Genomic DNA, 45,785 nt, shown 5'->3' on the forward strand with positions numbered 1-45,785 from the left:
AATTGGGGGTGGAGGTACAGAGGGGAATTTTCTTGTTGGTTGCGGGGGTGGTGGGGGGGTTTGGGTGGGGCGGTTTGGTGGGGGGGCGCGGATGGGTGGTGGAGGGGTTTTCGAAGCGTTGATACAAACCCGCGCGAGGGGGACTTGTCCCTACGGCTCCCCCGAACGCCGCTTCGCGGCGCCCGGGGGCCCCTCGCCGTGGGGGCCCACCCCCGAGGGGTTCAAGGAGACCTCCGCGTGAACGAAACACGGAAGGCCGGTCCGGATGGACCGGCCGTCCGCGTTTCGTGCGCGAGGGGGGACTTGAACCCCCACGCCCGATAAAGGGCACTAGCACCTCAAGCTAGCGCGTCTGCCTATTCCGCCACCCGCGCGCACTTTCGGAAGCCGACGAATCAGCCACCGACGTACGAGGTTAGCACGAATCCGATGCCCCCTCCGCCCGCCCCGAAGCGGCCGCGGCGACCGCCGCCGAAGGCCGACCACGGGCATCCGATTGGTCGCCGAGAACCCCCTCCCGGTAGCGTTGCACCCATGACCAACCCGGACGACGCCACCGCCAGCGCCGACGGATCAGGAACCGAGCAGAGCCTCGACGAGACGGCGCGCATCGCACGGGATCTCATCCGCATCGACACCACCAACTGGGGCGAAGGACGGGCGAAAGGCGAGACGGATGCCGCCGCCTACGTCAGCGAACAGCTCGCCTCCCTGGGACTGAAGCCCCGCACGTACGAGTCGCGGCCGAGCCGCACCACCGTCGTCGCCCGCGTCGAAGGCCGAGACCGCAGCAAGCCCGCCCTCGTCGTGCACGGCCACCTGGACGTCGTGCCCGCCGATCCTTCGGACTGGACCTTCGACCCGTTCGCCGGGGAGATCCACGACGGACTGCTCTGGGGCCGCGGCGCCGTCGACATGAAGAACATGGACGCGATGATCCTCACCGCGCTGGGTGACATCCTCCGCGCCGGAGAAGCGCCCCAGCGCGACCTCGTCGTCGCGTTCTTCGCCGACGAGGAAGACGGCGGACTGTTCGGCTCGCACTTCATGGTGGACGAGCATCCCGACGTCTTCGAGGGTGCGACGGAGGCCATCAGCGAGGTGGGCGGCTACTCCGTCGACGTCGCGGGCAAGCGCGCCTACCTGCTGCAGACGGGGGAGAAGTCCCTGGTCTGGATCCGTCTCGTGGCGCGCGGCAAGGCGGCGCACGGCTCACGCATGGTGGCAGAGAACGCGGTCACCACGCTGGCCAAGGCCGTCGTGGCCATCGGCTCCCACGAGTGGCCGGTCAGGCTCACCGACACGACCACGCAACTGGTCGGCGAGCTCGCCCGGCTGCTGAATGCGGACCCGGTCGCGCTCGGACCGGATGAGGTCGTGCTGCGCAGCGGTACGGCATCCGGTTTCATCCGAGCCACGCTTCGCACCACGAGCAACCCGACTCTGCTGAAGGCCGGCTACAAGCACAACGTGGTGCCGGAGCGCGCCGAGGCGCTTGTCGACATCCGCACGCTCGCGGGCGAGGAGGACGACGTGCTCCTCAAGGTGCGCGAGCTCGTCGACGACGACGTCGACATCGAGATCGTGCACCGCGACATCGGACTGGAGGCACCGTTCACCGGTCCGCTCGTGGACGCGATGAGGGATGCACTGCTGTCGCACGACGCCGACGCCGTGGTGCTGCCGTATCTGCTCTCCGGAGGTACCGACAACAAGGCGCTCAGCAGGCTCGGCATCACCGGCTACGGCTTCGCACCCCTGAAGCTGCCCGCCGACATCGACTTCCCCGCGATGTTCCACGGCGTCGACGAGCGAGTTCCGCTCGACGCGCTCGTGTTCGGCCGCACCGTGCTGCGCCACGTGCTCTCCACCTACTGACGCCGCCCTTACGGCTCGACCCACCGAAAGGGTGCGATGGACTTCGTCAACGCGCTGATCCTCGGCCTCGTACAGGGGCTCACCGAGTTCCTGCCCGTCTCCTCGAGCGCGCATGTGCGCATCGTGGGGGAACTGATCGGGACCGGGGCGGACCCGGGAGCGGCGTTCACCGCCATCATCCAACTCGGAACGGAGCTCGCCGTTCTCGTCTACTTCTGGCGCGACGTCACGCACATCATCGGCCGGTGGTTCCTCGCACTGTTCGGCCGCATCCCACGGAACGACCCGACGGCGCGCCTCGGCTGGATGATCATCGTCGGCAGCATCCCGATCGTGGTGCTCGGCCTGCTGTTCCAGAACGCCATCGAGACCACGTTCCGTTCGTTGTGGATCGTCGCCGTCATGCTCATCGTGTTCGCGATAGTGCTGTGGGTCGCCGACTACCTCGGTGCGAAGACCCGTCGCGTCTCCGAGCTCACCTGGGGACACGCCGCGATCTACGGCATCGCGCAGGCGTTCGCCCTCGTGCCCGGTGTCTCCCGCTCCGGCGGCACGATCTCGGCTGGTCTCTTCATGGGCTACCAGCGCAGCGCGGCCGCCAGGTACTCGTTCCTGCTGGCCATGCCCGCCGTCTTCGGAAGCGGGCTGTACGAGCTGTACAAGTCGATCAAGCATCCGTGCGTCGCCGGATCGCACGAGGCGGCCGCTCACGCATGCACGCCGGAGGTCTTCAACGCGGTCGACACGTTCGGCGCAACGGTCGTCGCGTTCGCGGTCGGCCTGCTCGTCATCGCGTTCTTCATGCGCTACATCTCGCGGCGCAGCTTCCTGCCATTCGTGGTGTACCGCATCGCGCTCGGGGTGCTCCTGATGATCCTGCTCGGCGCGGGGGTGCTGAATGCCTGAGTCGTGGGCCCGACCGCCGGTGCCACGGCTCCCCGGTACAGGCAGACCGCCTCGACTGCACGACACGGCAACCGGCGAACGGCTCTGCTCGGCCCCCGACGACGTGATCGCCAGGCTCTACGTGTGCGGAATCACCCCGTACGACGCCACGCACATCGGCCATGCCAGCACGTATCTCGCGTTCGACACCCTGCAGAGGGTGTGGCTGGATGCCGGGCTCGAGGTGCACTACGCGCAGAACATCACCGACGTCGACGACCCGCTCCTCGAACGTGCCGAGGCCACCGGCGTGCCGTGGCGCGAGCTCGCCGATCAGCAGATCGACCTGTTCCGCGGTGACATGACCGCGCTGCGCATCCTGCCGCCCCAGGACTACGTCGCCGTGACCGAGGTGATCGACGAGATAGCGGATGCCGTTGCCGTCCTGCTCGAACGCGGCACCGCCTACCGCGTGCCCACCCCTGGTACCGCAGATGGCGGAGCCGAGACCGACGACGTCTACTTCGACATCGCGTCGGCCGCACGCACCAGCCCGTGGCGCATCGGGGAGGAGAGCAACCTCGACCGCGCCGAGATGCTCACCCTGTCCGCGGAGCGCGGTGGGGACCCGGATCGCGAGGGCAAACGCGACGCGCTCGATCCGCTGCTCTGGCGTGCCGCTCGCGAGGGCGAGCCATCGTGGGAGTCCGTGCTCGGCCGTGGCAGGCCGGGCTGGCACATCGAGTGCTCGGTCATCGCGCTGAAGCATCTCGGGCACGACTTCACGGTGCAGGGCGGGGGAGCAGACCTGATCTTCCCGCACCACGATCTGAGCGCGGGGCATGCTGCCGCGCTCAGCGGACATCCGCTCGCCAAGGTCTTCAGCCACGCCGGACTGGTCGCCTACCAGGGCGAGAAGATGAGCAAGTCGCTGGGCAACCTCGTGCTGGTGTCGGAGCTGCTGCAGCGGGGAGTGCCGGCCCCCGCCATCCGGCTCGCCCTGCTCGCGCATCACTACCGCGACGAGTGGGAGTGGACGCAGGAGGGCCTCGACCGGGCGCTACGAAGGCTGGATGCCTGGCGAAGCATCCGCTCGAAAGCAGACGGCACGAGTGCGCTCGACGTGCTCGACCAGGTGCGCGACCGACTCGCGGACGACCTCGACACGCCGGGAGCACTCGCCGCGATCGACGCCGCGGCCGCGTCCGGTGTCGACGACCCGACGCTCATCCGCGCCATCGCCGACGCTCTGCTCGGCGTCGCCCTGTGACCTGCGCCGGCGCGGGCTCCGATTACTCGCGCCGCCAGGGCTCGTCCGGGCCTCCTCGGCCGTCCTGCCGGCCGTCGCCCTTGTCGCGGCCGTCACCGCGCCGTCGCAGGTAGCGCTCGAACTCCTGGGCGATCGCCTCACCGCTCGCCTCGGGGGAGTCCACCGTGTCCCTGGCCTGCTCGAGCTGCTCGATGTAGGCGGCCATGTCCTCGTCGTCGGCGGCGAGCGCGTCGATGCCGCTCTCCCATGCGGCCGAATCCGCCACCAGGTCGCCACGTGGCACCGTCACGTCGATCAGCTGCTCGAGTCTCTCGATGAGGGCGAGCATCGCCTTCGGGCTCGGCGAGTTGTGCACGTAGTGCGGAACGGATGCCCACAGCGCCAGCGTCGGGATGCCAACGGTCTCCGCCGCATCGGCCAGCACGCTGAGGATGCCGACCGGTCCCTCGTAGGTCGGCCGCTCCACGCCGAGATCGGAACGCACCTGCGGGTTGTCGCTGGAGGCGAAGACCGAGATCGGGCGGGTGTGCGGCACGTCCGCCAGCATCGAGCCGAGCAGCACGATTCCGTCGATTCCCGCGGCGAGCGCCGCGTCGATGAGCTCGGCGGTGAATGCCTTCCAGCTGCGCGACGGCTCCGTGCCGAGCAGGAGGTAGAGGTTGCCGACGCCGCTGCCGCTGGCATGCGCCTCGGCGTCCTCCTCGAGCGGGTCGAGGTGGATGCCGGGCGACACCGGCGCGTACACGACAGCGCCCGGCCACTCCAGCCTGCGCCTGCCCTCCTCATCGGCGGCGAGCATCGGGCGGTTGAACTGGAAGTCGTAGTACAGTTCGGGGTCGATGCTCGCGACCGGCACGACGTCGAGGGAGTCCTTCAGGGTGCGCACGGCTCCGCTCGCGGCTTCGCCCGCGTCGTTCCACCCCTCGAACGCCACCACGAGGATGCGTCCGTCGAAGATCCCGCTGTCGTTGCTCACGCTTTCGGCTGCTTTCGTCCCGGGCGCCCGGCTGGGCGCGCCTACCCAGAATAGGCCCGGGTGCCGCGAGCGCCCGGGCTCGAAGAGACTCGAATAAGCTGGATGCTCGTGACCTCCGCAGCCCCCGCCGCCGTTCTTTTCGATATGGACGGCACGCTCGTCGACACCGAGCCGTACTGGATGCAGGCGGAGACCGAGCTCGTCACGGAGCACGGTGGAACCTGGACGCACGACGACGCTCTCGTGCTGGTCGGATCGGGGCTCTGGGAGTCGGCGAAGGTCTTCCAGCAGCACGGCGTCGACCTCGACGCCGACACGATCGTCGCCGCCCTGACCCGGCGCGTGCAGGAGCAACTGGAATCCCAGGGCGTGCCGTGGCGCCCTGGAGCGAAGGAGCTCCTGCTCGACATCAGGGAGCGCGGCGTCAAGACGGCACTCGTGACCATGTCGATCCGCGACATGGCGGAGCAGATCGTCGCACAGATCCCGTTCCCGGCGTTCGATGTGCTCGTCACCGGAGACGAGGTCGCACGACCCAAGCCGTACGCCGATCCCTACCTCGATGCTGCGCGGGAGCTCGGCGTACTCCCGCAGGACTGCGTCGCCATCGAGGACTCGATGAACGGGCTCGCCTCGGCCGTCGCCGCCGGCACGATCGCGATCGGGGTTCCGCACATGATCCCGCTGCCGGCCAGCGACGAGCACACGCTGTGGCCGACGCTGGAGGGCGTCAGCTTCGCCGACCTGGCCGAGCTGTTCGAGGAGCGTGCGGCGTGACCTCCGGCGAGCTCCCGGCATCCTCCGGCCCGTTCCGCCCCGGCGACCGCGTGCAGCTGACCGGACCGAAGGGACACCTGCACACCATCACGCTCGTTCCCGGCAAGGTTTTCCACACGCACAAGGGTCCTCTGCCGCACGACGCCATCATCGGACTGCCCGACGGCTCCGTCGTAGCGAACGAGGCAGGGGTCGAGCACCTCGCGCTGCGGCCCCTGCTCACCGATTTCGTCATGTCCATGCCGCGCGGTGCGGCGATCGTGTATCCGAAGGATGCCGCCCAGATCCTCGCGCAGGCCGACATCTTTCCCGCCGCCACCGTCGTCGAGGCCGGGGTCGGTTCCGGCGCGCTCTCATTGTGGCTGCTGCGGGCGATCGGGCCACGGGGCAGGCTGTTCTCCTTCGAGCGCCGCGACGAGTTCGCCGACGTCGCCCGTGGCAACGTCGAGACGTTCTTCGGTGAGCTCCCGCCGGCCTGGACTCTCACGGTCGGAGACGTGGAGCAGGAGCTGGCGCAGGTCGCGCCAGGCGGTGCCGTCGACCGCATCGTTCTCGACATGCTGGCCCCGTGGGAGTGCGTGGATGTCTGCGCCACCGCCCTGAAACCCGGCGGGGTGCTGCTGTGCTACGTCGCGACCGTCACGCAGCTCTCCCGGGTGGCGGAGGCGATCAGGGGTAGCGGGGCTTTCACTCACCCGATCTCGAACGAGACGATGGTGCGCGGCTGGCACGTCGAGGGACTCGCGGTGCGGCCAGATCACCGCATGATCGCGCACACCGGCTTCCTGATCAGCGCCCGCCGGCTGGCGCCTGGAACGGTGCTGCCCGAGCTGAAGCGACGGGCATCCAAGAGCGAGTACAGCGAGGACGACGTCGAGGCGTGGACGCCCGGCGCGCTCGGCGAGCGCGTGGTGAGCCCGAAGAGCCTGCGCAAACGGGTGCGCGAGGCGTCCGAGTCGGCCAGGCTGGCCCGCGAGCGCGACGCCGCATCCTCCGACGACCGAGCCGAGGGGCATCAGGCGGTCGACTAGCATGGGATGCCGGAGCGCTCAGTCCGCCCTGCCTGCCCTGGCCGCCCCGGTCCCCTCGTCCCTCGTCGAAAGAGGAATCGTGCGCACACTCCTGGCACGCACAGCACCGGCACGCTCCGTGCCGTTCACTGCACGCGCTCGTCGCATCGGCACGCTGATCGCGGCCGCGGCGCTGGTGGGTGTCGGGCTGACCGGATGCTCCGCCGCTTCGGCGAGCTCCTGCGTGCAGTCGGGGGATGCGTCCCAGCTGGTCCACACCTCCGGCGCATTCGGCTCGCCGCACGCGTCGTTCCCGCACCCGATCGAGACGAGCGCTCTGCAGAAGAGCACCGAGAAGACCGGTTCGGGCAGCACCATCGGCAAGGGGCAGATGGTCAGGTTCACGCTCGCGCACTATGACGCAGCGACCGGCAAGTCCGTGGAGACGTTCCCGGCGGCCGTCGTGGCCGGCGGATCCAGCTCGCTGCCCGGCCTGCAGAAGGCGCTGCTGTGCACGACGGTCGGGTCGCGCATCGTGGTCACCGGCACCGAGGCGGACATCGCCGGCAGCCAGGGCTCGGCCGACCAGGACGTGGTGCTGGTCGTCGACGTCGAGAAGGCGTACCCGTCGCGGGCCACCGGCGCTCCGAGACCGGGACAGCCCGGCATGCCCACCGTGGTGCTCGCGCCGAACGGTCAGCCGGGCATCAAGATCACCGAGAACACGGTGCCGACGAAGCTCCGCACCGCCGTGCTGCGGCAGGGTTCCGGCGCCGTCGTGAAGAAGGTGGACTCCTCCAGCGGTGTGTTGGTGAACTACACGGCCGTCACGTACAACGACCCCACGTCCGTCGCCGGTTCCAGCTGGCTCGACGGGTCACCGGTCGTCTGGCCGAGCACGGACACGAGCGGCTTCACACCGCCCTCGAGCGTGGTGAAGCAGCTCGTCGGCCAGAACGTCGGAAGCCAGGTGCTGGTGGTCACGCCGGGCAGCAACGCCACCGCGTACGTGATCGACATCCTCGGCATCTGGAAGTAGTCGACAGGCATCCTCTCGCAAGCGCCACGGGGCGCGACGACCTCATAGGATTGCCTGCGTGTCCCCACAGAAGGTCCCGGTCGAGGAGCGCCTGTTCTCGCTCGTGCTCACCCTCGTCGCCACCGAGTCGGGGTTGACGAAGAGCGAAATCCTCTCCAGCGTGCATGGCTACAACTCCCGGTACCGGGAGGGCGGCGACAACAGCGCGCTGGAGCGGCAGTTCGAGCGCGACAAAGACGACATCCGCGAGCTCGGCATCCCTCTGGAGACCGTCGAAGACCCGGGGGATCCCGGCAACAATCAGGGCCTTCGCTATCGCATTCCGAAAACGGCATACGATCTTCCGGCCGACATCACGTTCTCTCCGCAGGAGATGGCGCTGCTTCGGCTCGCCGCCACCGTCTGGCGGGAAGGTTCCCTCTCGGCGGACTCCCGCCGGGCGATCATGAAGCTGCGTACGTTGGGCGTCGAGGCTGACGATCCGCTGGTCGGGTTCGCCCCGAGGGTGCGAACGAGGGAGGCGGCGTTCGAGCCGTTCGAGGTTGCTCTCGAGCGCAGCGTCGTCGTGAACTTCGATTATCTGAAGCCGGGGGAGACCGAGGCGACGAAGCGCGTCGTCGAGCCGCTCGCGCTCATCCAGTTCCACGGCCGCTGGCTGCTGCACGCCCACGACAGGGGAGCGGACGCCCCTCGCACGTTCCTGCTCTCGCGCGTCATCGGCCGGCCGAGGGTGACCCAGATCGGGTTCACGCGACGCGGCACCGACTACGCCTCGAACGCGATCGACGAGCTCCAGAAGATCTGGGACCGCAATCAGGCCGAACTCGACGTGCTGCCGGGCACGGATGCCTGGGTGCGGCTGAGCAAGCGCGAAGACACCCGCCGCAACGAGGATGGCAACCTGCTGGTGCACTACTCCGACACCGCGCTCCTCGCCGACGAGCTCGCCGGCTACGGACCGGAGGTGCGCGTCGTCTGGCCGCAGCGCCTGGTGGACGCGGTGCGCGACCGGTTGCGCACGACGCTGGCCGCGCACACGTCGAACGTCCACGGGAGCGAGATGGATGCCCGTGGCTGAGCCAGCAGGACCCCGCGACGCCCGGGACAAGCTCGCGCTGCTGCTCTCGCTCATCCCGTACCTGATGGATCACGAGAGCGCACCGGTCGACGAGGTCGCCGCCGCTTTCGACGTGTCGCCGAAGCAGATCCGGGACGCCGTGTACCTCATCGCGGTCTCCGGGCTTCCAGGCGAGTCGCATTCCTACCTGCCGGGCGACCTGTTCGACATCGACTGGGACGAGCTGGAGCAGCACGACCGCATCGCGCTCACGCACACCGTGGCGATCGACGACACGCCGCGACTGTCTGCCAGGGAGGCTGCAGCCCTGATCGCGGGACTGCAGTACCTCAGCTCGCTGCCCGAGCATGCCGACCGCGACGCGATGTCGTCGCTGATGGCCAAGCTCGAGCGGGGTACGGCCGCAGGCGCCGCCCAGGTGGCCGTCGCTCCGGCAGCGCTCCGCGACACCGTCGCGACGATCAGGACGGCGATCGAGAACGGCACGCAGGTCGACCTCGACTACGTCAGCGCCCGCGGCGACTCGGAACGACGAACGGTCGACCCGTTGCGCATCGAGTCCGTGAACGATGACTGGTACCTGCGCGGCTGGTGTCATCTTCGGGAGGCGGTGCGCACGTTCCGTCTCGACCGCATCGACCACCTGGTCTCCACCGGACGGCCCATCAGCGAGCATGCCGCCCGCGTGGTGCTGCCGGAGAGGCTGTTCCAGGGCTCGGCGGAAGACCTCACGGTCTCCGTCGACGTCGCGGCGGCGGCACTGCCGCTCATCGCCGACTACATCCCCGACGATGCTGCGCGCATCCAGAACGGCGACCTGGTGCACACCAAGGTGCGCGTCGCGCACTACCACGGGCTCAAGCGCATGGTCACGAGATTCGCCGGTCAGGTCACGGTCACCGCACCAGAGGATGCTCGCGCCGCCGTCGCGGACTGGGCCAGGGCCGGCTCGGCGCGTTACGACGACCTGCCTTAGGGTGAAGCAATGCCGTGGTGGTCCTGGCTCATCATCTGGGTCGTGCTCGTGCTTGCACTGCTCGGCATGCTCGCCCTGCTCGGCTACCGCCTGTTCGTGAAGGCGATGGCCACGATGGGCGCCCTCGGCGAGCTCGCGGAGAAGACCGAAGTGCTCTCGTCACGCTTCGACGACGAGACGGGGGAACCTGCTTTTCACCCTGCCGTGCTCGGCCCAGCCCGTGAATACGCGCAGAGGTGGGAGGAACGCCGTGCGCGCAATGCAACGATCAGGCATACTCGGCGGGAAGCGAGAGTCCGGCGCGGTAAACTCCTGGTGAGTGCCGATCCGAGTCGGTTCTCCCACCTACTGCGAAAGCGACACTGAAATGCTTGGCGATCTCTTCAGCGGATGGCACATCTGGATCATCCTGCTCATCATCGTGCTCCTGTTCGGCGCTACTCGACTTCCCGCACTGGCGCGGAGCATCGGGCAGTCCACGCGGATCTTCAAGAAGGAGATCCGCGAGGGACAGGAAGAGGACGAGGCTGCCGAAGCCGCCAAGTCCTCCAAGACCGAGGCCAAGGCCGAGCCGGGGGCGGCTGACAAGCCCGCCGACAAGATCTAGACGCCGTGAGCACCGCCGCTCGTACCAAGCGCGGCAGGAATCCCGAAGGCCGGATGTCCCTGGGGGCTCACCTCCGGGAACTCAAGAACCGCTTCTTCTGGATCGCAGGAGGGATCCTCGTCGGCGCCATCGTCGGCTGGTTCCTCGAACCGTTCGTGTGGGACGCGATCAGCCTGCCTGTGCATGAGATTGCAAAGACGCAGCATGCCAGCATCAACTGGCCGAACGTGACTGCAGCTTTCGACCTGAAGCTGCAGTTGAGCGTCTACATCGGCATCATCATCACGTCTCCGCTGTGGCTCTACCAGATCTTCGCGTTCCTCACCCCCGGCCTCAACCGCAGGGAGAAGGGCTACACCTTCGGGTTCTTCTTCACCGCGGTACCGCTGTTCCTCGCCGGCTGTGCCGCAGGCTGGCTCGTGGTCCCGCACATCGTCGGCGTCCTGACCAGCTTCGTGCCGAACGGTGAGACGACGCTGCTGGTGGCATCCGACTACTTCAACTTCGTGCTCAAGCTGATCATCGTCGTGGGAATCGCGTTCGTTCTGCCGGTGTTCGTCGTGCTGCTCAACTTCATGCGCATCATCAGCGCCAAGGCGATCATCAAGTCGTGGCGCTGGGCAATTCTCGTCATCATGATCTTCACGGCGATCGCGACGCCGTCCGCCGACGTCATCTCGATGTTCCTGCTCGCGCTGCCGCTCATCGTGCTGTACCTGCTTTCGTGGGGGGTCGCATGGATACACGACCGCAGAGACGCCAAGCGCGCCCTCGACATCGACGCGGAGCTCGCGGCGGGGTAGGGGGCGGGCCTCTAGGCTGATCGAGTGACCGAGCAGCTCTCGCCCGCCGATCGTTTCGCGGCGTCGCGGAGCCGTGTCGGGCATCCGCGGCTGGAGGACTTCCGGCAGCAGCAGCGTTTCGACCTCGACCCGTTCCAACGAGAGGCGTGCGCCAGCCTCGAGGACGGCCACAGCGTTCTGGTCGCCGCACCGACGGGCGCAGGCAAGACCATCGTGGCGGCGTTTGCGGTGGCGCTGGCTATGCGGCATCCCACCGCGAAGGTCTTCTACACGACGCCGATGAAGGCGCTCTCGAACCAGAAGTACCAGGAGTTCGCCGACGAGTACGGAACGGATGCCGTCGGTCTGCTCACCGGCGACACGAACGTGAACGCCGGTGCTCGCGTGGTCGTGATGACCACCGAAGTGCTGCGGAACATGCTGTATGCGGAATCCGATCTGCTGACCGACCTCGCCTACGTCGTGATGGACGAGGTGCACTACCTCGCCGACCGGTTCAGGGGTGCGGTGTGGGAAGAGGTCATCATCCATCTGCCCGCCGAGGTCCGCCTGGTCTCATTGTCGGCGACGGTGTCGAACGCAGAGGAGTTCGGCGACTGGCTGCAGGCGGTTCGCGGCGACACCGACGTGATCGTGTCGGAGAGCCGACCGGTTCCGCTCGAGCAGCACGTGCTCGTGCGGCAGCGTCTGGTCGACCTCTTCGAGTCGGCGGCCAGGGGAGCGGCGAACCGGGTGAATCCGGAACTGGTGCAGATGGCTCGGCTCGGCGGACGCCCGTCCGGATCCCGCCAGTTCAGCGACCGGGGAAGGCGACGGGGGCGCGGCAGACCCGACATGGACCGGCTCGACCGGCCGGAGGTCGTACGGCTGCTCGACGACCGCAACCTGCTGCCGGCCATCGTGTTCGTGTTCAGCAGGGCCGGCTGCGATCAGGCGGTGTCGCAGGTGCTGCGCTCGGGCATCCGTCTCACCGAGGCGCACGAGCGCGAGCAGATCCGGCGGGTGGCCGAGGAGCGCTGCCGCACGATCGCTGACGAAGACCTCGCCGTCCTGGGCTACTGGGAGTGGCTGGAGGGGCTGCAGCGCGGGGTCGCCGCGCACCACGCCGGGCTGCTTCCCGCGTTCAAGGAGGTCGTCGAGGAGCTCTTCCAGCGCAAACTCGTCAAGGTGGTGTTCGCTACTGAGACCCTCGCACTCGGCATCAACATGCCGGCACGCACCGTCGTGCTGGAGCGCCTGGAGAAGTTCAACGGCGAGGCCAGGGTGCCGATCACGCCGGGGGAGTACACGCAGCTGACCGGCAGGGCCGGCCGGCGCGGCATCGACGTCGAGGGCCACTGCGTCATCCAGTGGCGCGACGGGCTCGACCCGCAAGCGGTGGCCGCGCTGGCATCACGCCGCAGCTACCCGCTGAACTCGAGCTTCCGCCCCACCTACAACATGGCGGTCAACCTCATCGCGCAGTTCGGCCGCGACCGCACCCGCGAGATCCTGGAGTCGTCGTTCGCGCAGTTCCAGGCCGACCGTGCCGTCGTCGACCTCGCCCGCACCGTACGAAAGCAGGAGGAGTCGCTCGCCGGCTACGAGCGGGCCATGCAGTGCCACCTCGGCGACTTCGCGGAGTACGCGGCGCTTCGCCGTGAACTCAGCGACCTGGAGCGCAAGGGTGCCAGGGCCGGCTCCCAGAGCGCCGCGGCCAGGGAGGCGCGCAGCAGGGAGCTGGCCGATCTGCGACGGCGGATGAAGAAGCATCCGTGCCACGGTTGCGCGGAGCGGGAGCAGCACGCCCGCTGGGCCGAGCGGTGGTGGCGCCTCAAGCGGGAGACGGATGCCCTCACCCGTCAGATCCGCACCCGCACCGGTGCCGTCGCCACGGTCTTCGATCGCGTGACCGAGGTGCTCGTGGAGCTGGGCTATCTCGCCGACCGCGACGGCTCGCTCGCGCCGACGCGGCCCGGCCGCGTGCTGGCCAGGATCTATGGCGAACGGGACCTGCTGGTCGCGGAGTGCCTGCGACTGGGCGTGTGGGCGCAACTGGACGCGCCGGGGCTCGCGGCGATGATCTGCGCGCTCGTGTTCGAGCCGCGGCGCGACGAGCCGAACCCCGCTGAGCGGTTCCTTCCGCGCGGCGCGTTCCGCGAAGCGCTGCAGAAGACCGAGGAGCTGTGGGCACGTCTCGACGACCTCGAGCGGGAGCACCGGCTGCCTGGCAGCGAGCCGCTGGCGACGGCGCTGTGCGTCGCGATGCACCAGTGGGCATCCGGCCGCCCGCTGGCCGCCGTGCTCGCCGAGGCCGACCTGCCCGCCGGCGACTTCGTGCGCTGGGCGAAGCAGGTGATCGACCTGCTCGACCAGCTCTCCGGCGTCGCCACCGGCCCTCTGGCCCCGGTGGCCAGGGATGCGCTCGTCGCGGTGCGGCGGGGCATCGTGGCCTACTCCGGCGTCGGGTGACGCGTCGGCTGAGGCGACTGCTGAGGCGACGACCGGGGCACTCGGCGAGCACCATGGCCCGTTCCCCTATGCTCGCATCGTGACTCCGCCCGCCCGTCCGCTGGTTCCGCTGTGGCTGGCGGTCATCCTCGGTGCAGGCGGGGGAGTGGTATACGACGGCGCGTTCCCCGCCATCGATGTGTGGCCGCTCGCGTTCGTCGGCCTGGCCCTCATGCTCGTCGCCCTCATCGGGCGCTCCATCGGCGGTGCGGTTCTGATCGGATTCCTTTCCGGGCTGACGTTCTATCTCACCCAGGTGTCGTGGACGGCGCTCTACCTGGGGCCCGTGCCGTGGATCGCGCTGTCGGTCTTCGAGTCTCTGCTGTTCGCGCTGGGCGCCTTCGCGGTCACGCTGGCGTACCGCTGGCTTCCGCGGGCCTTCCCGTCCGCGCTCGGTCGACTGGGGCTCCTCCCGGTCGTCGTGGCGGGTCTCTGGACCGGCAGGGAGTGGCTGTCCGGCAACTGGCCGTACGGCGGCTTCGCCTGGGGACGTGCGGCGCTATCGCAGTCCGAGAGCCCGTTCGCACACCTCGTCGCGTGGTTCGGCCTCTCCGGCGTCTCCTTCCTCATCGTATGGATCGTCGCCGTGGGCATCGAGTGCGCGCGGTTCCACAGGCAACCGTTCCCCCGGGTGCCCGCGAGCACGGCGGATGCCTCGGCCGCGCGTCCCGGCGTGCGCGCCGGTGTCGCGGTCGCGGCCATCGCGCTCGTGCTGGCCGTTCCGCTCTGGCCAGCCACGACTTCCGGCAGCACGAGGATCGGTGCGGTGCAGGGCAACGGCCCCGCCGGGTACTTCGATCGCGCGCAGCCCGGCGACGTGATGAATGCGCAGATCGCGGCGACCCGACCGCTGATCGGCAAACGCGTCGACATGGTCGTGTGGCCGGAGGGCAGCGCCGACATCGATCCGACCAGGGACTGGTCGTCCGCCGCGGTGCTGGACAACCTGAGCACGCAGCTGCACGCCCCGATGATCGTCGGCACGATCACGTACCGGCACGGCAAGTACTACAACTCGTCGCTGCTCTGGAAGGCCGGCAAGGGCGCCGTCGACATCTACGACAAGAAGCACCCCGTGCCGTTCGGCGAGTACGTGCCGGACCGATCGTTCTGGATGCCGTTCGCGCCGAGCCTGCTGAGTCTGATCGGCCGTCAGTACACGCCGGGAACGCGCAGCAACGTGTTCGACGTGAACGGGGTGAAGGCGGGAATCTCGATCTGCTTCGACATCGTCGACGATCAGCTCACGACCGACATGATGGACGGCGGAGCGCAGGTCATCCTGGCGCAGACCAACAATGCGGACTTCGGCCGCACCAAGGAGAACATGCAGCAGCTCGCGATCGCGCGGCTGCGAGCGGTGGAGACCGGCAGGAGCCTGGTGAACATCTCCACGGTCGGCACGAGCCAGATCATCGATCCCAGCGGCCGGACGATCGCCCAGATCCCCGCCTACAAGCCGGGTGCGATGCTGGCGGATGTTCCGCTCGGCACCACCACGACACCTGCGACTCTCCTCAGCCGCGCGTTCGAAGTCCTCGTGTGCGGGCTAGGACTCGGTGGCCTGGTGGTGGCCGGTGTCACCATGCCGGGCGCACGTCGCCGACGGTCTGCCGGCTGAGCCACCACACACGAAAACGCAGCCTGCCGGAGCAGGCTGCGTCACCATCTGACCGGGTCCTACCCGGCCATTGCGGCGTCTCAGGCGCCGATCTTGTGCTCTCCACGCCGTGCGCGCAGGTAGGCGAGACGCTCCTCCAGGAGCTCCTCCAACTCGGCACGCGTGCGGCGCTCGAGCAGCATGTCCCAGTGGCTGCGCGGCGCCTTCACGTCGGAACGGTCCACGTCGACGGGCGCGTCGTTCACGAGCAGGGTCGCCTCGTGGCCGCAGTACTTGCACTCCCAGGTCTCGGGAGCCTCGGCGTCGGCGGCGAACACGACCTCCGTCTCACGGTCGCAGTTCGAGCACTTGTAGTTGTACGTGGTGCGGGCAGAGAACGTCACGCCCTCTTCGCTCTGCAGGCTCTGAGCACCGAGTCTCATGCCGCGCAAGCTGCGATCTGCCATTGTGTGGTCTCCTCTCGCGATGCCTCCACACTTATAAACCGTCAAGCTGGGCATTCTCTGCCCGGCACATCCGAAGATTCAGGCTCCTTTCAGGGATTTTCTTCGTTCAGGGTCTCACGAACTCCTAGCTCGCGCCCGGAGGTCGACGCGGGTTGTGCGCAGTGCCCGCATGCACTATGTCGCGCAACAGGTCGCATCGGTCGGTCACGATGCCGTCGACGCCGATGGCGAGCAGCTCGCGCATCTCGTCCGGGTCGTCGATGGTCCACACGTGCACTTCCTTCCCCGCTCTGTGCACGGCGCGCACGAACGCAGGGGAGACCACTCGGACCGCTCCGCGCCGACGCGGCACCTGTACGGCGTCGACGGCCCGCAGCGCGAGCCGTACCAGCGGCGCGAGGCGCAGCCACACCCCGATCAGGCACAGCACGACGCCGGGCGTGGACGCGGAGGTGGCCGCACCGGGAAGCGCGCGCACTGCTCGCCGCCGGCGGCGCTGCTGGAACGACGTGACGAGCACGCGCGGCTCGGCTCTGGCTTTGCGGATGACCCGGATCGTGGGTGTGAGCGCGGCATCCGTCTTGATGTCGATGTTGAACCGGGCGTTCGGAAAGCAGGCGAGCGCTGTCTCCAGCGTGGTGAGCGTGCCACCGCCCACCAGCGTCAGCTCGCGAAGACGTTCCCATGGCAACTGCTCGACCGACAGCCGCACTCCGGCGATGCGCGAGAGGTCGTCGTCGTGGCAGATCACGGCGACGCCGTCGGTGCTGGCGTGCACGTCGGTCTCCAGGATGTCCGCGCCATTCTCGAGCGCCGCCTGGAACGCGTCGAGCGTGTTCTCGGGGACGTGCAGCGCCAGCCCTCGGTGCGCGATCACGCGAGGGGGAGTGCCGTCGAAGTAGCGTGCCGGGTCAGGCATCCGTCCTGGCCACCTCTCAACTCGGGTGCGCCCCGCCGCCGCGCTCGGTTCCTACTTCGAAGGGGTTCCGCCGGGTGCCGGACCGGAATCGGCACCGTCCGGCTGGTCGCCGCCGTCGGACAGGGCACCGTCGAGCAAGCGGGAGTCGTCGGCGGTCTCCACATCGGCCGGTGATGGCGGCACCTGCGCTGCGGACGACACAGCGGTCACCGCAGCGTCTTCGGCCTTCGCCACCTCTTCTTCCGCAGCGGCGACGGCGGCTGCCGTCGACTCGTCGGTCAGGGCCGCATCCGTCGAGTCCGAGGTCGCAGTGTCGGCACCGGCGGAATCCTTCTCAGCCGAGCGCGCGCCGGAAGCCGGCCCGCCCGCATCGGCGGACGAGGACGACGGCGGGAAGAGGGAACTGAGCGGGTTGCCCGACCCGCGCGTGGCGAAACCGTCGCTGATTCCGCGCAGCGCCTCGGTGAATTCGCTGGGGATGAACCACAGCTTGTTCGAGGCGCCCTCGGCGATCTTGGGCAGCGTCTGCAAGTACTGGTAGGCGAGCAGGAGGTTGTCGGGACGGCCCTCGTGGATGGCGGTGAAGACGGTGTTGATCGCCTTCGCCTGACCCTCGGCGTTCAGCACTGCAGCCCGCGCAGAGCCCTCGGCGTTCAGGATCGCCGCCTGCTTCGTGCCCTCAGCAGTGAGGATCGCGGACTGCTTGGTGCCCTCAGCGGTGAGGATGAGCGCTCGACGGTCGCGCTCGGCGCGCATCTGCTTCTCCATCGAGTCCTGGATCGACGCAGGCGGATCGATCGCCTTGAGCTCGACACGGCTGACCCGGATGCCCCACTTGCCCGTCGACTCGTCGAGCACGGTGCGCAGCTGGTTGTTGATGTTGTCGCGGCTGGTCAGCGTCTCTTCGAGGTTCAGACCGCCGACGACGTTACGAAGGGTGGTCGTGGTGAGCTGCTCTACCGCGTTGAGGTAGTTGGCGATCTCGTAGGTGGCGGCACGGGCATCCGTCACCTGGAAGTAGACGACGGTGTCGATGGACACGACGAGGTTGTCCTCGGTGATCACCGGCTGCGGTGGGAAGCTGACGACCTGCTCGCGCATGTCGATGAGGGGTCGCAACCGGTCGATGAACGGCACCAGCAGGTTGAGACCCGGGGCCAGCGTCTTGTGGTAGCGTCCCAGCCGCTCGACCACGCCGGCCCTCGCCTGCGGCACGATGCGGATGGCCCTGAACAGCGTGACGAGCACGAAGATCAGGATGATCAGAACGATGATCCCGATGATGATCTGCACGACGAGCCCTTCTACTGAGTTCATGAGGCGGTTCCCCCGGCGGGAACGACGACGGCCGTCGCCCCTTCGATAGCGGTGACGAGGACGACCTCGCCCGGTTCGACGTGTCGCGTTGCGGCGGACGCCTCGCCGGCGAGCCGCGACGTCCAGACCTCGCCGTTGGCGAGCCGCACCAGCCCCTTGCCGTCGCTGCCGAACGACCGCACCACGCGGCCCTCCTGGCCGAGCAGCGCGGCGACGTTGCTGCGCGCCGGGTCGCCCCCACGGCGGAGAGCACGCAACAAGGGCGGCCGGAGCAGGAAGAGAAGGAGGATCGAGAGCACCGCGGCGACGATCAGCTGGGCCCACCACGGGAACCCGAACAGCCCGCTGATCAGGCCGCCGAGAGAGCCGATAGCGAGCATCAGGAAGACGAAGTCGAGCGAGAGCATCTCGATGATGACGAACACGAGGATCAGCACGAGCCAGGCGATCCACGCGTAAGACGAAACGACGTCCATGTCGCACACGCTCCCTTCGCGCTCGATCAGACGCTACCAGCATGGGGCCGACGCCCCGCAAAGGCGCGGTCGGGCTCGCCGGACGTCGCGGCGCGGCCGCTCCGAGCCACTGAGATACTGTCCTGGTGCCCTCGTGAGGGCCGTACAGCAGCACTGGCAGCACAAGGAGAACGTCATCGTGAGCAACCCTCTCGCCCCGTCGTCATTGTCCGGAAAGCGGGCCCTCGTGACCGGTTCCTCCCGCGGCATCGGCGCAGACACCGTCGGATACTTCGCCGAGGCGGGTGCGAGCGTCGTCATCAACTACCGCAACAAGGAGGCGCGGGCGCGCAAGCTCGCCGAGAAGATCCAGGCGTCCGGCGGCACGGCCGTGGTGGTCGGAGCCGATCTCACCGACCCGGCCTCCGTCACCGCCATGTTCGAGACCGTGCAACGCGAGCTCGGCGGCCTCGACATCCTCGTGCTCAACGCGTCGGGCGGTATGGAGTCCGGCATGGAGGCGGACTATGCGCTCAAACTCAACCGCGACGCCCAGGTGAACGTGCTGAACGCGGCACTGCCGCTGCTCGGCGAGGGATCCCGCGTGGTGTTCGTCACCAGCCACCAGGCGCACTTCATCCGCAGCACGCCCACCATGCCGGAGTACGAGCCGGTCGCCCTCAGCAAGCGGGCGGGCGAAGACGCCCTGCGCGAACTCATCCCCGAGCTGGGTGCCCGCGGCATCGGCTTCGTCGTCGTCTCCGGCGACATGATCGAGGGCACCATCACGGCGACGCTGCTCGAGCGGGCCAACCCCGGCGCCATCCAGCAGCGCAAGGAGGCGGCTGGACGTCTGTACAACGTCAGCGAGTTCGCGGCGGAGGTGGCGATGGCGGCCGTCGAGCCGGTTCCGGACGACCACACGCGGCTCATCGGCGACGTCAGTGATTTCGGGACGGAGGCCTGATCGCGTGAAAGCAGACGACATCGTCCGCCTCGTCTCCGTCTCGAGCCCCACGCTGAGCCCGGACGGCGGAACGGCCGTCGTGGCCACGGCGCATCCCGATCTCGATGCCGACACCTACGTTGGGCAGCTCTGGTCGGTGGATGTGAAGGGAAGCACCTCTCCGCGGCGCATCACGCGCGGGTTCCGCGACGCTGCACCGCAGTTCTCACCGGACGGCTCGGCCATCGCGTTCCTCCGGGCAGAACCCGGGAAGCCGGCGCAGCTCTACGTCATGGCCACGACCGGCGGCGAGCCGATCAGGGTCACCGATCGCAAGCTGGGGGTCTCGGAGTTCGCGTGGTCGCCGGACGGTTCGACGTTCGCGTTCGTCTCGAGGGAGCCGGAGCACGGCCGCTACGGCACCGTCGAGGGCGTCGAACCCGGCGCCGAGCCGCCGCGCCGCATCACCACCTACCGCTACTCGGCGAACGGCGTCGGCTGGATGCGCGACAGGCGCACGCAGGTCTTCATCGTCCCGGTGCCCGACCTCTCCGCCGAGCCCGTCGTGCAGCCCGTCGCGTCCTCCGAAGGCCCCGTGGAATCGCGCGCTTGGGTGGCCGAGCCGCGCGCGCTGACGAGCGACGACGCCGAGCATGGCGCCATCGCGTTCACGGCGAACGGCCGGCACGTCGCCGTCGTCTCCGATGGACATCCGGGCGCGGACGACGATCTGCGTTCGATCCTCACGCTGGTTCCCGTGGACGACGGCGAGCCGCGCTCCGTGGTGGGACCCGAGGCGAATCTGTCCATGGGCGAGAGCGCCGGTGCTGTCGTCGTCGCCGAGGACGGCGCGGTGTACTTCGTGGCGCAGGACATGGGGGAGTCCGGGCGCGACTTCGTCGCCCGCAACTCCGGTTTGTACCTCGTGGAGTCGGTAGGGGAGCGGCCCCGCCGACTCACCGACGACGAGACCGTCGACCTGACCGGGAGCGACGTGGTCCTGTCGCCGCACGGAGCACTGGTGCGGAACACGGAACGCGGCAGGGTCACGCTGTTGGCGGTCGGGCGGGACGGCGCGGTCACCACGCTCGTGCGCGACCGCGAGGTGACGGGCGCGGCATCGGCCGGGCAGACTGTGGCGTTCACGTTCCAGTCCGACTCGACGTTCGGAGACCTCGCCGTCGTCGACGTCGCGCGACTCGGCGACGAGCCCACGGAGAACGACGCCGTCCGTGTCCTCACCGACTTCTCCTCCGAGGTGCGGGCATCCGGCATCCGAACACCGATCGAGTTCGAGACGACCGGCCGTGACGGCTACCCCGTGCACGGCTGGGTGGTGCTGCCGGAGGGAGAGGGGCCGCACCCTGTGCTGCTCAACATCCACGGCGGCCCGTACGCGCAGTACTCGGTCCATCTGTTCGACGAGTCGCAGGTCTATGCCGACGCCGGTTACGCCGTCGTCTACTGCAACCCGAGGGGCTCTGCGGGTTACGGGCAGGAGCACGGGCGCGCGATCAAGGGCCGCATGGGCACCGTCGACCTGAACGACGTTCTCGACTTCCTGGATGCCGCCGTGGCGGCGCATCCGGAGCTCGACGGCGATCGGGTGGGGATCCTCGGCGGCTCGTACGGCGGCTACCTCACGGCGTGGACGATCGCTCACGACCATAGGTTTGCGGCGGCGATCGTCGAGCGGGGTTACCTCGACCCGCAGTTCTTCTTCGGCACGAGCGACATCGGGTCGTTCTTCGGCGAGGAGTACAACGGCGCCGATCCCGAGCTGGTCGCCGCGCAGAGCCCTCAGGCGCACGTCGGCGCGGTGCGAACGCCGACGCTCGTGATGCACTCCGAGAACGACCTGCGCTGCCCGCTCAGTCAGGCGGAGCGCTACTTCGCTTCGCTGAAGCGCAGCGGGGTGGAGACGGAGCTCGTCATCTTTCCGGGGGAGGACCACGAGCTCAGCCGCTCGGGCAGGCCACGGCACCGGGTGCAGCGGTTCGGGATCATCCTCGACTGGTGGGCCCGTCACCTGCCCAGCGGACGCAACTCCGTTACCGCCACGGAATAGTGCAACGCGAGAAGCCGCCGCCCCTCGAGGACCGGCGCCTTCTCGCGTGCGGACTTCGTCACGCGGCCTTGAACGTGAACGCGCGAATCATCTGGATGATGCCCAGCACCACGAGCGAGATGCCCAGCAGCCACCACAGCACGATCGCTCCCCAGAGCGGGGAGAACAGCAGGATGATGCCGGCGATGATGCTCAGGATCGCGAAGAACAGCGACCACCCTCGCGAGGTGGAGGTACCCAGAGCGGTGAGCGCGACGACGCCCTCGACGATCCACATGATGCCGACCAGGATGCCGATGAAGACCGCGAGCCACACCGCCGTTTGAGCGAGCTCCGTGAACGCGATGATGCCGGCGATGATGAACAGGATGCCGAGGATGATGTGGCCGACTCGCGCCCAACCGCCCATCGACTTGGAGAAGATGCCGAGTCCGGCGTAGACGAGTCCGCCGACGATCGCGTACGCCGCGATCACGGCGGTCAGGGCGACGGCGGCGTGACCGGGCCAGACCAGGATGATGATGCCGACGATGAGCGCGACGAGGCCGCCGACTCCGAACGCCGTGCGGATGCCGTTCACCGCGGTTTTCGCGGCGGGACTTTCAGCGGACATGGAGGCTACCCTTCCTGTGAGAAAGCTGTGAGCTTTTGTCGTGAGCCTAGCCTCGGGTGTCGCCGAACCGCGGTTCATTCCTCGCATATCACCCGAATCGTGTCGCGCTCGCGACCTCCTGCTTGCCGGGGGACCGGCCGTCCCTTCGGGCCGTATCAGTGCGGACGAGCGCGGTGCGCGTCAGCCCGTCGATCAACTCGTCGTAGTCGACGCCGGCCGCGGCGAACATCCTCGGGAACTGCGACCAGGCGCCGAGTCCCGGCATGGTGTTGATCTCGTTGAAGACGATGGCGCCGTCCGCCGTGACGAAGAAGTCGATGCGGGCCAGATCGCGGCAGCCGAAGGTGCGGAACAGGTGGCGAGCGGACGCGAGCATCCGTTCCTGAAGCTCGGGCTCGAGGCGGCACGGCACGGTGAAGTCGGCGGTCCCGTCGTACTTCGTCTCGGTGTCGAACACCGCGCCGTCCCTCCGTCCGATCTCCAGCGGCGCTCCGCAGAACAGTTCTCCGCTGGAGGTCTCGATGATCGCGACGTCGATCTCGCGCCCGCGCACGAACGGCTCTATCAACACCCGGTCGTCGAAGCGCAGCGCTGCGGCGATCGCCTCCTGCAGTTCGCCCGGCGACGTGGCAACGCCGAGGCCGTAGCTGGATCCCGCGGTGACGGGCTTCACGACCAGGGGACCCGTGAACGGCGGCTGCCTTCGCCATGGCCTTGTCGTATCCGACGGCGTGCGCCGCGACTCTCGAGCCCACGTAAGGGATGCCGTGCACCTCGAGCAGCCCGGCCATCGCGCCGTCCTCGCCGGGGCTCCCGTGAATGACCGGGAACACGATGTCGGCCTGCCGCATGAGCCGAACCGCGGCAGCCAGATCGCCGACACGGGGGACCGCGTCGCCGCCGGATGCCGCCCAACTGCCGTCCGGATGGAGGGTCAGGCGGTCGACGCGGTGCCTGCGGCGCTCGAGTGCCGAGCCGACGGCATCCGCTGATGCCAGGCTCACGTCGTACTCCGGTCCCGTGCCGCCGCCGACAACGGCGACGCGCAGATTCGGCCGCGCTTCTCGTTCCGTCATGCTCGATCTGTTCCCTTCTCTTCTTCCTGCGGGTCCTCGGCTCCAGGTCGACGGGACTCGGTGCGGCGCGTGACACGCGCGCTCCGCACTCCGAGGTGCGTGAGGATCTCGTGCGGGATCGTCCCTGCCCACTCGGCCCACTCCGCGACACTCGGTTCACCTCTGCGCGAGTCGCCGATGAGCACGGCCTCGGCGCCCGGGCGGACGTCGGCCCCACCGGCATCCACCACGAACTGGTCCATCGAGATGCCGCCGACGATCCGGCAGCGCACGCCGTTGATGCTCACGGATGCTCGTTCGCCCGCACACCTCGGCAGTCCGTCCCCGTATCCGACGGGAATGAGCGCGAGCGTGGTGCCGTGCGGCAGCGAGCCGGTCCGGTCGTACCCGATGGTGCTGCCGGCCGCCGCTCGACGAACCGAGACGACGGGCGCGCGCAGCGTGATCGTGTCACACAACGAGCCCGAGGCGATGGGATCGATCCCGAACAGGCCGGCGCCGATTCGGCACATCGAGAACGCCGCATCGGGTAGCGCGAGCACGGCCGCTGTCGCGGCAAGGTGCAGGTCGGCGGGTCGGAGTCCCACCTCGAACGCGAGATCCGCCGCACGCCGGAACGCGGCGATCTCCCGCGCGTTCTGCGGGTCGTCCGGGTGCGCCGCGCAGGAGAGGTGACCCATCACGCCGACCACGGAGAGCAGGCCCGCTTGCTCGGCGCAGAGCGCGAGCGTGCACAGGCGGCGCCAGTCCGCCGGGGAACATCCGTCGCGCTGCATGCCGACGTCGACGTGCAGATGCAGGCGAGCCGGAACACCCGTTCGCTCGGTCGCGGTCATGAGGCGCGAGAGATGCTCGACACCGGGAACGGCCAGCTCGATTCCCCAGCGAACGGCCTCGTCGAAGTCGCTCGAGACCGGATTGAGCCAGCTCAGCAGGGGAGCGGTGACACCGTTCCTGCGCAGCGTCAGAGCCTCGCCGATGGTCGCGACGCCGATGCCGTCGGCTCCGGCGCGAAGGACCGCCTCGGCGATGTCGCCATGGCCGAAGGCGTCCGCCTTGAGCACGGCGAACAGCTTGCCCTTCACAACGTCGCGGAACTGCCGAACGTTCGCGGCAACGGCGTCCGGGTGCACGATCAGCTCCGCTTCCGTGCAGGTGCCGCGCGGCGCCGTGAGGGTCGTGCCCGTCTCGGTCGTCGCACTCACGACGCGGCGTCCGACAGCATGGGAGGACATTCGCCGTCATGTGTCTCCCGGAGCTCGAAGTGCCAGATTTCGTTGGAGTACGTCTGACAGAGCCCGTAGTCCGCACCGTGCCGGTGCAGCCAGTCGTCGGCATCCGTCGGTCCGATGTCGATGGCGTGGCCGGTCACGTGGTGCGACGCCTGCGGCGTGCTCACCCAGCGAAGCGCCTGCTGCAGACTGCCGTACTGGAGGACGGCGTCGTCGAGCAGCCGTTGCTGGTATGCCGCGCTGCGCCATCCGTTGGTCACCCGGATGTCGACGCCGTCCCGAGCAGCGTCCGAAGCAGCTTTCCGCGCGGCCGCGAGCAACGCGGGATCCAGGCGGGTGATCGCCGGCACGTCGGACCAGAGCGAGATGGACTCGCCGTCCGCGATGTATCCGTCGCCTATCCCTGGGCTCCAGGAAGACGACCGTTCGGCGACGACTTCAGTCGACGGCGCCGCGGACGACGAGTTCGCCACGGCGAATCGGATCGGCACGAGGACGACGGCGACCAGGACGGCCACGACGCCCAGGACGAACACCAGCGCGCGAAGTCGGCGTGTGGAACGTCGCGTGACTGGATGACTGTGCAGCATGCGTCAAGTCCAGGCGAACGGATGTTGCAGCGACGTCTTCGAATTCGCATACGGTCGCGATACGTTCAGCACCGTCTGCCCGACTCGGTATATGACCGATAATGCACATTATGTCAGTTCACGGATGATGGCCCCTCTCCCAGGCTCGTTCGTGCGCGGGCGCCGTAGCGGCCGAGTTATCCCCAGGCACGTGTTATCCCCAGATCCCGCTCCAGCGGTCCGGCCCGGGCCGTCAGCGAACACCATGAGTGGCATGTCAACCAGCACGACTCCCATCGTCAAGCTCTCGTCCACGGCGGAACTGATCGCGTTTCTGCCCGTTCTCGCCGGTGTGCCGGTCCGCAACAGCCTCGTCATCGCGCCGTTCGTCGGAAAGCACACGTCACGTGCGCTGCGCATCGGCACAGAGTCGGCGCCCTCCCCCGCCGGCGCGCGGTCCCTCGCTTCGCTCGCGCTCGGAACGCTCTCGAGGCTCGGCGACTGCGACAGCGTCTCGGTCGCGGTCTTCCGGGATGAGCCGTTCCACGAGGTCGGTCCGGTATGGCACGAAGCCTTGGGAGTCGTCCTCGAGTGGCTGCACCAGTCCGGTTACCACATCAAGGATGCCGCCATCGTCGCCGGCGACGGCTGGATGCCGCAGTTCGAAGGCAGCCTCGACGCGCCACGGCCGCTGTCGGAGATTCAGGAGCAGACCAAACAACTGCCGTACGACGATGGCCCGAACCCGGCGTACACGATTCCGGAGACCGACCCGGAACTCGCTCAGCGCGTCACCGCCGCCCTGCTCGACCGGCACCTCGACCGTTCGGAGCGCGACTCCTTCGGACGGCTGCGGCCGGTCGCTCCGCACGATCCGGTCGACCTACTCGAGACGGCTCTCGACGAGAAACCGGGCGACGCATCCGCTCTGACCCTGGCGCGACTCATCGACCAGATCGACTCCGAGGGTGCCGTCGACCGGACGGTGCTGCAGATCGCGTTCGGCCGGACAATCGGCGCGCAGTCGTGGCGCGGCACGCTCGCGTTGCGAGCGGCCGCGGCGAAGGCGGGGTGCGAGCCGAACGACCTGCTGATGGAACGGCATGAGCGCGACGCCGACAGGCCGAGCGACGAGCGACTGGGCCGCCTCCTGACGGGGCAGTCCCGAGAGACGCCGTCGCTCGAGCGGCTGCGCGCCGGTGCTGTCCTCCTCGGGCGTGCGGCCGCACATGCGCCGCTTCCCGAACGAGCGTGGGTCATGTGTGCGTTTGCGTGGGTGCAGTGGGCGCTGGGTCTCTCGGGCGCGGCCCACGAGACGATCATCGCGACCCGTCGGCTCGTTCCGCGCAACTCGCTTGCGCCCGTCTATCACACCGTGTTCGAGCATCTGACACCCGATTGGATCTTCACGACGTACCGGCCCAATCGCGCAGCACGGCGGCGAGCGAGCAAGGGTTCCAGGTGACCGTCGATCAGCGCTCGAACGACAGGAGCGCGCGCTGCAACGGCACGCTGAGCCCTGGCGGTACCTGCACTTCCACTCCGAGCGCCTGGATGGCGCGGCTGAAGTAGTTGCGCGCCGCAGCGGCGAGCGTGATGTCGACGATCTCCCGATCGGTGAACCCGAGTTGACGCAGGCGCTCAGTATCGGCATCCGTCATCGATGCCGAGTCTCCGCTGATCCGTTCCGCGTACTCCATCATCGCCACCTCCGCCTCGCTGAGACCGGCCTCGTGGTAGTCGCCGGCGATCGGCTCGAGTTCGGCCTCGTCCATCACCTTCAGAGTCTTGCGGCCGTGTGCGAGACGGCAGTGCGAGGATCGCACGCCCTTCGCGGCGGCGAGCGTGACGAGTTCGTATCGCCGCATGCCGAGTTGCGCGACGATCGCCTTCATGAGCTGTTCCCAGGCCAGGTACGCCTCGGGGTTCACGCTCATCACCCGGGTGTACTCGGCGACGTAGCCGAGGTCGTTCAGATCCTTCGAGTAGATCTCGGCGACCGTTCCGCTCGCCTCTGCTGGGTCCGTGGTCTCGATGATGGACATGATGCCTCCTTCGCTGCAGGCGCCTTCATGCTCCCACCGCACTCGTCCCGCCGCCACAGTGCTCCGTCGGGCGGCCCCTCTCTCCCAGCGAGCAGGAACGCGTAGAGTCCCGGATGTCTTCCAGCTCGAGAACCGACGGGATCCGGATGAACGCTGACGCACCGGCAGAGACCGCATCCCGCTCCCCTGGCGCGTTCGTGATCGTCGCCCCGCTCGAGACAGTGCGAACCGGATCCGAGTTCCGCACAGACTCCTGGCCGCTGCACGTCACGCTCGTCCCGCCGTTCACGACGCCGGCACCGATAGAGAAAGTAGCTGGGCTCATGGAGTCGGTGTGCCTGGGCTTTCGAGCCTTGAACGTCCGCGCCGCCCGACGCGAACTCTTCGGGCGACACCGCGACGTGCCCGTCATCACGCTCGACCGGGACGATGCACTGCGCCTGTTGCACACCGCGCTCCTGGATGCGATCGAGCCGGTCGCTCAGGAGCACCCGGACCGCCAGGTGCGCGACGACTACCGGCCGCACGTCAGCGTGCAACGCGACCGCGCCATCGCGCCTGGCGAACCGGTCATGATCGACAGGGTCGCGCTCGTCGACCGCCGTCCGGACGGCCGGTCCGGTCTCCGTAGGGTCGTGGTCCTCGTGCCGCTAGCGCGCTGACCGCCGCGAGCGCCACCGAGCTGCCGTCGCTATCCGCCGGTCGTGCTCCCTGTGGAGAAACCCGATTCGACGAGCGCAGTCAGTCGGTCGACGGCATCCTTTCCCGTCGCGTCCTCCGCCGCGATCTCCACCGTCGCACCCTGGGTCAGCCCGAGCGAGAGGATGCTCAGCAGGCTGCGGGCGTCTTTGCCGTTCACCGTCACCCTCTGCCCCAGGCTCGCAGCGAGCTTGACGAACTCCGCCGCCGGGCGCGCGTGCAGACCGTCCGGATTGATCAGCGTTGCCGTGCGAACATATCCCCGAATCGCCGGAACAGCACCCGTCGGAGGCATGGATGCAGCGGCCGCCCGTGCGACATCCTGCAACCCCTCCCCCGTCTGTGACGACACCGCGGCGGCCACGGCGCCCTCGACGAGCGGCCCCTGCGCCACGACGGCGCGATCCGACCAGTCCGGTCCGAGCAGGTCGATCGCCGCCTCCGCGCTCAGCACGGCGGAGCCCAGGTCGGACAGCACCACGACACCGGCGCCGCCATCGGCGTCACGAATCGCCGTCATCACGCGCTCGACATCCGTCCCGAGTCGCCCGTCCGCCGTGCCCCCTGCGGCGATCACGGTCACATCCGGCCCCATCTCGGCAGCGAGGTCGACAACGCCCCGCGCGATGAGGTCGCTGTGCGAGACGATGACCATCCCGACCAGAGGCCGGGCGGAAACGGCGTTCATGACGCGGCTTCCGCGGCGGCCCTCAGGATGATCGCGCTCGATGCCGCGCCCGGGTCCCGGTGGCCGATCGCCCGCTCCCCCAGGTAGCTCGCTCTCCCCTTGTGCGGGAGCAGCTCGTCCGTGGATTCCGCCCCCTCGTTCGCGCCGTCTGCGGCTGCCGCCAGCACGGCGGCGGCGTCCGCTCCCGAAGCCGCCGCGTCACGTGCCGACCGTGCGGCGCGTGCCCAGGCATCCACCATCGTCTTGTCCCCAGGGACCGCATGCCCCCGCTCCTCGATGCCGCCGAGCGCCGCCTCGAGGAGGTCCACGACGTCAGACGCGCCGAGCTCGCTGCGCCCGGAGACCGCGTCGGACGCGCGGAGGAACGCTGTCCCGTACAACGGCCCCGCCGCTCCCCCGACGGACGAGATGAGTTTCATCGCCGCGGTACGCAGCACGTCCGACGGAGCCGCGTCGCCGGCGAGGTCGTCGAGCGAAGCGCGCACGGCGACGAACCCGCGGTTCATGTTCTCGCCGTGGTCGCCGTCGCCGATGGCCCGGTCCAGCTCGTTGAGCTCACTCGCTCGCTCACCGATCACGTCGGCTGCGCCCACCAGCCACTTCCTCGCCCATGCCGTGTCAAGAATCATGTCGTCCTCACCCGTTCCGTCCGCAAAGCTCACTCACCGCGTGAACCTAGACAATCCTGTTCACCTTGTGCTCAAACCCCCCAGCTCAGCGCCGCCGTGCGCACCGGCGCGTCCCAGAGGTCGAGCAGTTCCTCGTCCGCCGTGAGCAAGGTCACCGAGAACCCTGCCATGTCGAGCGACGTGACGTACGAGCCGACGAGCGACCGCGCGATCCCCACGCCGGCGGCATCCAGCCTCTCGGCGACCCGCCGGAACACCAGGTAGAGCTCCGCGACCGGGGTCGCTCCCATGCCGTTGACGAGCACGATCATCCGCTCCCCCGGCTTCCTGGACAGGTCGTCCAGAACCGCATCAAGCACGCGATCGGTGAGTTCATCCGCCGAGGCCATCGGTACGCGAGCGCGACCGCGCTCTCCGTGGATGCCGATTCCGAACTCGATCTCGTCGGCACCGAGCTCGAAGCTCTGCTTGCCGGAGTGCGGAACGGTCGGCGCGCCGATCGCCACCCCCATCGAGCGAACGGATGCCACCAGTCGCGTCGCCAGCGTCTCGAGCTCGTCGATTCCGTCGCCGCGCTCCGCGGCCGCGCCGACGATCTTCTCGATCAGCAGAGTGCCGGCCACGCCACGCCGCCCCGCCGTGAACTCCGAGTTCTGCACCGCAACGTCGTCATCGATCACGACGGTGCGCACCAGGATTCCCTCCGCCGCGGCGAACTCCGCCGCCGTCTCGAAGTTGAGCACGTCGCCCGTGTAGTTCTTCACCAGGTAAAGCACGCCGGCGCCCTGATCGACGGCGCGCGTTGCGGCCAGGATCGGGTCCGGCGTCGGTGACGTGAACACCTCGCCGGGCACGGCGGCATCCAGCATCCCTCGGCCGACGAACCCGGTGTGCAGCGGCTCGTGGCCACTTCCGCCACCCGACACGATGCCCACCTTGCCTGGCACGAGCTGCGAACGCACGACGAACGTCGGAGCAGTGCTCACCCGCACGAGATCCCCGTGTGCGCGCGCGAAACCCGCCAGCGATTCCGCCACGAACGACCGAGGATCGTTCACCAGCTTCTTCATGCTCGGCCTCCGCGGTCGGCAGGCACCGCTATCGCGACGCCGCGATCCATTCCTCGAGCTTCGCCGCCGCAGCGCCCGAATCGATCGCGTTCGCCGCGACGCGCAGCTTCTCCGCGAATCGTCCGAGGATGCTGCGCTGCCCGCTGGCCGGGTCGGATGCCAGTTCGAACGAGACCAGACCGGCGGCCGCGTTGAGCAGCACGATGTCGCGCACCGGGCCGGACTGCCCCGCCAAGACCGCGCGCACCACCTCGGCGTTGTGCGCGGCGTCCCCGCCCTTCAGGTCCTCGATGTCGGCGCGAGGGATGCCGAGCTCCCGCGGATCGATGTCGTGCTCCGTCACGAGGCCGCGGGAGATCTCCCAGACGTGGCTGTGGCCGGTCGTGGAGAGCTCGTCGAGCCCGTCGTCCCCGCGGAACACGAGCGCGGTCGCCCCACGCGTCTGGAACACGCCGACGATGAGCGGAACCCTGTCCAGCTGCGCGACTCCTACGGCGGATGCCTCCGGCCGTGCCGGGTTGATCAGCGGACCGAGGATGTTGAAGACGGTAGGGATTCCCAACTCGCGACGCACGGCCGCCGCGTTCCCGTACCCGGGGTGGAACAGCGAGGCGAACGCGAAGGTGATGCCGGCACGCTCGAAGACGTCGGCGACACGGTCGGCGGGCAGAGCCAGGTCGAGCCCGAGCGCTGACAGCACATCAGAGGAACCCGATTGCGAGCTCGCGGCCCGGTTGCCGTGCTTGATCACCGGAACTCCGGATGCGGCGGCGACGATCGAAGCCGTGGTCGACACGTTCACCGTGCCGTACCGGTCACCGCCCGTTCCGACGATGTCGAGCGCCATCGGATCCAACGGCAGCGGCACAGCGTGCTCCAGGATCGCGTCGCGGAACCCGACTATCTCGTCGACGGTCTCCCCCTTGGTGCGCAGGGCGACCAGGAATCCGGCGAGCTGGGCATCCGTCGCCTCGCCCGTCATGACCTGTTCCATCGCCCAGGCCGCGTCGGCAACGCTGAGATGTTCACCCTCGAGCACGGTCGAGATGATCGTCGGCCAGGTCCGGGTTTCCGCCATACAGGCGATATTAGGGGATCGCAATCCGCCCCATTAGGCGGGCGATTGCGAAAACCGGCCCCCGAAATCGGCCATAATGGGAACCGTGACGAGCACCTCGATTTCTCCATCGGTTACGGCGCCGACGATCAACCGCCCCAACGTGGTGGCCGTCGGAACCATCGTCTGGCTGGGCAGCGAGGTGATGTTCTTCGCGGGCCTCTTCGCGATCTACTTCACGCTGCGCTCGACGTCGCCGCAGCTGTGGGCCGCCGAGACGCCCCACCTCAACGTTCCCTACGCCCTGACGAACACGCTCATCCTGGTCGCCAGTTCGTTCACCTGCCAGTTCGGAGTCTTCGCAGCAGAGCGCTTCCAGGCTCGCGCCACCGGCCCGAGCCCGCGTCACTGGGGCATGGCGGAGTGGTTCACGCTCAGCTACGCACTCGGCGCCATCTTCGTCGCCGGCCAGGTCGTCGAGTACGCCGGCCTCATCAGCGAGGGCGTGTCGATCGACGCCAACGCCTACGGCTCGGCCTTCTACCTCACAACGGGCTTCCACGCCCTACACGTCACCGGTGGTCTCATCGCGATGCTGTTCGTGATCGGCCGCGCGTTCTCGGTGCGGAGGTTCGGAGACAAGGAGGCGACCAGCTCCATCGTCGTCTCGTACTACTGGCACTTCGTCGACGTCGTCTGGATCGGGCTCTTCCTGGTCATCTACGTCCTCAAATAGAGATCAGGAGCAGGGCACCTCAATGCGGGAGACAACGCAAAAGACCGCTCGCAAGCGCAAGGGCGCACGCCGGCATCCGCTTGCCACTGTCGCACTCATCGCGATCGGGCTGGGCCTGACCGGTGGAGCGTACGCCGCGTTCAACGCGACGGGCTCGAGCGCGGACGCCACGGCATCCAGCCAGAGCGACATCGACGCGGGCAAGAGGCTGTTCCAGGCCAACTGCGCCAGCTGCCACGGCCTCGAAGCACAGGGTACGAGCGACGCCCCGAGCCTGATCGGCGTCGGCGCGGCCGCCGTCGACTTCCAGGTGGGCACCGGCCGCATGCCCATGGCCATGCAGGGACCGCAGGCCGAGGAGAAGCCGCCGCAGTTCGACCAGCACCAGATCGACCAGCTCGCCGCGTACGTGGCGTCGCTGGCCCCCGGCCCCGGCATCCCCGGATCTGACATCACCGATCCGAACGGCGACGCGGCGAAGGGTGCCCAGCTGTTCCGCGTGAACTGCGCCATGTGCCACAACGTCGCCGGCGCCGGCGGCGCCCTCACCGAGGGCAAGTACGCTCCCCCGCTCCGTGGAGTCTCTCCGACGCACATCTACGAGGCGATGGTGACCGGCCCGCAGAACATGCCCGTCTTCAACGACCGGAACATCACGCCGGAGGGCAAGAAGGACATCATCACCTACCTGCAATTCATCCAGAACAACCCCTCCCCCGGCGGTTTCGAACTCGGATCGCTCGGCCCGGTGGCCGAGGGCCTGTTCATCTGGATCTTCGGCCTCGGTTCGATCGTCGCTCTGACGGTCTGGATCACGGCGAAGTCGAACTGATGCGCGCGCGGTTCGTAGACGAGCGCAAGAAGGAGAGCAATGGCACTGGACGATAACGGCGGCACGGAGATCACGCCCGCCGCCTCGTCGGCCGTCGACCACCGTCCCGGCGACCCGGGAACGGCCGTCATCGTGCAGGACGCCGTGGAGAATCCCGGCTTCTCGCCGCACCGCGCGAGGATCACCGACAAGGACCCGCGCAAGCAGCGTCGCGCGGAGCGGACGATCTACACGCTCTTCTACGTGTCCATCGTGGGAAGCATCTGGGCGATCGCCGCCTACATCGCCTTCCCGATCGAGTCCGGCAAGATCTCCGACGTGCGCTTCAGCACGCTGGCCATCGGCCTCGGCATGGCGCTCGCGCTTCTCGCGATCGGCTTCGGCGCAGTGCACTGGGCCAAGGCGCTCATGGTCGACAAGGAGGGCATCGACCTCCGGCACCCGGTCCACGGCTCGGTCGAGACGCGGGAACGGGCAGTCGAGATCTTCAAGGAGGCCGACGCCGAGTCCGGCTTCGGCCGTCGCACCCTGATCCGCAACTCGTTGATCGGCGCACTCGTCGCGTTCCCGCTCCCGGCCATCGTGCTGTTCCGCGGCCTCGGCCCGATGAACCAAGACCCGGTGCAGCTGCTCTCCCACACCATGTGGAAGAAGGGGATGCGGCTCACGCGCGACCCCTCCGGCACGCCTATCAAGGCATCCGATGTCACCATCGGATCCGTGTTCCACGTCATGCCCGAGGGCATCAATGACAAGGAGAATGCGCTCGACGAGAAGGCCAAGGCCGCGGTGCTGCTGATGCGCCTCGACCCGAAGGACCTTCACCCGACGCACGGCCGCGCCGGCTGGGCGTACGACGGCATCGTGGCGTACTCCAAGATCTGCACCCACGTCGGATGCCCGGTGGCCCTGTACGAACAGCAGACGCACCACCTGCTGTGCCCCTGCCACCAGTCGCAGTTCGACATCACCCACGAGGCGCGTGTCATCTTCGGCCCGGCGAGCCGTCCGTTGCCTCAGCTGCCGATCGAAGTGGATGCCGACGGATACCTCGTCGCGCAGAGCGATTTCCACGAGCCCGTCGGCCCGAGTTTCTGGGAGCGTCATTGACCACCACGACCGCCGCTGAAACCACGGCCCCTAAGCGCAGCTTCACCGCATCCGCCTCGAACTACATCGACGAGCGCACCGGCATCTCCGCGGTCGTCAAGGAGTTCGGCCGCAAGATCTTCCCCGACCACTGGTCGTTCCTGCTCGGCGAGATCGCGCTGTACAGCTTCGTCGTCATCCTGATCACCGGAACGTTCCTGACGTTCTTCTTCCAGGCCTCGCAGGCCGACGTGATCTACCACGGCTCCTGGGTACCCCTGAAGGGCATCCAGATGTCGGCCGCCATGAACTCCACGCTGAACATCTCGTTCGACGTGCGCGGCGGCCTCCTCGTTCGCCAGATCCACCACTGGGCGGCGCTGCTGTTCGTGGCCTCCATCGGCCTGCACATGCTGCGCATCTTCTTCACCGGCGCGTTCCGCAAGCCGCGTGAGCTCAACTGGGTGATCGGCTTCACACTGTTCGTCCTCGCCATGGCAGAGGGCTTCACCGGCTACTCGCTCCCCGACGACCTGCTCTCCGGCAACGGCCTCCGCATCATCTCGGGCCTCATCCAGGGCATCCCGGTGATCGGCACGTGGCTGAACTTCCTCATCTTCGGCGGGGAGTTCCCCGGAACCTCGATCGTCGGACGCCTCTATACGCTGCACATCCTGTTGCTACCCGCTCTGGTCGTAGCGTTCATCGCGCTTCACCTCGTGTTCATCGTGGTGCACAAGCACACCCAGTACGCGGGGCCGGGCCGCACGCAGCAGAACGTCGCGGGCTACCCCATCCTCCCGGTGTACGCGGCGAAGGCCGGCGGGTTCTTCTTCATCGTGTTCGGAGTGCTCGCCCTGATGGCGTCCCTGTTCACGATCAACCCGATCTGGCTCTACGGTCCATACGACCCGTCACCGATCTCCGCCGGTACCCAGCCGGACTGGTACATCGGCTTCGCCGACGGCATGCTGCGTCTGATGCCATCGCACTGGGAGTTCGTCTGGCTGAATCACACCTGGTCGCTGAACGTGTTCATACCCGTCGTCATCCTCCTGGTGTTCCTCGTTCTCGTCGCGATCTACCCGTTCATCGAGGCGTGGGTCACCGGTGACAAGCGCGAGCACCACATCCTCGACCGTCCCCGCAACCAGGCGACGCGCACGGCGATCGGTGCTGCAGGTGTCACGTTCTACGCCGTCATGTGGGCGGCGGCGAGCTCCGACATCATCGCTACGCACTTCAAGCTCACGATGGAAGGCGTCATCTACTCACTTCAGGTCACGCTGATCGTCGGGCCGATCATCGCCTACTTCGTCACGAAGCGCATCTGCCTTGCCCTGCAGAAGAAGGACCGTTCCATCGCGCTGCACGGCTACGAATCCGGCCGCATCGTCAAGCTGCCGGGCGGTGAGTTCATCGAGGTGCACCAGCCGCTCGACGAGTACGAGCGGTGGCGCCTGATCAGCTATGACACGTACCAGCCCCTCATGCTGCGTCCCAACTCGCGCGGCAAGATCACGGCGGCTGCGCGCCTCCGTGCGGGGATGACCCGCTGGTTCTTCGAGGACCGCCTCGAGCCGGTCACGAAGAACGAGCTCGAGTCCGGGCACGGTCACCACTGACGCGGTAGCGAATCCCACCTCGATCGGGCACCGATGTCACTCACGACGCTGTCGGAGTGGCTTCGGTGCCCGATCTGTTTCCGCCTGCTCTCCCCGTTGCCGCCGCTCGTCCTCGGCTGCGAGAACGGCCATCGCTTCGACGTGAACAAGCGCGGCTACGTGAGCATGCTGGCATCCCAGCCGCGTATCGCCGGCGACACCCCGCAGATGCTGGACGCCCGCGCCGACCTGCTGGGCAGCGGCGCCTACGACCCTGTCGCACGCGTCGTCACGGAGAACGTGCTCGCTCCTGGTGCCCGTCGGCTCCTGGACGCTGGGTGCGGCACGGGGCACTACGCGGCGAGGATCCTGGCGCACTCCCCGATGAGTGTGCTCGCCACCGATATCGCCTCCGAAGCCGTGCGACGGTCCGTCAAGCACCTCGGACGCGAACACGCGGACGGTCTCGTCGCGGACACGTGGCGTCCGCTCCCGATCCGGGATCACGCAGCGGACGCGATCATCAACGTGTTCGCCCCGCGCAACGCCGGCGAGTTCAGACGCATCCTCGCGCCAGATGGATGCCTGGTCGTCGCGACTCCCCGGCAGGATCACCTGATCGAGCTGCGAAACGCCATGCCGATGCTCGACGTGCCCGCGGACAAGGCGCAGCGCGTCACGGAGGAGTTCACGGAGCACTTCGTCCCCCAACAACTCACGCCCGTTCGCTACACCCTCGCGGTGACGCGGGAGACGGCCATCGCACTGCGCATGATGGGACCGTCTGGCCACCACGGCGGCGAGCAGCCGCCCGTCGCGCTGCCGCGCGAGGTCACGGTGGCGGTCGACGTGCTGCGCTTCCGCCCTCGCCCGTCCTGACCGAGGATCCCTGTCCCCCACACCCTCCGCGCATGAGAAACGGCCTCCGGAAGACCCTGACGGAACTTCCCGGAGGCCGCTCTACAAGCGCTCAGCGCGGCGTCAGCGGGCGAAGTAGCCCCGGTAGTACTCGTACACCCAGCCGACCAGGCTGACGGCTGCGAGAGCGCCGCCGATCGGCACGATCCACCAACCGACGGCGATGCCGAGTGCACCGATCGCAGCCGAGAGACCGAGCATGAACGGCCACCAGCTCCAGGGGCTGAAGTGCCCAAGCTCGGGGTCGCCGTCGTCGATGTTCGCGTCCAGGCGGTCCTCGGGCAGCTCTACGCCGTTCTGCGTGGCGTGGGTGCGCTGGAGGAAGAACGCGATGAAGACACCCAGGATCCCCGTCAGGGTCAGGGCCACGGTCCCGACCGGCTCGAGCTCATGGTTCGGGTAGTAGTACCACGACCACACCGTGTAGACGATCGCCATCAGGAAGAAGAAGGCGGCGATGATCCAGAAGACTGTCGCACTGGTACGCATGTCACTTCACCTTTGCATCTGACGCGTCGAGAACCGCGGTGTCCGGGGCATCCTTACCCGGTCCGATTCCGATCGGAAGACCCACCTCCGGATGGTTCAGGTCGAAGGCCGGGGACTCGCTGCGGATGCGCGGAATCGACGTGAAGTTGTGCCGCGGTGGCGGGCAACTCGTCGCCCACTCCAACGAGCGGCCATACCCCCACGGGTCGTTAACCGTCACCTTCGCTCCGTAACGCGCCGTGATGTACACGTTCAGGAAGAACGGGATCATCGAGATCGCCAGGATGCCCGCCCCGATCGTCGACACCTGGTTCATCCAGGTGAAGCCGTCCTGCGGGAGGTAGCTGTAGTACCGGCGCGGCATGCCGACGACGCCGAGCCAGTGCTGGATGAGGAACGTGGTGTGGAAGCCGATGAACAGCAACCAGAAGTGCCACTTGCCCAGCCGATCGTTCAGCATCTTGCCTGTCCACTTCGGCCACCAGAAGTAGAAGCCGGAGAACATCGCGAAGACGACGGTGCCGAACACCACGTAGTGGAAGTGCGCGACGACGAAGTACGAGTCGGAGACGTGGAAGTCCAGCGGCGGCGAGGCGAGGATCACACCGGTGAGGCCGCCGAACGTGAACGTCACGAGGAAGCCGATCGCCCATAACATCGGCGACTCGAACGTCAACGAGCCCCGGAACATCGTGCCTATCCAGTTGAAGATCTTCACGCCGGTGGGCACCGCGATGAACATCGTCATCAGGGAGAAGAACGGCAGCAGCACCATCCCGGTGACGTACATGTGGTGCGCCCACACGCTCACCGACAGCGCGGCGATCGCGATCGTGGCGTACACCAGCGTCTTGTAGCCGAACACGGGTTTTCGGCTGAAGACAGGGAACACCTCTGTGACGATGCCGAAGAACGGCAGCGCGATGATGTACACCTCGGGATGCCCGAAGAACCAGAACAGGTGCTGCCACAGGATGGCGCCACCATTCGCGGCGTCGAAGACGTGCGCACCGAGCACACGGTCGGCGGCGGCGGCCAGGATCGCGGCCGCCAGGACCGGGAACGCCATCAGCACCAGGATCGAGGTGACGAGCGCGTTCCAGGTGAAGATCGGCATCCGGAACATGGTCATGCCGGGCGCACGAAGCGTGATGACGGTCGTGATGAAGTTCACGGCACCCAGAATCGTTCCGAAACCGGACACCGCCAGGCCCAGGAACCACATGTTCCCACCCAACCCTGGCGAGAACGTCGCGGACGAGAGCGGCTCGTACGCGAACCATCCGAACGAGGCAGCGCCCTGCGGGGTCAGGAAGCCGCCCACCGCGATCAGCGAACCGAAGTTGTAGAGCCAGTACGCCAGCGCGTTCAGACGCGGGAACGCCACGTCGGGCGCACCGATCTGGAGCGGCATGATCACGTTCGTGAACCCGGCGAACAGCGGGGTCGCGAACATCAGCAGCATGATCGTGCCGTGCATCGTGAACAGCTGGTTGTACTGCTCACGCGTCTGCACGACTTGCAGACCGGGCTCGAAGAGCTGAGCTCGGATGATCAGCGCCATCACGCCGCCGATGCAGAAGTACACGAACGACGTGACCAGGTACATGTACCCGATCGTCTTGTGGTCGGTGGACGTGATCCAGTTGACCAGGATGTTGCCCTTGCGGTGGATCTTGGTCGCGCCGAGGATCTGAACGGATGGCGTGGCCGCCGCCGGGGCCGGTGCTGTAGTCGTACTCATTACTCGCCGATGCCTTAGTCGTTGTTCTTCGGGGCGCCCGTTCCGGGCTGGTTCAGGTTGCGGTCGTCGTTGGAGCCGAGGCTACCGGTGTAGCCGCGGTCCCTGAGGTCTTGGATGTGCTGCAGGTACTCGGACTCGGAGACCACCTTGACCTGGAAGAGCATCGCCGAGTGGTACTCGCCGCAGAGCTCGGCGCACTTGCCCTGGTACGTGCCCTCGCGGGTCGGCTCGAAGTACATGTAGTTCGTGTGGCCCGGCATGACGTCCTTCTTGTAGAGGAACGCCGGAACCCAGAACGAGTGGATGACGTCGCGCGAGTTGAGCTTGATCGTGATCTTCTTGTCGACCGGCAGGTAGAGCGTCGGGAGCTGTGCCTCGACCACTGAGCCGGCGGGAACGTCGGCCTTGTCGTTCGGCTGCGCCTGGATACCCGGGTCGTAGACGTCGTTCGAGAGGTAGTTGAAGTCCCACGACCACTGCTTCGCGTAGACCTGGATCGTCAGGTCGGGGTGGGCATACGGCTTCTCGATCGCGTCCTGGTCGCGAGTGGTGAAGGCGAAGAAGCCGAGGATCAGGACGAGCGGCACGATCGTGTAGAAGATCTCGATCGGCATGTTGTAGCGCAGCTGCACGGGAAGGCCGGTCTGACCCTTGCGACGCCGGTACACGATGACGCACCAGATGATCAGGCCCCACACGACGAGGCCGACCAGGAGCAGCACGATCCACGAGGTGACCCACAGGCCGGAGACGCGCTCCGTGTGGTTGGTGACCGGGGTCTTGCCGTTGAATCCGGGTAGGAATCCGTTCAACTGGGACTGCGTGCAGCCGGCCAAGACCAGCGCGACCATTGCTGCGATCGGAACTGCAGCCCATCGGAAACGGCGATTGTGACGCACCGGTGACCTTTCGAGTGATTCGTGGGCGCAGCGGCATTCGCTGCTGCGATGACCATTGCCTAGCCTATCGCCATCGCGGCGGCCTTCGCGTGCCGGACGCACCCTGCGCCCGGCCGCGAGCATGCTTCCGGGATGCGAAAAGGACCGGCTGATCGGCCGGTCCTTTTCGTCAGTGATATGTCAGTTGGCGCCTAGTGGAAGCTGTCGCCGCAGGCGCAGCTCCCGCTCGCGTTGGGGTTGTCGATGGTGAAGCCCTGCTTCTGGATCGTGTCCTCGAAATCGATCGTCGCCCCGTCGAGGTACGGCGCGCTCATCTTGTCGACGATGACCTCGACTCCGTCGAAATCGACGGTGGCGTCGCCGTCCATGAAGCGCTCGTCGAAGTACAGCTGGTAGATCAGCCCGGAGCATCCACCGGGCTGGACGGCCAGACGCAGCCGCAGATCGTCGCGGCCCTCCTGGTTCAGGAGGCTGCGCACCTTATCGGCGGCGGCATCCGTCAGGAGCACACCGTGCGCCTTGGACTCGGTCGCCGTGCCGGCGCCGGTGAGAGTGGTCTCGCTCATCGAGTGCCTCATCCCTTCGTACGTTCTCTTGCCTGGCCCCAGTGTAGGTCAGGCGCCTGAACGGCGGGCGTCAGCCCCGCCTGTTCAGCCGGGCCAGCAGCAGGGCCTCGGTGAGGATGGCCCGGCGGAAGACCCCGAGGTGCAGCGACTCGTTGGGACTGTGAGCCCTGGTGTCGGGATCCTCGACGCCGGTGACCAGGATCTGGGCATCCGGGAACTCGCGAACGAGGTCGGCGATGAACGGGATGCTGCCTCCGATGCCGGTCTCGACGGGTTCAGCGCCCCAGGCGTCCCTCATCGCGGCCTTCGCCTCCCGGGCCGCCCAGCCGCTCGTGTCGACGAGGAACGGGTCGCCGAGGTCGACGTCGTCGATCTCCAGGTGCGCTCCGAACGGCACGTTGGCTCGCAGGTGGCGTTCGAGCGCGTCGAACGCATCGCGGGCACGCTGCCCCGGCGCGACCCGAGCGCTGATGCGCACCGCGACGGAGGGCAGCAGCGTGTTGGATGCGTTCGCCACGCTGGGCGCGTCGATTCCGGTCACGGTGATGGTCGGCTGGTTCCAGAGCCGGGACAGCACGGGACCGCGCCCGATCAGCGAGACCCCGTCGAGCACTGCCGCGTCTTCGCGCAGCTGCTCCTCCGAGAACTCGGGCACATCGGCGTCATGGGAGGTCATGCCCTGCACCGCGACCGACCCATCGTCGTCGTGCAGCGTCGCCAGCAGCCTGACGAGCGGGATCATCGCGTCGGGCACTCCCCCGCCGTACATCCCGGAGTGGGACGCGTGCTCGAGGGTGGAGACGGTGAGCCGGAACGTGACGTTGCCACGCAGTCCGACGGTCAGCGCGGGCACGTCGACGCTCCAGTTGTCCGAGTCGGCGACGATGATCGCGTCGGCGGCGAGGGCATCCTTGTTCTGCGCGAGGAAGTTCGCGAACGAGCGCGACCCGAACTCCTCCTCGCCCTCGATGAAGACGGCGAGTCCGAGGTCGAACTCGTCTCCGACCGTTTCGGTCAGCGCCCTGATCGCGGCGACGTGCGCCATCACACCGGCCTTGTCGTCGGCGGCACCCCGGGCGTAGAGCCTGTCGCCGCGCACGGTGGGCTCGAACGGCGAGGTCTGCCAGTCCTCGTCCTTGCCGGGCGGCTGGACGTCGTGGTGGGCGTACAGAAGGACTGTCGGGGCGCCGCCGCGCGCGGCCCTGCGTGCGATGACGGCGGGCTGTCCCTGCTCGGCGTCGGCCCCGCCCTCACCGATCGGTGCGCGGGCGATCGCGACGCTCTCGAAGACGTGCAGGTCGCGCAGGAGGCGGGCGACGGCATCCGCGCTGCGTTCGACGTTCTTCGGATCGAACGCCGACCAGGAGACCGATGGGATGCGCACGAGGTCCGTGAGGTCGGCGACGGCGTGCGGCATCCCCGCCTGTACGGCGTCGTCGAGTGCTGTCGTGAGATCGTCCCGTGGCTGATCGGCTTCGTTCATGCGGGTAATCTTAATCTGACGACTATCGAGGACTTTCCGTGGCCAAAAGAGCAGAACCCACCGTCCCCGCTGCCGAATCCGAGACGAATCCGACGACCGGCAAGGGACACGCGACGCCGAGCCGTGCCGAGCGCGAAGCCGCGCGCAAGCGCCCGCTCGTGCCGGCCGACCGCAAGGCGGCGGCCAAAGACGCGCGTGTCAAGAACGCAGAAGCGCGTGAACGCGCACGGCTCGGCATGGCGTCCGGCGACGAGCGCTACCTGACGCAGCGCGACCGCGGTCCGCAGCGCCGGTTCGTTCGCGACTACGTCGACGCCCGCTACACCGTCGCCGAGTTCCTCATGCCGGTGATGCTCGTCATCATCGTGTTCACGTTCGTGCCGGTGCAGGCTCTTCAGTACTACGGCATCTTCGTGCTGTGGGGGTTCTTCGCGATCGCCGTGATCGACTCGGCCATCATGACCTTCACCATGAAGCGCCGGCTGCGGGACAAGTTCGGCACTCTCGAGCGGGGGCTCACCTGGTACGCCGTCATGCGCGCCCTGCAGTTCCGCATGATCCGCATCCCGAAGCCGCAGGTGAAGCGCGGCCACTTCCCCGCATAGCCCGCGCGATGACGATCACCGCAGCGGCGGACGGCTCAGCTCTGGGTAATCCCGGCCCCGCCGGCTGGGCCTGGTACGTGGACGACTCGACCTGGGCCGCGGGAGGCTGGCCGCACGGCACCAACAACCAGGGCGAGCTGATGGCGGTGATCGACCTGCTGGAGTCGACGGCCGGCGAGCCGGACGACCTGCGCATCCTGTGCGACAGCCAGTACGTGATCAACGCGGTCACCAAGTGGTTGCCCGGCTGGAAGCGGAAGGGCTGGCGCAAGGCCGACGGCTCCCCTGTGCAGAACCTTGACCTTCTGAAGCGGCTCGACGCGGCGCTGGTCGGACGCAGCTACGCGTTCGAGTGGGTGCGCGGTCACACCGGGCACGAGCTCAACGAGGCGGCGGACACCCGGGCACGCGCCGTCGCCACCTCGTACCAGAACGGGTCCCCCGTCGACGCGGGACCCGGTTGGCGTGCTGTCGCCGTCGTGGCGGAATCCGCAGCGAGCAACGGGCCGGCGGAAGCCGCGGCGCCGGCACCGCAGCTCGCCCTGTTCGACGACCTTGTCGAAGAGCCCGACGAGGATGTCGTGCTGCGCCAGGAACGGGCCCTGCTCACCTCACGCGTGCGCGACGACGTCGCAGAGCTCGGCGTGCTTCTGCACCCGGAGTTCCTCGAGGTCGGACGCTCCGGCCGGATGTGGAGCAGGGATGACGTGTCCCTCTCCCCCGCCGGCGACGACGCCCGGATCGTCGACGTCATCTCGGTGGACCGCGTGTCACCCGACGCGATGCTGCTCGTCTTCCGCACGGAGGATGCCGCGGGCTCCGCCCTGCGCAGCTCGCTCTGGGTGCGCGACGGCGGACGCTGGCGGCTTAGGTTCCACCAGGGCACGCCGGCCGAGTGATCGCCGATCAGACTGCGGACAGCCGCTCGAGGCCGCGGTTGATCGCCCTCGCCCAGAGGGGGCCTCGGTAGATGAACGCCGAGTAGCCCTGCACGAGCGTGGCGCCGGCGTCGAGGCGTGCCTTGACATCCTCCGCCGTTTCCACCCCGCCCACCGAGACGATGCAGAGCGCGGACGGCACATGCGAGCGCAGAAGCCGCAGTACCTCGAGCGACCTGGTCGCCAGTGGCGCACCGGAGAGTCCTCCGGCGCCGGCCGCTTCCACGACTTCGCGATCGGTCGTCAGTCCGTCTCTCGAGATGGTCGTGTTCGTCGCGATGATGCCGTCGAGCCCGAGCTGAACGGCGAGCTCGGCGATCGCCAGGATGTCGTCGTCCGCGAGGTCCGGGGCGATCTTGACGAGCAACGGGGTCGATCCTGCCTCCTCCTTGACCGCCTCGAGCAGTGGCCGCAACGAATCGAGAGCCTGCAGATCTCGCAGACCCGGGGTGTTCGGCGAGCTGACGTTCACGACCAGGTAGTCGGCGACCGGTGCGGCGGCCCTGGCCGACACGCGGTAGTCGGCGACGGCATCCGCCACCTCGACGACCCGCGACTTGCCGATGTTCACGCCGATGACCGGGCGCCGTCGCGCTGTCCGTGCTTTCGACACCTTCGCGGCCGCCGCGATCACGCCCTTGTTGTTGAACCCCATCCGGTTCACGATCGCGCGGTCAGGGATGAGTCGGAAGAGTCTCGGCCGCGGATTCCCGGGCTGCGGGACCGCCGTCACCGTGCCCACCTCGATGTGCCCGAACCCGAGGGCACCGAGCCCAAGGATGGCGGTGGCGTTCTTGTCGAAACCGGCGGCGACCCCGAACGGTGTCGGGAAGGTCAGACCGAGCGCGCGAACCGAGAGGTCTCGCCTCGGCAGGGTGAAGCGGGAGACCGTCCTACGGAGCCCGAGCTTCGGGAGCACACGGATGACGGTGAAGGCCAGGTGGTGCGCCCGCTCCGGATCCATGTGCCGGAACACGAGCGAGAACAGGATGCGGTACATGGCGAAGCCACGATATCGGCTCTCCACCCTCACTCCGCCGCAGCGGGTTGCGAGTGGTGCTCCGCGCGCAGCGCCCCGATGGCGTCTTCGAAGTCGTCGAGCGAGTCGAACGCCTGATAGACGCTCGCGAACCGCAGGTACGCCACCTCGTCGAGTTCGCGCAGCGGGGGCAGCACCGCCAGGCCGATCTCATTCGCGTCGATCTGCGAGACACCCGTCGCGCGCACCGCCTCCTCCACCTTCTGAGCGAGCATCGCCAGGTCGGAGTCCGTGACGGGACGACCCTGGCAGGCCTTGCGCACGCCGGCCATGATCTTCTCGCGGCTGAACGGTTCGACAACGCCGCTGCGCTTGATGACGTTCAGGCTCGCCGTCTCGATCGTGGAGAACCGGCGCCCGCACTCCGGGCACTGCCGTCTGCGGCGGATGGAGAGACCGTCGTCGGACGTGCGCGAGTCCACCACACGGGAGTCCGGATGACGGCAGAAGGGGCAGAACATGGCGGCTCCAGGTTATGGCGTGTCGGGTCTCGTGCTCAGGAATCGGCTCTCGACGATACGGTGTTGCGCGCGGCGACGGCCTCACCGTGTGCGGGCAGCCGCTCGGCCTCGGCCAAGGCGATCACGTGCGGAGCGACGGAGTCGAGTCCGCGTTCGTCGTATCTGATGATCTGCTGCGGGCGTAGGAACGTGTACGCGCCGAGGCCCGACGAGTATCGCGCCGAGCCGCCGGTGGGAAGCACGTGGTTGGACCCGGCGAGGTAGTCGCCGAGGCTGACCGGTGAGTGCGAGCCGAGGAAGATCGCGCCGGCGTTCGTCAGCCGCAGCAGCGTGGCATCCGGATCGGTGGTATGCACCTCGAGGTGCTCTGGGGCGTACGCGTCGCTGAAACGCGTCGCCGTCTCCTCGTCGTCGACGAGCACGATGGCCGACTGCGGCCCTTCGAGGGCGACGGATGCCCGTTCCCGGTTGGCGGTCGCGGCCAGGAGGTGGTCGAGTTCGCGCTGCACCGCCTGCGCGAGCTCCTCGGAGTCCGTCACGAGGAGCGAGGCGGCCGCCTCGTCGTGCTCGGCCTGGCTGAGGAGGTCGGCGGCGACGAGGCGCGGGTCGGCCGACGCATCCGCGATGACGAGGATCTCCGTTGTGCCCGCCTCCGCATCGATGCCGACGACACCGTGCACCAGGCGCTTGGCTGCGGCGACGTAGATGTTGCCAGGGCCGGTGACGATGTCGACGGGCTCGAGCGGAAGGTCGGGCACGCCGTACGCCAGCGCGCCGATGGCTCCTGCTCCGCCGATCGCGTAGACCTCGTCGACGCCGACGAGTCCTGCGGCGCCCAGGATGAGTGGGTGCACCGAGCCGTCGAAGTCGCGCTGTGCCGGGCTCGCGAGGGCGACGGATCCGACGCCGGCGACCTGGGCGGGCACAGCGTTCATCACGACGCTCGACGGGTAGACCGCCTTCCCGCCGGGCACGTACACGCCGGCGCGCCGCACCGGTTGCCAGCACTGCTCGACGCGTGCTCCCGGCCCCAGATCCGTCGTCGTGGGGGGCGGCACCTGCGCGGCGGAGGCGATGCGCACGCGGCGGATCGCCTCCTCGAGCGCACGCCGGACGGTCGGGTCGAGGTGCTCGAGCGCCTCG

46 protein-coding genes, 1 tRNA gene and 1 pseudogene are annotated in these 45,785 nt (G+C 68.1%); 24 read left to right on the forward strand and 24 right to left on the reverse strand.

Annotated elements, in window-relative coordinates; all coding sequences use genetic code 11:
* Positions 1-288: 288 nt before the first annotated feature.
* Positions 289-374, reverse strand: a tRNA-Leu gene (locus tag ACTHNC_RS18650).
* 160 nt (positions 375-534) lie between these two features.
* On the opposite strand from ACTHNC_RS18650, the gene ACTHNC_RS18655 reads away from it, so the two are divergent.
* The 3 genes from ACTHNC_RS18655 to mshC are packed head-to-tail and all read left to right on the forward strand — an operon-like array spanning position 535 to position 4,033.
* The gene (locus ACTHNC_RS18655; RefSeq protein ID WP_440296130.1) at positions 535-1,878 is read left to right on the forward strand and encodes a M20/M25/M40 family metallo-hydrolase; all 1,344 of its coding nucleotides are present in this window, start codon (positions 535-537) and stop codon (positions 1,876-1,878) included.
* A 36-nt stretch (positions 1,879-1,914) separates the two neighbouring features.
* Positions 1,915-2,784 carry an undecaprenyl-diphosphate phosphatase gene (locus tag ACTHNC_RS18660; protein ID WP_440296131.1) on the forward strand — a complete coding sequence of 290 codons (870 nt, stop codon included), beginning with the start codon at positions 1,915-1,917 and terminating at the stop codon, positions 2,782-2,784.
* Positions 2,777-4,033 carry a cysteine--1-D-myo-inosityl 2-amino-2-deoxy-alpha-D-glucopyranoside ligase gene (mshC, locus tag ACTHNC_RS18665; protein WP_440296132.1) on the forward strand — a complete coding sequence of 419 codons (1,257 nt, stop codon included), beginning with the start codon at positions 2,777-2,779 and terminating at the stop codon, positions 4,031-4,033. The genes ACTHNC_RS18660 and mshC overlap by 8 nt, the downstream gene beginning before the upstream one ends.
* 22 nt (positions 4,034-4,055) lie before the next feature.
* Here the strand turns inward: mshC and ACTHNC_RS18670 are convergent, their stop codons facing one another.
* Positions 4,056-5,009, reverse strand: coding sequence for a PAC2 family protein (locus ACTHNC_RS18670; protein WP_440296133.1), 954 nt, complete (start codon positions 5,007-5,009; stop codon positions 4,056-4,058).
* A 108-nt stretch (positions 5,010-5,117) separates the two neighbouring features.
* Between ACTHNC_RS18670 and ACTHNC_RS18675 the strand changes: the two genes are divergently transcribed.
* From ACTHNC_RS18675 to lnt, 10 genes are all read left to right on the forward strand, one after another.
* Complete coding sequence (locus ACTHNC_RS18675) at positions 5,118-5,786, forward strand: HAD family hydrolase (protein WP_440296134.1); 669 nt, start codon at positions 5,118-5,120, stop codon at positions 5,784-5,786.
* A complete protein-coding gene (locus ACTHNC_RS18680) occupies positions 5,783-6,817 on the forward strand; it encodes a tRNA (adenine-N1)-methyltransferase (protein WP_440296135.1) in 1,035 nt (344 codons plus the stop codon). Before ACTHNC_RS18675 ends, ACTHNC_RS18680 begins: the two co-directional genes overlap by 4 nt.
* A 79-nt stretch (positions 6,818-6,896) precedes the next feature.
* Positions 6,897-7,835 (forward strand): peptidylprolyl isomerase, encoded by a 939-nt coding sequence (locus ACTHNC_RS18685; protein WP_440296136.1) that lies wholly within the window; start codon positions 6,897-6,899, stop codon positions 7,833-7,835.
* Positions 7,836-7,893: 58 nt separating this feature from the next.
* Complete coding sequence (locus ACTHNC_RS18690) at positions 7,894-8,913, forward strand: helix-turn-helix transcriptional regulator (protein ID WP_440296137.1); 1,020 nt, start codon at positions 7,894-7,896, stop codon at positions 8,911-8,913.
* Positions 8,906-9,889, forward strand: a complete 984-nt coding sequence (locus ACTHNC_RS18695) for a helix-turn-helix transcriptional regulator (protein WP_440296138.1) — start codon at positions 8,906-8,908, stop codon at positions 9,887-9,889. The genes ACTHNC_RS18690 and ACTHNC_RS18695 overlap by 8 nt, the downstream gene beginning before the upstream one ends.
* Before the next feature lie 9 nt (positions 9,890-9,898).
* Positions 9,899-10,255, forward strand: a complete 357-nt coding sequence (locus tag ACTHNC_RS18700; protein ID WP_440296139.1) for a hypothetical protein — start codon at positions 9,899-9,901, stop codon at positions 10,253-10,255.
* A gap of 1 nt (position 10,256) precedes the next feature.
* A complete protein-coding gene (gene tatA, locus ACTHNC_RS18705; RefSeq protein WP_440296140.1) occupies positions 10,257-10,496 on the forward strand; it encodes a twin-arginine translocase TatA/TatE family subunit in 240 nt (79 codons plus the stop codon).
* A 53-nt stretch (positions 10,497-10,549) separates the two neighbouring features.
* Complete coding sequence (tatC, locus tag ACTHNC_RS18710; protein WP_440296141.1) at positions 10,550-11,299, forward strand: twin-arginine translocase subunit TatC; 750 nt, start codon at positions 10,550-10,552, stop codon at positions 11,297-11,299.
* Positions 11,300-11,323: 24 nt separating this feature from the next.
* Positions 11,324-13,750: a DEAD/DEAH box helicase gene (locus tag ACTHNC_RS18715; RefSeq protein ID WP_440296142.1), complete on the forward strand. Its 2,427-nt coding sequence runs from the start codon at positions 11,324-11,326 to the stop codon at positions 13,748-13,750.
* 76 nt (positions 13,751-13,826) lie between these two features.
* On the forward strand, positions 13,827-15,410 hold the full coding sequence (lnt, locus tag ACTHNC_RS18720) for an apolipoprotein N-acyltransferase (RefSeq protein WP_440296174.1): 1,584 nt from the start codon (positions 13,827-13,829) through the stop codon (positions 15,408-15,410).
* Positions 15,411-15,490: 80 nt separating this feature from the next.
* Here lnt and ACTHNC_RS18725 read toward each other — a convergent pair whose 3' ends face one another.
* The 4 genes from ACTHNC_RS18725 to ACTHNC_RS18740 form a co-directional block, all read right to left on the reverse strand.
* A complete protein-coding gene (locus ACTHNC_RS18725; RefSeq protein WP_440296143.1) occupies positions 15,491-15,856 on the reverse strand; it encodes an RNA polymerase-binding protein RbpA in 366 nt (121 codons plus the stop codon).
* A 124-nt stretch (positions 15,857-15,980) separates the two neighbouring features.
* Entirely contained in the window at positions 15,981-16,775 is a 795-nt protein-coding gene (locus ACTHNC_RS18730; protein WP_440296144.1) for a glycerophosphodiester phosphodiesterase family protein, read from the reverse strand.
* 51 nt (positions 16,776-16,826) lie between these two features.
* Positions 16,827-18,092, reverse strand: a complete 1,266-nt coding sequence (locus ACTHNC_RS18735) for an SPFH domain-containing protein (RefSeq protein ID WP_440296145.1) — start codon at positions 18,090-18,092, stop codon at positions 16,827-16,829.
* The gene (locus ACTHNC_RS18740; RefSeq protein ID WP_440296146.1) at positions 18,089-18,568 is read right to left on the reverse strand and encodes an NfeD family protein; all 480 of its coding nucleotides are present in this window, start codon (positions 18,566-18,568) and stop codon (positions 18,089-18,091) included. Before ACTHNC_RS18740 ends, ACTHNC_RS18735 begins: the two co-directional genes overlap by 4 nt.
* A 178-nt stretch (positions 18,569-18,746) precedes the next feature.
* Between ACTHNC_RS18740 and ACTHNC_RS18745 the strand changes: the two genes are divergently transcribed.
* Both ACTHNC_RS18745 and ACTHNC_RS18750 read left to right on the forward strand, forming a co-directional pair.
* Entirely contained in the window at positions 18,747-19,514 is a 768-nt protein-coding gene (locus tag ACTHNC_RS18745) for an SDR family oxidoreductase (RefSeq protein WP_440296147.1), read from the forward strand.
* Positions 19,515-19,518: 4 nt separating this feature from the next.
* A complete protein-coding gene (locus tag ACTHNC_RS18750; RefSeq protein ID WP_440296148.1) occupies positions 19,519-21,561 on the forward strand; it encodes a prolyl oligopeptidase family serine peptidase in 2,043 nt (680 codons plus the stop codon).
* 58 nt (positions 21,562-21,619) lie between these two features.
* Here the strand turns inward: ACTHNC_RS18750 and ACTHNC_RS18755 are convergent, their stop codons facing one another.
* The 5 genes and pseudogenes from ACTHNC_RS18755 to ACTHNC_RS18775 all read right to left on the reverse strand — a co-directional run bounded on the left by ACTHNC_RS18755 (position 21,620) and on the right by ACTHNC_RS18775 (position 25,072).
* Complete coding sequence (locus ACTHNC_RS18755) at positions 21,620-22,174, reverse strand: HdeD family acid-resistance protein (protein WP_440296149.1); 555 nt, start codon at positions 22,172-22,174, stop codon at positions 21,620-21,622.
* Positions 22,175-22,262: 88 nt separating this feature from the next.
* On the reverse strand, positions 22,263-22,847 hold the full coding sequence (locus ACTHNC_RS18760) for a D-alanine--D-alanine ligase family protein (protein ID WP_440296150.1): 585 nt from the start codon (positions 22,845-22,847) through the stop codon (positions 22,263-22,265).
* A 133-nt stretch (positions 22,848-22,980) separates the two neighbouring features.
* Positions 22,981-23,250: pseudogene (locus tag ACTHNC_RS18765) on the reverse strand (hypothetical protein); the annotation flags it as partial.
* Positions 23,247-24,455 carry an alanine racemase gene (gene alr / locus ACTHNC_RS18770; protein WP_440296151.1) on the reverse strand — a complete coding sequence of 403 codons (1,209 nt, stop codon included), beginning with the start codon at positions 24,453-24,455 and terminating at the stop codon, positions 23,247-23,249. The gene alr and the pseudogene ACTHNC_RS18765, both read right to left, overlap by 4 nt.
* The gene (locus ACTHNC_RS18775; protein WP_440296152.1) at positions 24,452-25,072 is read right to left on the reverse strand and encodes a M15 family metallopeptidase; all 621 of its coding nucleotides are present in this window, start codon (positions 25,070-25,072) and stop codon (positions 24,452-24,454) included. The genes alr and ACTHNC_RS18775 overlap by 4 nt, the downstream gene beginning before the upstream one ends.
* Before the next feature lie 253 nt (positions 25,073-25,325).
* On the opposite strand from ACTHNC_RS18775, the gene ACTHNC_RS18780 reads away from it, so the two are divergent.
* Entirely contained in the window at positions 25,326-26,516 is a 1,191-nt protein-coding gene (locus ACTHNC_RS18780; RefSeq protein WP_440296153.1) for a hypothetical protein, read from the forward strand.
* A gap of 7 nt (positions 26,517-26,523) precedes the next feature.
* Here the strand turns inward: ACTHNC_RS18780 and ACTHNC_RS18785 are convergent, their stop codons facing one another.
* Entirely contained in the window at positions 26,524-27,096 is a 573-nt protein-coding gene (locus ACTHNC_RS18785) for a carboxymuconolactone decarboxylase family protein (protein WP_440296154.1), read from the reverse strand.
* 146 nt (positions 27,097-27,242) lie between these two features.
* On the opposite strand from ACTHNC_RS18785, the gene ACTHNC_RS18790 reads away from it, so the two are divergent.
* Entirely contained in the window at positions 27,243-27,758 is a 516-nt protein-coding gene (locus tag ACTHNC_RS18790) for a 2'-5' RNA ligase family protein (protein WP_440296155.1), read from the forward strand.
* Positions 27,759-27,787: 29 nt separating this feature from the next.
* On the opposite strand, the gene dhaM is transcribed toward ACTHNC_RS18790, so the two are convergent.
* The 4 genes from dhaM to trpD form a co-directional block, all read right to left on the reverse strand.
* Positions 27,788-28,483 carry a dihydroxyacetone kinase phosphoryl donor subunit DhaM gene (gene dhaM, locus ACTHNC_RS18795; protein ID WP_440296156.1) on the reverse strand — a complete coding sequence of 232 codons (696 nt, stop codon included), beginning with the start codon at positions 28,481-28,483 and terminating at the stop codon, positions 27,788-27,790.
* On the reverse strand, positions 28,480-29,112 hold the full coding sequence (gene dhaL, locus ACTHNC_RS18800; protein WP_440296157.1) for a dihydroxyacetone kinase subunit DhaL: 633 nt from the start codon (positions 29,110-29,112) through the stop codon (positions 28,480-28,482). The genes dhaM and dhaL overlap by 4 nt, the downstream gene beginning before the upstream one ends.
* 71 nt (positions 29,113-29,183) lie before the next feature.
* Entirely contained in the window at positions 29,184-30,182 is a 999-nt protein-coding gene (dhaK, locus tag ACTHNC_RS18805) for a dihydroxyacetone kinase subunit DhaK (RefSeq protein WP_440296158.1), read from the reverse strand.
* Positions 30,183-30,210: 28 nt separating this feature from the next.
* Positions 30,211-31,260: an anthranilate phosphoribosyltransferase gene (trpD, locus tag ACTHNC_RS18810; protein WP_440296159.1), complete on the reverse strand. Its 1,050-nt coding sequence runs from the start codon at positions 31,258-31,260 to the stop codon at positions 30,211-30,213.
* Positions 31,261-31,336: 76 nt separating this feature from the next.
* Between trpD and ctaE the strand changes: the two genes are divergently transcribed.
* The 5 genes from ctaE to ACTHNC_RS18835 are packed head-to-tail and all read left to right on the forward strand — an operon-like array spanning position 31,337 to position 36,379.
* Positions 31,337-31,975 carry an aa3-type cytochrome oxidase subunit III gene (ctaE, locus tag ACTHNC_RS18815; RefSeq protein ID WP_440296160.1) on the forward strand — a complete coding sequence of 213 codons (639 nt, stop codon included), beginning with the start codon at positions 31,337-31,339 and terminating at the stop codon, positions 31,973-31,975.
* Between the two features lie 22 nt (positions 31,976-31,997).
* Positions 31,998-32,807 carry a cytochrome bc1 complex diheme cytochrome c subunit gene (gene qcrC / locus ACTHNC_RS18820; protein WP_440296161.1) on the forward strand — a complete coding sequence of 270 codons (810 nt, stop codon included), beginning with the start codon at positions 31,998-32,000 and terminating at the stop codon, positions 32,805-32,807.
* 39 nt (positions 32,808-32,846) lie between these two features.
* Positions 32,847-33,917, forward strand: coding sequence for a cytochrome bc1 complex Rieske iron-sulfur subunit (qcrA, locus tag ACTHNC_RS18825; RefSeq protein ID WP_440296162.1), 1,071 nt, complete (start codon positions 32,847-32,849; stop codon positions 33,915-33,917).
* Positions 33,914-35,521: a cytochrome bc1 complex cytochrome b subunit gene (qcrB, locus tag ACTHNC_RS18830; protein ID WP_440296163.1), complete on the forward strand. Its 1,608-nt coding sequence runs from the start codon at positions 33,914-33,916 to the stop codon at positions 35,519-35,521. Before qcrA ends, qcrB begins: the two co-directional genes overlap by 4 nt.
* A gap of 33 nt (positions 35,522-35,554) precedes the next feature.
* Entirely contained in the window at positions 35,555-36,379 is an 825-nt protein-coding gene (locus tag ACTHNC_RS18835; protein ID WP_440296164.1) for a methyltransferase domain-containing protein, read from the forward strand.
* A gap of 102 nt (positions 36,380-36,481) precedes the next feature.
* Here ACTHNC_RS18835 and ACTHNC_RS18840 read toward each other — a convergent pair whose 3' ends face one another.
* The 5 genes from ACTHNC_RS18840 to ACTHNC_RS18860 all read right to left on the reverse strand — a co-directional run bounded on the left by ACTHNC_RS18840 (position 36,482) and on the right by ACTHNC_RS18860 (position 41,599).
* On the reverse strand, positions 36,482-36,907 hold the full coding sequence (locus ACTHNC_RS18840; RefSeq protein ID WP_440296165.1) for a cytochrome c oxidase subunit 4: 426 nt from the start codon (positions 36,905-36,907) through the stop codon (positions 36,482-36,484).
* A gap of 1 nt (position 36,908) precedes the next feature.
* Positions 36,909-38,651, reverse strand: coding sequence for an aa3-type cytochrome oxidase subunit I (ctaD, locus tag ACTHNC_RS18845; RefSeq protein WP_440296166.1), 1,743 nt, complete (start codon positions 38,649-38,651; stop codon positions 36,909-36,911).
* A 14-nt stretch (positions 38,652-38,665) separates the two neighbouring features.
* Positions 38,666-39,550: an aa3-type cytochrome oxidase subunit II gene (gene ctaC / locus ACTHNC_RS18850; protein WP_440296167.1), complete on the reverse strand. Its 885-nt coding sequence runs from the start codon at positions 39,548-39,550 to the stop codon at positions 38,666-38,668.
* Between the two features lie 191 nt (positions 39,551-39,741).
* The gene (gene erpA, locus ACTHNC_RS18855; RefSeq protein WP_440296168.1) at positions 39,742-40,116 is read right to left on the reverse strand and encodes an iron-sulfur cluster insertion protein ErpA; all 375 of its coding nucleotides are present in this window, start codon (positions 40,114-40,116) and stop codon (positions 39,742-39,744) included.
* Positions 40,117-40,186: 70 nt separating this feature from the next.
* Positions 40,187-41,599 carry a dipeptidase gene (locus ACTHNC_RS18860; RefSeq protein WP_440296169.1) on the reverse strand — a complete coding sequence of 471 codons (1,413 nt, stop codon included), beginning with the start codon at positions 41,597-41,599 and terminating at the stop codon, positions 40,187-40,189.
* A gap of 38 nt (positions 41,600-41,637) precedes the next feature.
* On the opposite strand from ACTHNC_RS18860, the gene ACTHNC_RS18865 reads away from it, so the two are divergent.
* The gene (locus tag ACTHNC_RS18865) at positions 41,638-42,204 is read left to right on the forward strand and encodes a DUF3043 domain-containing protein (RefSeq protein WP_440296170.1); all 567 of its coding nucleotides are present in this window, start codon (positions 41,638-41,640) and stop codon (positions 42,202-42,204) included.
* A gap of 8 nt (positions 42,205-42,212) precedes the next feature.
* A complete protein-coding gene (locus tag ACTHNC_RS18870) occupies positions 42,213-43,103 on the forward strand; it encodes an RNase H family protein (protein WP_440296171.1) in 891 nt (296 codons plus the stop codon).
* Between the two features lie 7 nt (positions 43,104-43,110).
* On the opposite strand, the gene ACTHNC_RS18875 is transcribed toward ACTHNC_RS18870, so the two are convergent.
* From ACTHNC_RS18875 to hisD, 3 genes are all read right to left on the reverse strand, one after another.
* On the reverse strand, positions 43,111-44,142 hold the full coding sequence (locus ACTHNC_RS18875; RefSeq protein ID WP_440296175.1) for a quinone-dependent dihydroorotate dehydrogenase: 1,032 nt from the start codon (positions 44,140-44,142) through the stop codon (positions 43,111-43,113).
* A 29-nt stretch (positions 44,143-44,171) separates the two neighbouring features.
* On the reverse strand, positions 44,172-44,642 hold the full coding sequence (gene nrdR, locus ACTHNC_RS18880; protein ID WP_440296172.1) for a transcriptional regulator NrdR: 471 nt from the start codon (positions 44,640-44,642) through the stop codon (positions 44,172-44,174).
* Between the two features lie 35 nt (positions 44,643-44,677).
* A partial coding sequence (gene hisD, locus ACTHNC_RS18885; protein ID WP_440296173.1) for a histidinol dehydrogenase occupies positions 44,678-45,785 on the reverse strand: 1,108 nt, incomplete at its 5' end.

Source organism: Humibacter sp. (genome assembly GCF_051954055.1).
GTDB lineage: Bacteria > Actinomycetota > Actinomycetes > Actinomycetales > Microbacteriaceae > Humibacter.

Coding starts and splice junctions, on each gene's coding strand:
- ACTHNC_RS18655 (WP_440296130.1), top strand. CDS start 535: ATGACCAACCCGGACGACGCCACCGCCAGCGCCGACGGATCAGGAACC.
- ACTHNC_RS18660 (WP_440296131.1), top strand. CDS start 1,915: ATGGACTTCGTCAACGCGCTGATCCTCGGCCTCGTACAGGGGCTCACC.
- mshC (WP_440296132.1), top strand. CDS start 2,777: ATGCCTGAGTCGTGGGCCCGACCGCCGGTGCCACGGCTCCCCGGTACA.
- ACTHNC_RS18700 (WP_440296139.1), top strand. CDS start 9,899: ATGCCGTGGTGGTCCTGGCTCATCATCTGGGTCGTGCTCGTGCTTGCA.
- tatA (WP_440296140.1), top strand. CDS start 10,257: ATGCTTGGCGATCTCTTCAGCGGATGGCACATCTGGATCATCCTGCTC.
- tatC (WP_440296141.1), top strand. CDS start 10,550: ATGTCCCTGGGGGCTCACCTCCGGGAACTCAAGAACCGCTTCTTCTGG.
- ACTHNC_RS18725 (WP_440296143.1), bottom strand. CDS start 15,856: ATGGCAGATCGCAGCTTGCGCGGCATGAGACTCGGTGCTCAGAGCCTG.
- ACTHNC_RS18730 (WP_440296144.1), bottom strand. CDS start 16,775: ATGCCTGACCCGGCACGCTACTTCGACGGCACTCCCCCTCGCGTGATC.
- ACTHNC_RS18735 (WP_440296145.1), bottom strand. CDS start 18,092: ATGAACTCAGTAGAAGGGCTCGTCGTGCAGATCATCATCGGGATCATC.
- ACTHNC_RS18740 (WP_440296146.1), bottom strand. CDS start 18,568: ATGGACGTCGTTTCGTCTTACGCGTGGATCGCCTGGCTCGTGCTGATC.
- ACTHNC_RS18755 (WP_440296149.1), bottom strand. CDS start 22,174: ATGTCCGCTGAAAGTCCCGCCGCGAAAACCGCGGTGAACGGCATCCGC.
- ACTHNC_RS18775 (WP_440296152.1), bottom strand. CDS start 25,072: ATGCTGCACAGTCATCCAGTCACGCGACGTTCCACACGCCGACTTCGC.
- ACTHNC_RS18780 (WP_440296153.1), top strand. CDS start 25,326: ATGTCAACCAGCACGACTCCCATCGTCAAGCTCTCGTCCACGGCGGAA.
- ACTHNC_RS18785 (WP_440296154.1), bottom strand. CDS start 27,096: ATGTCCATCATCGAGACCACGGACCCAGCAGAGGCGAGCGGAACGGTC.
- ACTHNC_RS18790 (WP_440296155.1), top strand. CDS start 27,243: ATGAACGCTGACGCACCGGCAGAGACCGCATCCCGCTCCCCTGGCGCG.
- dhaM (WP_440296156.1), bottom strand. CDS start 28,483: ATGAACGCCGTTTCCGCCCGGCCTCTGGTCGGGATGGTCATCGTCTCG.
- dhaL (WP_440296157.1), bottom strand. CDS start 29,112: ATGATTCTTGACACGGCATGGGCGAGGAAGTGGCTGGTGGGCGCAGCC.
- dhaK (WP_440296158.1), bottom strand. CDS start 30,182: ATGAAGAAGCTGGTGAACGATCCTCGGTCGTTCGTGGCGGAATCGCTG.
- trpD (WP_440296159.1), bottom strand. CDS start 31,260: ATGGCGGAAACCCGGACCTGGCCGACGATCATCTCGACCGTGCTCGAG.
- ctaE (WP_440296160.1), top strand. CDS start 31,337: ATGGGAACCGTGACGAGCACCTCGATTTCTCCATCGGTTACGGCGCCG.
- qcrC (WP_440296161.1), top strand. CDS start 31,998: ATGCGGGAGACAACGCAAAAGACCGCTCGCAAGCGCAAGGGCGCACGC.
- qcrA (WP_440296162.1), top strand. CDS start 32,847: ATGGCACTGGACGATAACGGCGGCACGGAGATCACGCCCGCCGCCTCG.
- ACTHNC_RS18835 (WP_440296164.1), top strand. CDS start 35,555: ATGTCACTCACGACGCTGTCGGAGTGGCTTCGGTGCCCGATCTGTTTC.
- ACTHNC_RS18840 (WP_440296165.1), bottom strand. CDS start 36,907: ATGCGTACCAGTGCGACAGTCTTCTGGATCATCGCCGCCTTCTTCTTC.
- ctaD (WP_440296166.1), bottom strand. CDS start 38,651: ATGAGTACGACTACAGCACCGGCCCCGGCGGCGGCCACGCCATCCGTT.
- erpA (WP_440296168.1), bottom strand. CDS start 40,116: ATGAGCGAGACCACTCTCACCGGCGCCGGCACGGCGACCGAGTCCAAG.
- ACTHNC_RS18860 (WP_440296169.1), bottom strand. CDS start 41,599: ATGAACGAAGCCGATCAGCCACGGGACGATCTCACGACAGCACTCGAC.
- ACTHNC_RS18870 (WP_440296171.1), top strand. CDS start 42,213: ATGACGATCACCGCAGCGGCGGACGGCTCAGCTCTGGGTAATCCCGGC.
- ACTHNC_RS18875 (WP_440296175.1), bottom strand. CDS start 44,142: ATGTACCGCATCCTGTTCTCGCTCGTGTTCCGGCACATGGATCCGGAG.
- nrdR (WP_440296172.1), bottom strand. CDS start 44,642: ATGTTCTGCCCCTTCTGCCGTCATCCGGACTCCCGTGTGGTGGACTCG.